Genomic DNA, 45,712 nt, shown 5'->3' on the forward strand with positions numbered 1-45,712 from the left:
CTCAGCGAGAACGTCGTCACCTACGAAGAGCAGATCATGACCCGGGACCTGCCCGAGTCGATCGTCATCGTCGGCGCCGGCGCCATCGGCATGGAGTTCGCCTACGTCCTGACGAACTACGGCGTCAAGGTGACCATCATCGAGTTCCTCGACCGCGCACTCCCCAACGAGGATGCGGACGTGTCGAAGGAGATCACGAAGCAGTACAAGAACTACGGCGTCGACATCCTCACCTCGACCAAGGTCGAGTCGGTCGTCGACAACGGCTCGTCCGTCACCGTCACCTACACCGGCAAGGACGGACAGCAGTCGTCGATCGAGGCCGGCAAGGTTCTCATGTCGGTCGGGTTCGCCCCGAACATCGAGGGCTTCGGCCTGGAGAAGACCGGCGTGAAGCTGACCGAGCGCGGCGCGATCGACATCGACGACCACATGCGCACCAATGTGGAGGGCATCTACGCGATCGGCGATGTGACCGCCAAGCTGCAGCTCGCCCACGTGGCCGAGGCCCAGGGTGTGGTCGCGGCCGAGACCATCGGCGGCGCCGAGACCCAGACGCTGGGCGACTACCGCATGATGCCGCGTGCGACGTTCTGCTCCCCGCAGGTCGCCTCGTTCGGCCTCACCGAGCAGCAGGCCAAGGACGAGGGACGCGAGATCAAGGTCGCGACCTTCCCGTTCATGGCGAACGGCAAGGCACACGGCCTCGGCGAGCCGGTCGGCTTCGTCAAGCTGATCGCCGACGCCGAGCACCTCGAGCTCATCGGCGCGCACATGATCGGCCCCGATGTGTCGGAGCTCCTCCCCGAGCTGACGCTCGCACAGAAGTGGGACCTCACGGCTCTCGAGCTGGCCCGCAACGTGCACACGCACCCGACGCTGTCGGAGGCGCTGCAGGAGGGCTTCCACGGCCTCGCAGGCCACATGATCAACTTCTGATCGAGACTCCGCAGAAGGCCCGGTCCGCGCACAGCGGACCGGGCCTTCTGCATCCCGGAGCCGGCGTCAGATCCCGCGCATCGTGAGCAGACCCGTCGTCCAGCCCCGCAACGGCGCCGAACCGAGGGCGCGCATCACCAGCTCCCTGCCCTGCACGACCGCAGCCGGCGCCGGCGCGCCCATCGACATGTAGAACCTCGAGCGTCGTCCGGCCATGGCGGCAGCCCGGCGCACGCGATGGTCGTAGGCGGCGAGGTCGGGAACCCGTGTCGGGAGGGAACGGACGAGCTGCTCGGCGAGGCGCACGGCGTCGGCCCACCCCAGGTTCATCCCTTGCCCTCCGATCGGGCTGACCTCGTGCGCGGCATCGCCCAGGAGCACGGCCCTCCCCCGATGCACCCGTGTGGCCATGTGCTGCGCGGCGACGAACGACGCCGGTCGCGCGCCCACCGGGAGCTCGAGGTCGATCCCGGTGCGCTGCCGGACGGCCGTGCGGAAGCCCGCTGCGGAACCGACCCCCTCGTCCCCCTCCCTCACCACCCATCGGCGCCACCCACCCGGCAGCGGGAAGCACTCGACGAGTCCATCCGGCTCGCAGTGCAGGATCGCGCGGTCACCCGGAGTCTCGTCGTGCACGTCGAGCATCGAATACGACCCGCGCCCCGGCCGAGGACGCCAGCCGATCCGCAGGTCACCGCGCAGTCGGCTCCGCACCCCGTCGGCGACCACCACCATCGATGCGGTGACCTCGCGCGATCCTTCGATCGTCTCCGTCGCGACGACGACCTCGTCATTGGTCTGGCGCACCTCGCGCACCTCGCAGCCGACGACCAGAGCGTCGGGAGCGAGCGCGCGCAGACGGGCGCGCAGCACCGCATCCGTGTGAGGTTGCGGAAGCACCAGGACCGGGCGGTCGCGGTCGAAGGTCAGCGTCGCCAGAGTCCGCCGACGGCTACGCACCTCGCCGCCCGCGAGTCGCAGCGCCTCCGCCCGCACCTCGCCGCCGACCCCTGCCGCGTCCAGGGCATCCAGGCCGGGACGGTGGATGCCGATGGCTCTGGTCCGGTCGTCGGTCCCCGTCCGCCGCTCGCAGATCGTCACCCGCAGCCCCTCCTGCGCCAACAGACAGGCCAGCAGCAGACCGACAGGACCCGCACCGACGATCAGGGCGTCATGTTCGGGCATGCGCTCCCACCCACCGCAGCTCCAGTCGAGAGGGCACGCCGCCGCGGACGACCCATCCGGGAGGAGCGATCGCCCTGAGCTCGGCCGTCGTGTACGAGCGGCGGATGCTGATGAGACCGTCCTCACGGATGAACGAGTCCGCGAGGAGGGTGCTCGAGATCGTCCAGGTGGCTGCGGAGAACAGCGCATGAGCAGTGCGACTCCGGGCGATGTCACGGTGCGAGACCATCCCGCCGGGAGCGACGAGCCGCACGGAGTCGTCGAGCACCGTCCGCAGCTCGGCATCGTCGAGATGATGCAGCACGTGATTGGACAGCACCATGTCGTAGATCTCTCCCGCAGCCACCAGCTCGGTCGTGAGGGCACGACGGTAGCGGATGCCCGCGCCGCGATCGTGCGCCGATGCCCAGCGGATCGCCCGCACGTCGGCGTCGAGCGCGGTGACCTCTGCATCGAAGCCGTCCCGACGCAGTCTCCAGGCGAGCAGCCGACAGAGATCTCCCCCACCCGCACCGATGTCGAGGATACGCAAGGCGCGCGACTGCTCCCTGGCGTGCGCGGCCCGTGGCCGGACGTCACGCCGGTAGAGGCTACCCGGGCGGGAGACCAGAGCGTTCACGAACCCGAACCGCCCATAGGTCCGGGCCAGCATCCGTGCATCGGCGTCCGGGTCGTCCATCAACTCGCGGGTGTCGACGTCCCGCGTCGTGAGAGGCCGGGTCATGAACGAGGCGGTGCCACGACGGTCATCAGCGCGCTCTCGGCGGTCAGCCCCGGCCCGAAAGCCATCGCGGAGACGCGGTCACCGGCACGGGCACCCTCCTCCTCGAGGATCCGTTTCAGGATGAACAGCACGGTCGCGCTGGACATGTTGCCGTTGTTCCGCAGCACCTCCCTGGCCGGGTGCAGTTGAGCGTCGCTGAGGTTCAGCCGCTCCTGCACCTTGTCGAGGATGCTGCGTCCGCCCGGATGGATGGCCCAATGCTGCACGGCTTCCCCCACGCCGCCGCCTTCGAAGGCCTGCCCGAGGTCCTCTTCCGGACTGTACAGCGGCCGGAGCGCACCGATGATGGTCTCGCCGATGATCTGCGGGACGGCCGTGGAGAGGATCATCTCGAAACCGGTGTCTCCGATCGTCCAGGCCATGTCCTTCTCGCCCTCCGGCGCGATCGCGGTGTGGAAGCGATCCAGGCGCAGTGCGGAAACCGGGGAGGGAAGGTCGCGTGCCGTGACGATTCCGGCGGCCGCACCGTCGGCGAACAGCGAAGACGCGACGATCGTGTCGGGGTTCTCCGAGGTGCGAAGGTGAAGGGTGCACAGTTCGACGCTCACGACCAGGACGACCGCGTTCTCGTCCGCGGCGCAGAACTGACTCGCGGCCCGGAGCGCCGGCATCGACGCATAGCAGCCCATGAATCCGAAGTGGAAGCGCTGCACGGCATCGGAGAGGCCGAGCGCGCGCACGATCTCGTACTCGGGACCAGGGGCGTGGAACCCGGTGCAGGAGACCGTGATGACGTGTGTCACATCGGCGGGGCGGAGGTCGGGGTCGGCGTCGATCGCCCGCCGCGCGGCCTCGACGAAGAGCACGGTGGCCTCACGGGTGTAGAAGTCGTTGCGCGCTTTCGTGCCCGGAGCGAGCAGCATGCCCGTTCGGCGGTCGAAGAAGACGGGGTCGGTGACGTCCGAATCGGGTGACAGCTCATCGATCACCGTGTGGCGGGTGTCGATGCCCGAGACGTTGAACGAGGTCGTGACGATCCGTTGCGCGAGTCTTCCCAGGTCGGGCTGCTGTGCGAAGACGTCACGCACCTGCTCCTGCACGAGAACGGTGTCGGGGACGATCGTCTGCAGCGATCGAAGCACAGGCGTTCGGCTCATGGTGTCACTCAAGCACTGCGCACCGCTCGGGGGGAAGGGGTTGCGCCCGAGCGGTGTCCGCCCTAGACGCCGAGAGCTCTGGCGAGCTTCGACCCCGACGCCGACTCCGTGCCTCCGGCAGCAGCCACCGCCTGCTCCACCGCGTCGAAGAACGCGGTGCGTCCCGCCTCATCGGTGGGCGCGGCTGGACCTAGTTCCATCTCCCATTCACGCCATTCGCGCGTCACGTTCCCGCGCAGATCGGTCGCTCGCACCCGATCGTCGACGAACTCGGCGACCACCCCGTGCGGGCCGCTGAGCAGATAGGCGGTGCGGTCGTTCTCGATCCGGGCGAGCGGGGTGAGCGGAGCTGTCGTCCATTCGGAGATGGTCTCGGCCACGGCGGGAGGGAGCGTGTCGCCCTCTCCCAGCGGCCAGCCGAGTTCGAGTCGACCGTCTCCCTGTCGCGGGCCCTTCACGTGCCAGCCCTCGTCGGGGCCGCCGGTGCGACGACGCAGCGCCACTCCGGCACGCGAGAGAGTGCCGTCAGCGGTGTCGAAGTACCGGGCGTCCAGGGCGCGGACCTCTCCGGTGCTGACCGCCTCGACGCCGGGGATCCTCTCCCACCGGGGCAACGGGGTCTCGAGGTCGACGTCGTACTTGCGCTCGACCTCGACCGTGCGGGACGGCTCAGTCATCCTCGAGGGTGAGGTCCTCGAGCGACTCCTCGAACCAGTAGTCGACCTCGGTGGGACCGTCGCCCTCTCCGGTGTTCTGCGGTTCGCCGCGGCGGTTGTACACCACCTGCGTCTCGCTGTAGGGGACGATCAGCTTGTCGTCCGCGTCGCCGAGGGGGATGATCTGCCCGTCGAGCGGGCCGCCGTGAAGTCGTGCGAGTGCCATGTGCTCAGGGTAGCCCCGTCGTCGCAGAATGCGGGCGAGGCGTGCGGGTTCAGCCGAGGGCGACTCCGAGCAGGGCGCCGGCGATCATCCAGGGCCCGAAGGCGATGCGGGTCGCTCCGTCGGCTCTGCGCAGCAGGATGAGCACCAGCGCATAGAGCGCGCCCAGCACGAATGCCGAGGCCGCCCCGATCATCAGCGCCTGCCAGCCGTGCCATCCCAGCACCAGGCCGATGACGGCGGCGAGCTTCACGTCTCCCCCGCCCATCCCCGCGCGGCTGACCATCCGCAGCACGGCATAGAAACCACCGAGGACCACAAGGCCGATAGCGGCGCGCACGGACGACGCCCACTGCCCTGCGGCGAGAGCATCGATCGACACGAGCACCAGGAGGACACCGAGCGTCGGCAGCACGATCCGATCGGGGAGACGGTGAGTGCGGGCGTCGATCACGATGAGCCAGCCTCCGACACCGATCAAGGCAGCATGCACGAGCGCGATGAGCGTGAGCCGGATGTCCATCCCGGCAGGTTAGGAGATCGAGGGAGTACTCTTCGACAGCCTGTGGACAACCCCCTGGCGGATGTCCGATGTACGAACTATCGTCGATCAGACGACTTGTTATATTAGAATATATCTTCGAGAAAGGATGCAGGTGATCGGGCTCGACGCAATCGCCTCGCTCTCCCCCACGGGCGACTCCCGTGCGGGAGAAGTGCTGCGGCTGCGTCGCGAGATCAGCCGGATGCAACGACGGCGCAGCGAACAGACGCTGCTGCCCCTCGACCCTGCTTTCGCCTCACTCCTTCCGGAAGGGGGACTGCAGACCGGCACCTCCTACTCCGTGTCCCCTTCACCGAGCCTCGTCCTCGCGCTGCTCGGCGCCGCGTCGCAGAAGGGGCTGTGGTGCGCCGTGGTCGGCATGCCGACCCTCGGCGTGGAAGCCGCAGCCGCATTCGGCATCGACCTCGCCCGCCTGATCCTCGTACCGACGCCGGGAGATCGCTGGCTCGCCGCGACATCCGCTCTGGCCGAGGTCGTGCCCCTGATCGTCGTCTCCCCCGGCTCGCGCGCACGAGACGCCGATGTCGCCCGGTTGAGCGCTCGTCTGCGCGATCGCGGTTGCACACTCCTCGTCACCGAGACACCGGGGGCGGAGCGCTGGCCACAGAGCGAAGGAACCATACGCCTGCATGACCCGCACTGGCACGGACTCGGCGCCGGATGGGGACTGCTCTCGGACTGCACGGTCACGGTGACCGCCCGGACACGGCACAGCCCTCGTCCGTCGAGCGTGCGCGTGCAGCTGCCAGGAGGACATGGTGCGGTCGAGACCGTCGGAGCCGAGCTCACCGCGCTGCCGGCGCTCGCTCCGGAGACCGCTTTCGTTCCGGAGACCGCCATATCGAGCGGATCCCCGCCACCTGAGCTCCTGCGATGGGCGGAAGCCGGATGAACAGCCCGCTCCGTGTGCTGGTGCTGTGGTTCCCCGATTGGCCGATGCGGGCGGCGCTCGGCATCGCTCCCCCGCACCCGCCCACCGCCCTGGTGCAGGCGAACACGATCGTCGCCTGCACCGCGTCCGCCAGGGAGCACGGTGTGCGCACCGGTCAGCGCCGCAGGATCGCGCAGGGGCACCTCGCCTCTTTGCGCGTGCTCTCCCACGACCCCGACCGCGACGAGCGGGCCTTCCTGCCGGTGCTGCACCTGATCGAGAAGCATGCGCCAGGGGTCACGCTGCTGCGACCGGGACTCGCGATCCTCCGCGCCAGAGGCATCTCCCGCTATCACGGAGGAGAGGCGGAAGCCGCCGAAGCCCTCACCGCCGTCCTGGCCGATGCAGGGTTCCCCGAGGTGCGGGTCGGCGTCGCCGACGGCCCGTTCACGGCTGAGATCGCGGCGCGCGGCACCGCACCATGCACAGTGGTGCCGCCGGGGGCGTCCGGAGAGTTCCTGGCACCGTATCCCGTCCAGGTGCTGCGCGACGAGCAGATCGCCGGACTCCTCGTCAGGCTCGGCGTGCGCACGCTCGGTGAATTCGCATCCCTCACCGCGCTCGACGTGCGCGACCGTTTCGGCGAGCACGGCGCCCGCTTGCACGCCCTCGCCGCCGGTGCCGACTCCCGTCCGCTGACGCCGCGCCCGCCCGATCCGGAGCTGGTGCGGGCCATCGAGTTCGACTCCCCGCTGGGGGGAACGGACCAGGTGGCCTTCGCGGTGCGTCAGACGGCGGACGCGGTGATGCTCGCTCTGGGCGACGCCTCCCTCGTCTGCACGGAGGTGCGGATCGATCTGACCGACGACAACGGCGCCGTCTTCTCCCGGTCCTGGCTGCATCCGACCTGTTTCGACGCCTCCGACCTCGTCGACCGGGTGCGCTGGCAGCTGGAATCCCTGGCCGCGCAGTCCGCGAAGGAGCCGGTCGACGAGGCGCGGGCGTTCGGCGGCATCGTGGCGGTGCGGATCGTCCCCGCGGCCGTGGACGATGCCGCGCACCACCAGCCGGGGCTCTTCGGCTCCGGCACGGATGAACGTCTGCACCATGCGGTCTCGCGCGTGCAGACCATGTTGGGCCATCAGGGTGTGGTCACCGCCGCCGTCGCCGGTGGTCGCTGGCTCGCGGATCGCCAGGTGCTCACCCCGTGGGGAGAGCGCACCGTCCCGCCCCGCGACCCCGGCTCCCCGTGGCCGGGGAGCCTTCCCGACCCCCTGCCGGCCGAGGTCTTCCGACCGCCGAGACCCATCGGCGTGGTCGCTGCGGACGAGAGCACCATCAGCGTCGATGAGCGGGGTTCGCTCTCGAACGACCCCGCCCGCATCGACGGATCCGCCGTGCAGGCCTGGGCAGGACCCTGGCCCGTGCACGAACGACGCTGGGCGCCAGGGGGCGGGAAGCGGGGACACCGGCTCCAGATCGTCGACGACGACGACCGTGCGTGGTTGGTGTTCTGCACCGGCGAGCGGTGGTGGGCCGAGGGGAGGTACCGCTGATGGGCTGGCACAATCCGCCCCTGTCCTGGAACGATCTGGAGCGCACCCTCAGCGGCGAGGAGTCGCGCCCCCCGGTCGCCGAGCCCCGAGGGCAGCGGACGGATCCGGGACCGGTGAGCCGCCGACGCAAGCGCACTCCCCCCGTCGCCGTCCCCCGCCCCGCGGACGCGGTCCCCTACGCCGAGCTGCACGCTCATTCGTCGTACTCGTTCCTCGACGGGGCGTCGTCCCCCGAAGACCTCCTCGCCGAGGCCGAGCGACTCGGCCTGACCGCTCTCGCCCTCACCGACCACGACGGCTTCTACGGAGCCGCGCGCTTCGCCGAGGTGGCCGATCTCATGGAGAGCCCGCTGCAGACGGTGTTCGGGGCAGAGCTGTCGCTCGACCTGCCGGCGCCGCAACGGGGTTCCGCGGATCCCGCAGGCGAGCACCTGCTGGTCCTCGCCCGAGGCATGGAGGGATACCACCGACTCTCGGGGGCGATCACTTCTGCGCAGCTGCGGGGAGGTGAGAAGGGGCGCCCGGTCTACGACCTGGACGATCTCGTGGCACGCGCGGACGGGCACTGGACGATCCTGACCGGATGTCGGAAGGGCGCCGTGCGTCGCGGACTCGAAGCGGGGGACGCGGGCACGCCGCTGGGGTCGCTCGTCGACCTGTTCGGAAGCGACAACGTCGTCGTCGAGCTCTTCGATCACGGCGACCCCCTCGACACTCGACGCAACGACGCTCTCGCCGACCTGGCGCGTCGGATGCGGCTGCCGGTGGTCGCGACCAACAACGTGCACTACGCCACACCGGCACAGGCGCCGCTCGCCGAGGCCGTGGCCGCGGTCCGCGCGGTGCGCAGCATGGACGAGCTCGACGGCTGGCTGCCCGCGCACGGAGGGGCGCATCTGCGCAGCGGTGCGGAGATGGCGGCGCGCTTCCAGCGGCACCCCGGGGCGATCTCGTACGGGCTCGAGCTGGCCGCGACCTCGGCCTTCCCGCTTCGCCTGGCTCGACCGGCCCTGCCGCAGCAGAAGGTTCCGGAGGGGCACACTCCGATGACCTGGCTGCGTCACCTGGTGTGGGAGGCCGTGCCGTCGAAGTATCCACGACTGGACGATGACGGCCGGCACCGGATCGCCCGCGAGCTCGACGTGATCGAGGAGAAGGACTTCCCGGGGTACTTCCTGATCGTGCACGGCATCGTCGCGGAGGCCCGGAGGCGCGGCATCCTCTGCCAGGGCAGGGGGTCGGCTGCGGCGAGCGCGGTCTGCTACCTGCTGGGCATCACCGCGGTCGATCCGATCCTCTACCGTCTGCCCTTCGAGCGGTTCCTCGCGACCACGCGGACGGAGGAGCCGGACATCGACGTCGACTTCGACTCCGACCGCCGTGAGGAGATCATCCAGTGGGTGTACGCGGAGTACGGGAGGGAGCGGGCTGCCCAGGTGGCGAACGTCATCCAGTACCGCCCCAAGAATGCGGTGCGCGACATGGCCAGGGCTCTCGGCCACTCCCCGGGCCAGCAGGATGCCTGGTCCCGCCAGGTCGACGGCTGGGGAGCGGGACTGGAACCCGCAGAGGGGCACGACATCCCCGAGAACGTGCTCGCCTACGCCGGAGAGCTGCTGAAGGCGCCTCGACATCTCGGCATCCATTCCGGGGGCATGGTGCTCACCGCGCGCCCCGTCGGAGAGGTCGTTCCTGTGGAGCACGCCCGCATGGAGAACCGCACGGTCATCCAGTGGGACAAGGACGATGCCGCCTTCATGGGGTTGGTGAAGTTCGATCTGCTGGGACTCGGGATGCTCGCCGCCCTCCAGCACTGCTTCGACCTGATCCGGGAGACCACGGGTGAGGAGTGGACGCTCGAGACGATCCCGAAGGAGGAGGCCGGCGTCTACGACATGCTCTGCCGCGCGGACTCGATCGGCGTCTTCCAGGTGGAGTCCCGTGCTCAGATAGGGCTGCTCCCCCGCCTGCAACCGCGGAGCTTCTACGACCTCGCCATCCAGATCGCCCTCATCCGGCCCGGCCCCATCCAGGGCGGGGCCGTGCACCCGTTCGTCCGGCGCAAGATGGCGAAGGACCGCGTCGACGAGGAGAACCGGGAACGGGTGTCTCGGGGAGAACCGCCGGTGGAGTTCACCATCCCCTACCCGCACAGCGATCTGGAGGACATCCTGAAGCGCACGCTGGGCATCCCGATCTTCCAGGAACAGCTCATCCAGATGGCCACCGCCGTGGGCGACTGCACAGCGGACGAAGCCGATCTGCTGCGCCGGGCCATGGGCTCCAAACGGGGCCTCGAGAGGATCGAGAAGGTCAGGGACAAGCTTTATGCGGGGATGGCGAGGCGCGGGCTCGTCGACGAGGCGGCGGATCGTATCTATGCGCAGATCCAGGCGTTCTCCAACTTCGGTTTCGCCGAATCGCACTCGCTGTCGTTCGCACTGCTCGTCTATGCCAGCTCCTGGTTGAAGCTGCACTACCCCGCCGCGTTCCTCGCGGGACTCCTGCGCTCGCAGCCCATGGGCTTCTACTCCGCCGCGACCCTGACCGCGGATGCCCGACGGCACGGAGTGGAGGTGCGCCGCCCCGATCTGCATCTCTCCGGTGCGATGGAGCTGCTGGAGCCGCTCTCCTCGGACACCCCGAGAGGGCCGACCGGCCAGGATCCGTGCCTGAGCGTCCCTCAGCCGCCGGTGCTGCGCTTCGACAGGTCTGCCGCGGATGAATCCGCCGCGCACCGCAGAGACGGCGGGTCCGCTGTGCGGCTGGGACTCGGCGGCATCCGTGGGATCGGCATGGCGATGGCCGAGAAGATCGTCGCCGAGCGCGAAGCGAACGGCCTCTATCGGGACCTGAACGACCTGGTCAGACGCACGGATGCCACGGCCGCCCAGCTGGAGGCGCTCGCCACCGCCGGGGCCTTCGACTGTCTGGGCCTGGAACGCCGGGAGGCCATCTGGATGGCGGGAGCCGCCGCCGAGGATCGCTCCCGTTTCCTCCCGGGGACCACGGTCGCGGTGCAGCCGCCCCTGTTCGCCGATCAGAGCAGCTACGAGCGGCTCTCCGCCGACCTGTGGGCGACCGGGGTGTCGACCGACGACCATCCCCTGACGCACTTCCGGGAGGCTCTGCGCGCTCGCGGCGTGCTGACAGCGGTCGACTTGCAGAGGCACGAGGCGGGTCGACGCATCGAGGTCGCCGGGCTCGTCACCCATCGTCAACGACCGGCCACGGCTTCCGGGATCACCTTCGTGAACCTCGAGGATGAGAGCGGGCTGGTGAACGTCGTCTGCTCGGCCGGGGTCTGGAACCGCTACCGCCGCGTGGCCCGAGACTCACCGGCGCTCATCATCCGCGGCATCCTGGAACGATCGGCCGAGGGCGTGGTCAATGTGCTGGCCGATGGGTTCGAGGATCTGCGCACCGGTCTCACCCATCGCTCCAGAGACTTCCGGTGACGCTGCGCGCCGGGTTCACCAGAAGCGCTCCGGCTCCTCTGCCGGCGGGCGATCGGCTCCGCCCCACCGGTCCGCCTCGGCCTTGGCGGCATCGGCAGCGGCGTCGGCTTCGTGGAGAGCCACCTTGGCACCGGTATACCCGGGACCGAGGGGATCGACGAGCAGCGTGGTGTGGGCTCCTGCGCCTCCGATGGTGACCGTGCACCTCAGCACCCGCCCGATCCAGCGGGAGAAGTCCCCACTCGGGTCCTCTTCGCGTCGGTAGCGGATGCCGGTGTCGAGGTCGACGATGGCCAGGACCACCGGCTCATCGGTGAGCGGATCGACCTGCTCCGTCACGTCGATGCGATGGCCGTGGGGGATGGCGACCTGAGCGGTGAGCACGAGCAGTCTGTCCATGAGTCCACCCTAGAGAAGCACCAGAGGAAGACAACAGCGAGTCCCCGCTACCCGAATTCGAAAATTTCTTTGTCCCCCAAATGGCGGACAAGCCGATTAAGCGATATTCTGCTCTCGTAGCGGGGGCTACGAGGCTGATGACCTGGGGAAATCAGCCGTGAGCGCAGCGAGATCTTCGCCGCCTCCCCTACCGTCCGGGAAGGGCGGTGAGCCCTCTCGGCGGCACCGTCTGGGGCGGGTCATCGAGAGGGCAAATCTCCCCACCGCACTACACTGCGCTGGACTCGATCCACGGCTCCTTCGCATCGCCTCGGCGATCGTGCACCTCCGGCGATCAGCGCGCAAGTCGTGTGCGCAGGGATTCCAGGAGAAGGTCGGCCCCGAGCTCGAAGGTGCGATCAGAGCGGGCGCTCCCCCGCTCGGCCCCGTCGATGAGGCGTCCGAGCGTGCGGGTCGGCTCCCCCGGCTGCCAGATCTCGTCAGGCGACGCGAGATCGAGACCGAAGCCGATCGCGAAGGCGTCGATGACGGCGATCACCGAGAGCACCTCGTCCTCGGGGAAACCGCCGTCGACGAGCGCCGAGGCGAGGTCGTCGTATGCGGCGATGACGGCCGGATGCGTGATCGTCTTCCCCACGAGCAATGGAACGAGCTGCGGATGGTCGGCATACATTCGGCGCTGGGTTCGCAGCACCGCGAGCACGAAGACATCCCAGGGCTCGCCGTCCCACTGCACGAGGTATCCCTGCACGAGCTGCCCGCGGATGAGTTCGAGTATCCCGTCCATGCCGTCGACATGGTTGTACAGCGAGGAGGGGCGCACGCCTAGCTCGCGGGCTATGGCATTGACCCCGAAGGGCCGGCCGCCTCTCGCGAGAGCGAGGCCCGCGGCGCCGATGATCTCCGGAGACAGGAGCGGTGTGGAGGGCCTCGGCATCGGGGGCTCGCTTTCTCCGGCGGACCGGTCGTGAGTTCGGGGGTTCCGCAAGAACCCCCTCCTGTGCATAATAATGAACACCATTCGTTTACGAACACCATTCGTTTATGATCTCGTGCCCCATCCGACGCACACCCGTTGTCTCCCCTCCCCGCGCACAATGCCGTGCCGACTCCCCTTGGAGCTCCATGACCACGCTCGATCTCCGCACCAGAATCCCTCTCCGCTTCCCGACAGCGGCCGCGACCTTCGCGATCGGCATCGCCGGGTATCTGGGCGTCAACCTGTCGCCGTACATGATCACGGCCGCCCAGACCGGCCTCGGCCTCGACGTGCTCGCCGCCAGCTGGCTCGTGACCGCGACACTCCTGCTCACCGCCGTGACCGGACTGGCGATCGCTCCGCTGTGCGCCGGCACGCATCGCCGAACCGTGGCCCGCTCGGGACTAGGTCTCGCCGTCGTCGGCTTCGCGACCGCCGCACTCGCACCCGCCGCCATGCTCCCCGGCCTCCTCCTCGGCGGCGCCGGAGCGGGCGGAGCGGTCGCCGCATCGGGCGCAGCGCTCGCCGCGTTCCGCAACCCGGACCGGGTCGCCGGCTTCAACGGACTCGCGAACCGGGGCGTCATCACCGTGGTGCTCGCCGTCATCCCCCTGATCGGCCTCGCGCCGATCGATGTGTTCGGCGCGCTCGCCCTGTTCTCCCTGATCGGGCTCGTCGCCACCGCCTGGCTGCCCGCCGCCCCCGTCGTCGCCCCGCACGCCGGAGCAGCCGTCGCTGAGGCGATGCCGATCGAGGTGCCGCCGACCGGGACGGTCAGGACGTCCCCCACCCGCACACGGACCGTCACCGCGGCCGGCGTCGGCCTCCTGCTGGTGTTCGCGCTGTGGGCGGCCAGCGAGGACTCGCTGTGGGCCATGGCGGGCGTGATGGGCGCGGAACAGGCCGGATTGACGCCGGAGGGACTCGGCATCGCGCTGAGCGGCGCGACGGCCGGCGGACTGCTCGGTTCGCTGCTCCTCATGATCGTGGGGGCACGTCTCGGGCGCGCGGTACCGCTCGTGATCCTGCTCGTCGCCGGCGGCGCGCTCAAGATCGTGGAGGGCTTCGTGACCGATCCCACCACGTTCATCGTGATCTTCATCGCCTGGAACTCGGTGTACGCGATCGCCTTCATGTACTTCGTGTCGACATCGGCGGCCCTGGATGCCGACGGCCGCTGGTCGGGCCCCCTGCTCGCGGTGTACCTCGTCGGGTCGGCCCTCACCCCCGTCATCGGCGCAGCCCTCGTCGGCGTTCTCGGCTATCAGGGATTCGCGGTCGCCCTCGGCATCGCGAGCTTCGTCCTCGCCGTACCCGCCGGGGCGATCGCCCTCCTATCGACGCGTCTGGAACGCATGACCTCTCAGGAGACCACCGCATGACCCGCACCCTCTATCGCAACGCCCGGATCTTCACGGGAGACGAGTCCCGCTGGGCGGAGGCCATCGTCGTCGACGGCGAGGAGTTCATCCACGTGGGCTCCGAGGCGGAAGCCCCGCACGCCGACGCGGAGGTCGATCTCGGAGGACGCGTCGTCCTTCCGGGGTTCACCGACGCGCACACCCACCTGCTCATGATGGGCGAGGCGCTCGGACAGGTCGGACTCACCGACGCCGCATCGCTCGAGGAGATCCAACGCCGGTTGGACGAGGCCCGCCGCACCACGTCGGGAGTACTGCGCGGACGTGGCTGGCTGTTCGACGCGATCCCCGACGGGGAGCCGACCGCGACGATGATCGATGCCGTCGTCGCCGACATCCCCGTCTACCTCGATGCCAACGACTACCACTCCTGTTGGGTGAACACGGCGGCGCTGCGCGAGTTGGGGATCACGCGGGACACCCCCGACCCGCTCGGCGGACGCATCGCCCGCGACGCGTCCGGCGAGCCGACGGGGATGCTCTATGAGACCGCCGCACAGCAGTACGCGTGGGCGCGGCGCGACGCCTCCACGACGGACGCTCAGCGGGATGCGGCAGTCGCACGGGTCGTGTCCGCCTACCTCTCCGCCGGCGTGACGGGGGCCGTCGACATGGCGTTCGACGAGCTCGGACTCGCTGCGCTCGAAAGGGCAGCCGAACGCGGCGAGCTGCCCCTGCGCGTCGCCGCGCACTGGTTCGTCGCGAACAGCGGAGACGATGCGGCGAACCTCGCGCAGGTCGCTCAGGCGTCGGCGCACGCATCGGCGTCGACGGCGGGTGTTCGCGTCGTCGGGATCAAGCTCGTGCTCGACGGCACGATCGACGCGTGCACTGCCGCCATGGGAGCTGCCTACGCCGACGGCTCGAACGCCGAGCCGATCTGGCCGGCCGCGCGGCTGCTGCCGGTGGTCGCGGCGGCGGACGCGGCGGGACTCCAGATCGCGATGCACGCGATCGGCGACGCCGCGAGCGCACTCGCCCTCGATGCGATCGAGCACGCCGTCGCGGTGAACGGCGACCGCCCGCGTCGGCACCGCATCGAGCACCTCGAGTACGCCGCGCCGGGAACCGCCGGGCGGATGGCGCGGCTCGGGGTGACGGCCTCCATGCAGCCCGTGCACGCCGACCCCGCGATCTTCGCGAACTGGGCGGCACAGATCGGCGACGATCGCGTCGCCCGCGCGTTCGCATGGTCGGAGTACGACGAAGCAGGAGCACTCCTCGCCTTCTCGACCGATGCGCCGACCGCCCCCTACGAGGCGCTCGCGAACATGTACGTCGCCGCCACACGTGCCTCGGCGCTGGTTCCGGGTGTGCCGGCCGTCGACCCGACTCAGGCACTTCCGCTGGAACGGGCCATCGCGCACGCCACCAGGGACGCTGCGGCATCGATCGGCGACGGCACCTGGCGCGGCCGCATCGCGGTCGGATACGCCGCCGACTTCGTGGTGCTCGACGCCGACCCGTTCGCGGGCGATCCGGCCCTCCTGCTGGGGACACGCATATCGCAGACCGTGATCGCCGGACGCACCGTGTACGAGAGCTAGCGCGAAGAGCACCTCTCCTGCGCATTTCCAGGATATCGCCGAGGTGGGGGCTTGCCGCAAGGCCCCCACCCTGGGGCAGAATCGACCCTCGCTCGTGCGAATGACGCCCGGCGTGAAGGAGATCCATGCCTTTCGACCCGTTCCACCTCGCGGATGATCTGCGCGCGAAAGCCGCTCCGGAACTGATCGCCGACGACCGCGAGCATCTCCGGAGGATCGCCGAAGCCCTCGAGCTGCAGCGCGCAGACGTGATCTCGCGACTGACGCAGGCACGCCGCCGGGAAGCGGACCTCGGAGATGCCGTCGTCGACCGGGACCTGGAGATCCGCCGACTGAGCGGACGCCTTCGCGTGCTCGAGCGCTTCGGCCTCGACATCTGCCTCGGCCGGATGACCCTCGACGATGGCGAACATCGGTACATCGGCCGCACCGGCCTCGCGGACGCGGACGGGTCCCGGCTCCTCATCGACTGGCGTACTCCTGCCGCAGAGCCGTACTTCGCGGCGACCCTCGAGCATCCGCGCGGTGTGATCTCCCGACGTCGCTACCGCTGGACCGACGGACGCATCCGTGACTACTGGGATGAGGCGCTGAGCGACGCGGCGTTCGACGGCGCGGCCTCCCTAGACGATCAATCCGCGTTCATCGCCAGCCTCGGAACTCATCGCACGGCCAGGATGCGCGACGTGCTCGCGACCATCCAGGCCGACCAGGATGCGATCATCCGCACCTCGTCCAGGGGAGCTCTCGTCGTCGACGGCGGCCCGGGCACGGGCAAGACCGTCGTGGCACTGCACCGCGCCGCCCAACTCCTCTACGCGGAGCCGCGCCTCACGCAGAGTGCGGGCGGCATGCTGCTGATCGGCCCTCATGCGCACTATCTCGCATACGTCGAGGACGTGCTTCCCAGCCTCGGCGAGGACACGGTGCGACTGGCGACCATCCGCGACCTCGTCCCGGAGGGAGCCTCGGCCTCCGACGAGCGGAGCGCCGAACACGACGCCCGAGTGGCGCGGCTGAAGGGCACGCTCGACCCCGTCTCGCTGCTCGACGCTGCCGCGAGGTGGTTCGAGCGTCCGCCGCATCACGCCATGCGTCTGGAATCGCCGTGGGCCGACCTGTGGCTGAGTCGCGACGAATGGGCTGAACTGTTCTCGAACGCCGACCCTGCCATCTCGCACAACGAGGCACGCGACGAGGTGTGGGAGGAGATCCTCGAGCTGCTGACGGACCAGGTGGACGACGAGGATGCGCCGCCCCATATGGTGCGGAGGTGGCTGCGTCAGGACGACGAACTCACCGGGACGTTCATGCGCGCCTGGCCGATGCTGTCCCCGACATCGGTCGTCGCACGACTGTGGAGCTCACCCGAATTCCTGCGGCACTGTGCGCCGGGGCTCTCACCGGAGGAGATCGCACTCCTGCAGCGGGACGGGTCGACGGCCTGGACCGTGTCGGACCTCCCGTTCCTGGACGCCGCGCGCCGCCGCATCGGCGACCCCGATACCGTCCGCGACGAGCACCGACGCCAGGCCGTGATCGCTTCCGCCCAGGAGCAGATCTCCCACGTGGTCGACCACCTCATCGAGGACGACGACAGCGAGATGAAGGTGATGTCGATCCTGCGGGGCCAGGACGCACGGAATGTGCTGCTCGGTGTCGACGCTCCCCCCGCGCTGCGACCCGACGAGCTGTCCGGACCGTTCGGACACATCGTCGTCGACGAGGCACAGGAGCTCACCGACGCGGAGTGGCGGATGCTCATCGCCCGCTGCCCTTCGAGGAGCTTCACGATCGTGGGAGACCGCGCGCAGGCACGTCACGGATTCACCGAGAGCTGGGAGGCCCGACTCGCCCGCGTCGGACTCCGCGACGTCAGGATCTCTCATCTGGGGGTGAACTACCGGACGCCGACGGAGGTGATGGAGGCCGCTGCTCCGGAGATCCTCGCGGCGATCCCCGACGCGAACGTCCCGTCCTCGGTGCGCGAGAGCGGAATGCCGGTGCGTCATGACGTCGTCGCCGCACTCCCGCGCCTGCTGGAGGCTTGGGTCGACGCGCATCCGGACGGCGTGGCGTGCGTGATCGGCGCCCCCGACTTCGCTCCGACCGCGCGCGTGCGATCCCTGACGCCCGAGGGTGCGAAGGGCCTGGAGTTCGACCTGGTCGTGCTGGTCCATCCCGATCAGTTCGGACATGACGTGACCGGCGCCGTGGACCGCTACGTGTCCATGACCCGATCCACCAGCGAGCTCATCGTGCTCCGGTGAAGCGACGCTCCGACCTCACCCGACGAGGACGCGACCGGTGAGGGCCTGCCAGCGCTCCTCGCGCCGCTCGATCCGTATGGGGTATGCGAAGGCCGCCGTCACCAGGGGTGTCGTGAGCACGGCGTCGGCCTGCCCCTTGGCAACGATCTCGCCCTTCGCGATCAGTGCCGCATGCGTGGTCGACCGGGGCAGCTCCTCCAGGTGATGCGTCACGAGGACGGTGGCGAGTTCGGGCTGCGTGCTGTGCAGCAGATCGAGCGTCTCGAGGAACTGCTCCCTCGCCGCGACGTCCAGACCCGTCGAGGGCTCGTCGAGGAGAAGGAGCGCGGGGTCGGGCAGCAACGCACGAGCGATGAGGGCTCTTCCGCGCTCTCCCTGGGACATGGTGGGCCACGTTGCGGCCTCGATCGCCTCGAGACCCAGCAGCGCCATGAGGTGCTCGACGCGCGCCAGGATCGCCGGGGAGGGCTCCCATCTGTTCATCATCTCCGTGGTCCCCGTCGCTCCGGTGAGCACGACCTCTCGCACCGTCAGCGGCGAGCGCAGGGGGTGACGCGGATTCACGTGACCGATGGACTCCCGCAGCTGTCGGATCTCGACGCGTCCGAGCTGCTGTCCGAGCACGTGGACAGAGCCTCTGGTCGGGTGCGCCTGCGCACCGCACATGCTCAGGATCGTGCTCTTGCCCGCTCCGTTCGGCCCGATGACGGCCCAGTGCTCGCCCTGCCTGACGGTGAGGTCGATGCCGGTCAGGATCTGCCGCGCGTTTCGGACGACGTCGACGCCCCTCAGCGCGAGGACGTCGCGGGGGACGGAGCCGTCGAGACCCTTCGCCGACATCACGACAGCGCCTCGCGAAGGGTGAGGAGATGAGCCCGACTGCGTTCGGCTGCGGCAGCTTCGTCGTGGTCGGCGATGGCTTGCACCTGCTCGGCGTGCGCGTCCTGGTCGGTGTCGTCCCCGAACGACCGCCGAATGCGGAGCATCTCGACCATGGCTTCACGCAACCGCGGGGTGAAGCTGTCGAACAGGTCGAGGAGCACCGGGTTGTGCGCGGCGGCCACGATCGTCCGATGAAAGGCGGTGTCGGCGTCGACGTGTGCCTCGATATGGGAGCGGTGCGCGGCGCGATCGGCGAGAGCACGGCGGATGCTGCGCAGATCCGCGGGAGTACGTCTCGCGGCGGCGAGCGCGGCGGCCTCCGTCTCGATTGCGATGCGTGCCTCGATCACCGCGACGATGTCGGCCTTGCGCAGGACGGCATCCCAGTCCTCCGGGGCTTCGAGCGCGGTCACATAGACTCCAGCCCCCTGTCGCGAAGCCAGCACTCCGCGCCCGGCGAGCTGCCGGATCGCCTCGCGCACGGTGGATCGACCGACACCGAGCTGCAGGGCGAGCGTCGTCTCGCCGGGGAGCTTCTCCCCCAGCGCCCATTCCCCGGCCGTGATGCGTCGCCACAGCAGCTCGGCCGCCTGGTCCGCCAGCGGCGCCCGTCTCACCTGTGCCATTCGCGCGGCCTCTCGTCTACTTGTCTGAGGAGTTCTGCTACAGTCTAGCCATGTTCTCGTCAGAGCACCTCCTTCTTCGCCGCCACGGCGGGGCGTAGCCGGACCGGCACCCCGCCGTGGGGTCGAGTGTGCCGGTCTCCCCTCTCCGAGAAGGACGCCGCATCACCATGACCACGACATCGCCCATCCATGACTCCGCCGCCGCCGGCATCGACGACGCTCCCGCCTGGAACCGGCAGAAGAACTCGCCGATGCCCTCGCAGCGCTACCGCGACGTCTACTCACGCGTCGAGGTGCCGCTCACCGAGCGGGACTGGCCCGCCCATCGACTCACGGCCGCCCCGCTGTGGGTGCCGGTCGACCTGCGCGATGGCAACCAGGCTCTCGCCGAACCGATGGATCCAGCCCGCAAGCGCCGGTTCTTCGAGCTGATGGTGCGGATGGGGTACAAGGAGATCGAAGTGGGATACCCGTCGGCGTCGCAGACCGACTACGACTTCGTGCGGCTGATCGCGGACAGCGACATCGCACCGGAGGACGTGACGATCGTGGTGTTCACCCCCGCGCGCCGCGATCTCATCGAGCGGACGGTGGAGTCCGTCCGCGGCATCGCCAACCAGGTCGTGATCCACATGTACACCGCGACAGCCCCCGCGTGGCGCAGCCTGGTGCTGGGGCACGAGCGCGAGGAGCTGAAGCAGCTCATCCTCTCCGGCGGCCGCGACGTGTGGGAGCTCGCCGGGCATCTGCCGAACGTGCGCTTCGAGTTCTCCCCCGAGGTGTTCAACCTGACCGAACCCGACTACGTGATCGACATCTGCGATGCGATGACCGAGCTGTGGCAGGCCACCCCCGAGCGGCCGGTGATCCTCAATCTGCCGGCGACGGTCGAGATCGCCACCCCGAACGTGTACGCGGATCAGATCGAGTACATGCACAAGAACCTCGCACGCCGTGACTGCGTGGTCCTCTCCGTGCATCCCCACAACGACCGCGGGACGGGTATCGCCTGCGCCGAGCTCGCGGTACTGGCCGGAGCGCAGCGGGTGGAGGGCTGCATCTTCGGAAACGGCGAGCGCACGGGCAACGTCGACATCGCGACGCTCGCGCTGAACCTCCACGCGCAGGGGGTGGATCCCATCGACTTCTCCGACATCGACGAGATCCGCCGCACCGTCGAGCACTGCAACCGGATCGAGGTGCACGCCCGCCATCCCTACGTCGGCGATCTGGTGCACACGGCGTTCAGCGGCACGCACCAGGATGCGATCAAGAAGGGCTTCGCCGAGCACCGCGCCCGCGCCGCCGCGGAGGACCGCGATGAGAGGGAGATCGAGTGGCGGGTCCCCTATCTGCCGATCGACCCCGCGGACATCGGTCGCGACTACGACGCCGTGATCCGCGTCAACTCGCAGTCGGGCAAGGGAGGTATCGCATATCTGCTGGAGAGCGAGTACGGGGTCGAACTGCCTCGGCGCCTGCAGATCGACTTCGCCCGGCACGTGCAGCGGCACACCGACGCGACCGGAGCCGAGGTCATGGCGGCAGAGCTGTGGGACGTCTTCGAGGCGGTCTATCTCCGCTCCGTTTCGGGCAGTGATTCCGGGACCCGTCTCGTCTCCTACGACTCCGCCGACGGCGAGGGGAACCCACGCACGCGCATCACACTCCAGGTCGAGGGCCGCGAGCACACGACGGTCCACCGTGAAGGCGGCCCTATCGAGGCTCTCTCTGCGGCACTCTCCGCCCATGGCGTGCGCGTGGACATCGTCGGGCTCCACCAGACGAGCGTCGGATCGGGGGCGGAGAGCGATGCTCTGACGCTCCTCGAACACCGCACCGCGGCGGGGAGCTCGTGGTCGGCCGGCCGCGGACGATCCGTGCTCTCCGCGAGTCTGTCCGCATTCATGGCGGCGGCGGTCGCCCACTCCGGAAGCTGACTCCCGCCTAGAAGTTCAGTCCTGGTCGCCGACGTGCCCGGGCGCCGTGAGGGAGAGCACGCGTTCGACGAAGGCGGCGTACTCCTCCATGTAGTGCTCGAGGAACTTCTTCGTGCCGGCATCCTCGACCGTGCCGTCGGGGCCGAACATCTCAGGACGGTAGGTCAGATACGCCTCGGGGGCGTTCAGCTGAGGGGCGTTGAGGAAGCTCAGCACACTGCGCATCGAGGACTGCATCACCGCGGTGCCGATGGCGCCGGTGGAGGCTCCGATGATGCCGGTGGGCTTGCGGGCGAACGAGTTGTGGCCCCACGGCCGCGACCCCCAGTCGATCGCGTTCTTCAGGGCGCCGGGGATCGAGCGGTTGTACTCCGGCGACACGATCAGGAGGCCTTCGGCGCGCTCGACCGCGTGCTTGAACGTGGTCACGGCGGCGACCGGATCGAGTTCGTCGTCACGGTTGTACAGCGGCAGATCGCGGATCGGGATCTCGACCATCTCCAGGCTGGGCGGGGCCAGCTTCACGAGCGCGGTCGCGACGACGCGGTTGATCGAGTCATGGGCGAGGCTTCCGATGAGGTAGCCGATCCGGTGTGCCATGCGGATACTCCCTTGCTTGTTCGGATGTGCTTGTCGGACGTGTTCGCGTTCAGGCTAGCCCCGTGTCCCGGCATAGCAAGCCCCTTCCATTGCCCCGCCGCCCGTGCACCGAGGCTTGAGCACGAGGAACAGAGCCCGCGATTCTTCGCCCGGATTCGCCTCAGGCCGTCGAGGCACCCCGGCACCGCGCGATGCCGCTGCTATTTTCGGACCATGAGATCTCCCCGCCTCGAACGCTTCGCCCTGGGAGCCGCGTTGGCTCTCGGAGCAGTCACCCTCGCTGGATGTGCCTCCGGCTCAGCCCCCACCTCCAGCGCTGTCCCCACCTCCACCCCCGCTCCCGCCGTCAGCCCGAGCACGACATCGGAGCCTGCCCCCACTCCGACCCCCAGCTCCAGCTCCGGAGACTTCGGGGACTTCACCGCCACCCAGCTGGTCGAGATCTGCGTCGACTCGACGCGATCGGGTTTCGCCGGCGACGTGCAGTTCGACTCGGCCGCCAGCCGCATCGAGCACCGCAGCGTGACCCCGGAGTGGCTCGTGATCGTCCCGGCGCAGACCTCCGGCTTCCAAGGAGAGGCGCAGTGCACGATCGGTGGTTCTCCGTCGAATCCGGACATCGGGCTGTCGTCCGCGTCGATCGAGCGCCTCCCCGAGGATCAGATCCAGAAGTTGATCGACGGGAAGAACGAGGGCGGCGACCGCTGATGTGCGGCTCAGAACCGACGGTGGAGTCGTCGAGCCCGCCGGCGCCTCCCCTTCTCTCTCGAAGATCGGCCCTGATCGCCTCCGGAGTCGCAGGTGGCGCCGCGATGTTCGGGCTGAACGTCGTGGCCCCCGGAGAAAGAGCGGCTGCAGCCGGGACGTACATCCGGCCGTGTGGCTACGCACCGATCTCCGACTCCTGGCAGGGGCACCGCAACCGCAACTCCGCGGAGCCGGGCACCGACTACTCCGTGCCGAGGGGCATGGCCGTCATGGCCGTGACGAATGGCCTCATCGTCGATCGCAAGGACACCACGTCCACGGCGACGGGCCGCTACCTGGCGCTCCGCGGGGACGACGGCAACTACATCCGTTATCTGCACCTCGACTCGAGTGTGGTCCGAGTGGGCACGCGCGTGACGCAGGGAACGGTCATCGCCTACTCGGGAGCGTCCGGTTTCGACAGCGAGACCGGCTACGGAGCACACGTCCACGTCTCACTCTGGATCGGCGGCTCACCGAACCAGCTCGGATTCAGGAACACCGTCGACTTCGAGAACTACGTCATCGACAACTCACCCAGTCAACCCCCCGCCTCGGAGGATCCCGTGCCCACCCATCAGTCCACCACCTACGCATGGAACACCGTCATCCCTGCGAACTCCTGGATGCCCGTGCGCGTCGGGGCAACCGAGTTCTATCTCGCGGTACTCGCCGCCGGACGGCGTGAGACCGGAGACGTCGTCGTCAACCTGCGGGCATCCGGCGTCGCTTCCGCCCTCCAGCTCCGTGTGGTCGCGGAGGCTCTGAACTCCGCTGGCGCCGTCGCACAGTCGTTCGTGCAGCCCACCGTCGAGATCCCGAAGACCGTCTCCAGTGACGGGATCACCCACGCGCAGTACGTGATGCCGTACACCCTGGTCGGTCCGGTCCGGCTCTACGCGCATGTGCGATCGGTCGGCGGCACCGCGAAGATCGAAGAGGTCACGGTCAAGAAGAACTACTGGCCGGCGTGACGCCGCCCCTGCTGTTGCGGTTCCGCCTCCAGACGCGATGACCGTCAGATCGTCCGGCCCCGCCTTCGTGGGGCCGGACGATCTGCATGTGCCGTGCAGCGGTCGACCTCGCCCGGGCGTCTATCGGACCACGGCACGGTGATCTGGGGACAGCCCGCTACTGTCATCGACATGCACCCCAACGAACCGAAACCCCCATCAGTGCTGCCCGGAGTAGGTCGCAGAACGTTCATGACGGCCGCTGCGATCACGGCGGCGGTCACTGCTGCCGGCGTGGGCGCGGTCGGTCGCCCGCAATCAGCGGCCGCTGCCGTGACCTGGGGTTACCCGTTCACGTTCCGTTCCGGGCGCTCGCGCGGCTTCGTCGGACAGTACCCGGCGCACGCCGGAATCGACTACACCCCTGGTTTGGGGACGCCGATCCACGCAGTCGCCGATGGGACGATCGTCATCAGCGGTATCACCGGGAACAAGGGCGCCTACGGCGAGAGCATCCACATTCAGCACGCCGACGGCTATCGCACCGTCTATGCGCACATGCTCGAGGGCACGCGCATCGGCACAGGGCCGGTTTCGCGAGGGCAGTTCATCGGCAAAGTCGGTGACACCGGCCAGTCCACCGGTCCGCACCTGCACATCGAAGTCCAGCGCAACGGCGTGGCACTCAACCCCGATCCCTACATCGACGACGCGCCGCTCGCAGGGAGCGGGCCGACGACACCTCAACAGGAGACAGCAATGGAAGCAATCGTGAAGGTCCCGACCGGAGCCGTGGTTCACCTCAGGTACGGCGGGAAGACCGACTTCGCCAGCCAGCAGCAGTACAACGACTTCCGCATGCAGGTCGACACCCTGCGCAGCCTCGGAGCAACCGATCTCATGCCTCTGCCCGAGCTCTCGAAGGTGCCCGGAGTTTCCTGGGACACCTTCACCTTCCTCGCCTGCTATATCGGGGCGCCGACGGCGTAGTCGCGAGCGCGTGACGGAAGGCTCCCACCATGCCGAGTGCTCGGTGGGAGCCCTCCGCACGGCGCCGGAGACGGAAAAAGCCCCGGAGTTCCGCGTTCTTCTGCGGTTCTCCGGGGCTTTTATGGTCGGGCTGACAGGATTTGAACCTGCGACCCCTTGACCCCCAGTCAAGTGCGCTACCAAGCTGCGCCACAGCCCGTTGTTCTGCGCTCTCGCGCAGGCAACTCCCCTATCTTAGCCGTATCCGCACCCCCTCCGCGAACCGAGGCGTTGCGAGTGTCGGATGCCCCGCGTAGCGTCGCGTCATGGCGACGATCACGACCGAGCTGGCGACGACGGCACGCTGGGATGATGTCCAGCATGCGCTCACGGGTGGCGGCGACGGCGCCAGTTGCCAGTGCATCTGGCCGGTGCTGAGCAACAAGGACTGGAACGCGACCACGACGCCGCAGCGCACCGAGATGTTCCGCACCGAGATCGACGAGGGGCCGCCTCCGGGGATCGTCGCCTACGTCGACGGCGAGGCTGCCGGTTGGATCCGTATCGGCCCCCGCACGCGCCAAGCCCGGGTTCCTCGCACGCGTATCATCGCTGCGGCGAGCACCGAGCCGTTCGAAGACGAGTCGGTCTGGGCGGTGACGTGCTTCGTGGTGCGCCGAGAGCACCGTGGCAGCGGGCTCAACCTCGAGCTCTTGCGCGCGGCCGTGGAGTACGCCCGAGAATCCGGGGCGCGCCTCATCGAGGGGTATCCCGTCGACACCCGCGGTGAGAAGCAGCGCTCCAACGACCTCTTCCACGGCACTCTCGGAACATTCCTCGCGGCCGGCTTCATGGAACGGGCCGAGCTCAAGCCGGGCCGCACGCTCGTGGCACTCTCCTTCGATGACGACGGATGATCGCAACCGATGAGAAGCCGCTAGCGTGAAGTCATGAGCAACGAGACTCCGACCATCGACGATCCCGAGCTCGGCACGTTCACGCGCGCACGCTCGGAGCTCACCGATGGGACGGTGCTGACACACGATTGGTTCGTCGGCTCGATCTCGGTCCACGGCACCGACCTCGAGCTGATGATGGAAGGCTCGGCCCCTGACGAGGTCGAACCTCTGCTCCCCCGACTGCGGGACACGGTGAAGCGACTCGACATCGTGCGACGCATCGCCACGGATGCCGTCGTCACGAAGTTCAGCGCGGGCGAACCGGGAAGTCTCGAGCTCGACGAGGCCAGCACAGACCTCGCCGTCGAGGCCATCGAAGCGGCCGCCGACGGCACGGTCGTTCTCCATCTGACCGACGGCTGCGGCGAGCACTTCCCCGAGGGATACTGGCCGGCTGTGCATCTCGGTGTCGACGACAGCGTCGTCGAGGTCACCGTCGAATCGTGAACAGCAGCGCCATGAGGGACGGGTCGCAGGCCCCGTCGGTGCCGCGACACGACGACGAGCTCCAGCGGCGCCGCGTGCTCTTCGCCTCCGCGTTCCTCCCCTACACCGTCGTGTCTCTCCTCCACGTCGTCCTGCTGGCGGTCGACAGCCCGCTCGCCGCGCCCACCAAACTGCTCCTGATGCCGCTGCTGGCTGTTCCGGTCGTGGTCTCTGCGCGACGCCTCGTTCCGCGCTCCACGCTGATCCTGCTGCTTGCCGCCGTGTTCTTCTCCTGGCTCGGCGATGGAGCCGGGACATTCTTCCACGGCGGCCCCGAACTGCCCCTGATGCTGCTGTTCTTCGGCATCGCCCACGTGGCCTACATCCTGCTCTTCGCACGTCACCTGTCGACCCGGCGCATGCCCTGGTGGGCTCTCGTGTACGCCGGCTGGTGGGTCGCCATGATCGCCGTGCTCGGTCCGCACACCGGTGGCCTTCTCGTCGCCGTCGCTCTCTACGGACTGGTGCTCGCGGGGACCGCCGCCTTCTCCGCGCGCTGCCATCCCGTCATCGCCGTCGGAGGGTCGTTCTTCCTCGCGAGCGACACGATCCTCGCTTTCCGACTCTTCCTCCCCGATTCCCTGCCGCCCTGGAGCAGCCCCGCCGTGATGCTCACCTACACGATCGGGCAGGGACTGATCGTCGCCGGCGCTCTCGTGGCACTGAGGAAGAGGAGTTCCTGATGGATGCCGCACGCATCGACAGCTGGCTCTGGGCGATCCGTGTCTACAAGACGCGCTCGGCGGCGACGACGGCATGCCGCGCGGGGCATGTACGCGTGAACGGAGACAGGGTGAAGGCCGCGCAGCAGATCCGGGTGGGCGACGAGGTCCGCATCAGGATCGCCGGGTTCGATCGAATCCTCTTCGTCCGCCAGCTGCTCGTCAAGCGTGTCGGCGCTCCCGTCGCCGCTCTCGCCTACGACGACCGGACGCCCGAACGAGAGCCTCAGGCAGCACTGGGCGTGCGCGACCGCGGAGCGGGGCGACCGACCAAACGCGAACGACGCGACATCGATCGGTTGCGCGGCCGCAACGACGTTCTCCCGAGCTGATATCTCGGCATGCATCGTGGCCGCACCTTCTCGCTTTCGAAGCTTTGTTCTAAACTGAGTGCATGGCGAACGATAAGAAACCCGACCTCGACCTCGACCTCGAGGAACGTCGTCGAGTTCTCGACGCCTGGGTAGCGACCCGTCGCCGCATCGCCGCACTCGAAGCCGAGGCAGCCGAGCTGCTCACGGAGCAGATCGCCATCCACGATGCCGATGTCGCCTCGAGCCCGTTCCACCGCGATGCGATCTACCGGTCGATGGTCGCGGAGTTCTCGGCTGCCGGCCGCCTGCCGAAGGGGTCCATGGAGTTCGCCTTCGCAGACGCCCAGGCCCTGGTCGGTCATCTCCCCGCGACCCGCGCTTCGTTCTCGCGCGGCACTGTCAGCGCTGGACACGTTCGCGAGATCGCCAGGGCCAGCGCCATCGTGGCCGAGGCCATCCGCAACCGCAAGATCGATCCGGCAGTCATGGAGCTGTTCGAGACGGCGGTGCTGGTGGTCGCCGAGCAGGACACCGCAGCGCGCACCAAGGCGCACGCTCGACAGGTCGTCGCCGCCCTCGTCGGCGAGACGCTCGTCGACAGACACCGACGTGCGGCCGAGGAACGGTGCGTGACGGTGAAGTCGCTCGACGACGGGCTCGCGCTGCTCACCGCCGTGCTGCCCGAGTGGATCGCCACCGCCATCGCCGACCGACTGAATCAGATGACACGAGCGGTCGTACGCGCCCGGGATGACAGCGATGTCGTTCCTCCGCCCTGGTGGTTCGACGACGGGCGTGAGGGCATCAGCCCCGAGGACATCTCCCTCGACGATCCGGTGTTCGACATCCTCGATGACTGTGTGATCCGTGGCATCGACGTGAGCACGTTCACGGCCGACCCCGACGTCGTGCACTTCCCGGCGGACACCCGTACGTGGGCACAGACCCAGGCCGACCTCTTCGCTGATCTGCTCCTCACGGCAGACCCGAGCGCCGCCCACGGGGACGGCCTCGACGGCATCCAGGCCCGCGTGCAGGTGACGATCGCAGCCAGAACCCTCACCGGCGCTGACGACGACCCGGCGGAGCTCGACGGGCACGGAGCGCTGCACCCCGACGTCGCGCGCGAGCTCGCAGCGCGCAACACGGGCTGGAGCCGCCTGTTCCTCGACCCGTCCGGCATGGTCGTGGAGACCGACACCTATACGCCGACCGAGGGCATGCGGCGTTTCCTCCGCGCGCGCGACCGACACTGCCGGTTCCCGGGATGCCGGATGCCGGTGCACCGCTGCGAGATCGACCACAACCACGATCATGCGAAGGGCGGCACGACCGCGCTCGACAATCTCGCGCACTTCTGTCGGAATCACCACACGCTCAAGCACCCCGACATCCCGGTGGCGCATCGGTGGACCGCTCAGCAGGAGAAAGACGGCAGCGTCACCTGGCACAGCCCACTGGGCCGGGACTACGCCGATTCGCCCCCTCGAAGGGTGATGTTCGTCTGACGCCGGGCTTCCGGATCGACGGTGACCGGACCGCGACGCAGGGACTCGACGTTACCCCTGCGCGTCGAGCAACTGGAGCAGCCATCCCGCCGAGCTGATGTGCGCGGCGCCCGCGTGATCGGCCCGTTCCCGAAGGCCGCGGTCGCTGGTGACGGCGACGACGGATTCCTCGCGCGCGACCCGACGCTCGATCTCAGCGACGATCGCGTCGTCGCCCTCAGCCTCGGCACGTACCAGGCGGACGGGTCCCGGTTCGTCGGGGATGCCTCGCGCCTGTCCCTCGACCACCAGCGAGACCTCGGGGAACCACACATCTCCCCCGAGCTCCAGCTCCTCGGCGGGAACAGCCAAGCGTTCGAGACGGCTGCGAAGTCGAGCCGCCGCTCCGGCACGGTCCTTCCACCAGCCGTCCGGGACCGAACCGACGACGTTCGCCGCATCCACCACGATCGCAGGACGCGTCCCGAGCAGCGCCCGCAGCGCAGGCCACGACGCCCCGAACCCCGGGTGCAAAGGGCGGGCGTCGACCTCATCCACCGGCACCCATTCCAGGGCGACGCTCTCGGGGTCGCTGATCACCGGCTCGAACGGCACCTGCACGTCGGCGATGACGGTCGTGTACGACCAGATCCCGAGGTCGAGCACGCTCGTGAACCGGGCGCGCACAGCACCGTCGGGCACGCCGGCCTCTTCCTGGGCTTCGCGGACGGCTCCGTCGATCGCGCTCTCCCCCTCGTGCAGCGCCCCGCCGGGAAGCCCCCACGTCCCCCCGAAGTGGCTCCAGGAGACGCGGTGCTGCAGCAGGATCCCGCGCGCGGGATCGTAGGCGAGAAGACCGGCGGCGCCGAAGCGCCCCCAGTACTTCTCCCCCGACTCCGCGATCACCCAGGCATCGCCGGGATTCCGCGGCCCCTCGGGGCGACGCGGCTCACCGGAAGCAGGAGGTACGACAGTCACACACTCAGCCTTTCACAGCATCGGGGCGACGGCACCACGGCGCGACATGCGCCGGAACAGATCAGCGCTGGCGCTTCTCGCGCACGCGCATGTTGATCACGATCGGCGTGCCCTCGAACGAGTAGAGCTCGCGCAGACGCCGCTGGATGAACCGGCGGTACCCGGGGTCGAGGAAACCGGTCGTGAACAGCACGAACGTCGGCGGGCGCGTCGATGCCTGCGTACCGAACAGGATGCGCGGCTGCTTGCCTCCACGCAGCGGGTGCGGGTGCTCCGCCACGAGTTCCGCGAGGAACGCGTTGAACTTGCCCGTCGGAATACGACGGTCCCAGTTCTCAAGTGCGGTCTCCAAGGCGGGAACGAGCTTGTCGAGGTGACGCCCGGTCTTCGCGGAGATGTTCACGCGCGGGGCCCAGGCGACGTGTGCGAGGTCCTGCTCGATCTCCCGCTCGAGGTAGCGACGGCGATCGGCGTTCTCGAGGTCGTCGTCGTTGAGGCGGTCCCACTTGTTGAACGCGAGGACCAGTGCACGACCCGACTCCAGCACCAGGTCGATGATGCGCACGTCCTGCTCGCTGATCGACTCGGAGACGTCGAGCACGACGACAGCGACCTCCGCCTTCTCCAGCGCAGCGGAGGTGCGCAGCGACGCGTAGAAGTCCGCGCCCTGCGCCATGTGCACGCGACGACGGATGCCGGCGGTGTCGACCAGACGCCACATCTTGCCGCCCAGCTCCACGACCTCGTCGACCGGATCGCGCGTGGTGCCGGCGAGATCGTTGACGACCACGCGCTCCTCGCCGGCCGCCTTGTTCAGCAGCGACGACTTGCCGACATTCGGGCGACCGAGGATGGCGACCCGGCGGGGTCCGCCGATCTCCTGCTTGGCGACCGCCGAGACCTCGGGAAGCTTCTTCATCACGGCGTCGAGCAGATCGGCGACACCGCGTCCGTGGATGGCGGACACCGGGTGCGGTTCGCCGAGACCGAGGCTCCACAGAGCTGCGGTCTCCGGCTCCTGCCGGGCGTCATCGATCTTGTTGGCGACCAGGAACACGGGCTTGCCGCTCTTGCGCAGCAGCTTCACCACGTGCTCATCGGTGGAGGTCGCACCCACCATGGCGTCGACGACGAACAGCACCAGGTCGGCGAGGTCGATCGCCACCTCCGCCTGCATCGCGACAGAGCGGTCGATGCCGCGGGCGTCCGGCTCCCACCCGCCTGTGTCGACGAGCGAGAAGCGACGGTCTCCCCACTCCGCCTTGTACGTCACGCGGTCGCGGGTCACACCGGGGGTGTCCTCCACGACGGCCTCACGGCGACCGAGGATGCGGTTCACGAGCGCGGACTTGCCCACGTTCGGCCGTCCGACGATCGCCACCACGGGAAGTGCGGGACTGTAGTGGATGCCGTCCTCGCCGAGCGTGATGCCCGCGAGGAGCTCCGCGTCCTCGTCGTCGAGCTCGTAGTCGGAGAGGCCGGCGCGGAGGGTCTCCGCACGCTGCTCGGCGAGATGCTCGTCGAGCTGGTCCATCTTCTCGGCGAGCTGGTCGGGGCCGCCTTCGTATTCGTCGTCAGCCACGGGGTGCTCCTTGGATTCGTTCGATCACCGTGATGACGGCGTCGATGGTCTGGGGGAAATCGAGCTCCGTCGAATCGACGACCTCGACGCCTTCTGCAGCGTTCAGGAAGTCGACGACGGCACTGTCTGAGGCATCGCGCTTGTGCAATGCCGCGGCGACAGCAGCCGCATTCTCGCCGGCGAGTTCACCGGCACGTCGCGCAGCCCGCACTTCGGGGGCTGCGGTGAGAAGGATCCGTACAGGGGCGTCCGGTGCCACCACGGTCGTGATGTCACGTCCCTCCACCACGACGGCGGGGTACGACGACTCGGCTACCAGCCGGCGGAAGAGCTCGTTGACCTGTGCTCGCACCTCGGGCACGCGCGCCACGCCGCTCACCGCTCCGGAGACTCGCGGGTCGCGGATGGCCTCGGTGACCTCCACGTCTCCGACGAGCACCGTGCGGTCGTCGGGGTCGAGGCCCAGTCGCACGGGGAAGTCGGTCGCCGCAGCGAGGACGGCCTCGGAGTCGTCCGTGTCGGCCCCGCGGTCGAGCACATGCCAAGCGAGCGCACGGTAGGCGGACCCGGTGTCGAGGTACCCGAAGCCGAGCTTGCGCGCCACAGCCTTGGAAACGCTGGACTTGCCGGAGCCGGCGGGGCCGTCGATCGCGATGAACTTGTGTGCGTCGGTCACGTGCGCCTCCGCGGCGGAGAATGAGATGTCAGTCATTGGTGCTCCCCGCGATACGCCAGCCGCGTTCCTGGAGCCCGGTGATCGCGCCGTGCAGAGCCGCCGGGTCGACGCTGATCTCGGCGAGGCCGAACTGCGCTCCCGGCGAATGCTCGAGGCGCAGGTCCTCGACGTTGACTCCGAGTTCACCCAGCTCGCCGAAGAGCCGCCCGAGTTGCCCGGCGGTGTCGTCGATCATGACGACGAGGGTGTCGAAGCGCTGGTTCTGTCCATGCTTGCCGGGAAGACGCTCGACCCCGTCGTTGCCCTGGCGGATGGTCTCGGCCACCGTGCGGCGGGCGCCGGGGGCGGCCGGATCGCGCAGGGCGTCGGAGATCTCACCGAGGTCGGAAGCGAGGGCATCGAGGATCTCGACCACCGGTTCGGCGTTCGCCCCGAGGATCTGCACCCAGAGTTCCGGTGCCGACGCAGCGATGCGCGTCGTGTCGCGGACGCCCTGGCCCGCGAGACGGAGCGCCCCTTCCTCGGCCTCTGCGAGGCGACCGGCGAGCAGACTCGCCACCACCTGCGGCACATGCGAGATCAGCGCGACAGAACGGTCGTGCTCCTCCGGGGTCATCTCGAGCGGCATCGCTCCCACATCGAGGGCGAGGGCCTCGACGAGCGCGAGATCGGAAGCTTTCGTCTCCGCGTCTCGGCACACGACCCAGGGGCGTCCGATGAAGAGGTCAGCGCGAGCAGAGATCGCCCCACCGCGCTCACGGCCGGCGAGGGGATGCGAGCCGATGTAGCGGGCGAGGTCCACGCCGCGCATCTGAAGAGTGCGGAACGGCTCGAGCTTCACACTGGCGACATCGGTGACCACCGCCTGCGGGAACCGCTCGAGCTCGGCCTGGATCACGTCTGCCGTGACATCGGGCGGAACGGCGACCACCACGAGAGAGGGGGCGTCGTCCTCCGCCGCGATCCGGCCGGCGCCGTAGTCGACCGCGAGGCGCAGTTGGGCCGGCGAGGCGTCGGACAGCACCACGTCGACGCCCTTCGCACGGAGGGCATGACCGATGCTCGCGCCGAGGAGGCCAGCGCCGACGATGCGGACGGTCCCGGAGAGACGCGGCGCGACGAAGCCCGCTCTCCGCCCCGCGGGCGCACTCGTCGTATCGGTCATTCGCTCTCCTGCTCGCCTGGCGCCTCGGCGACACCGGAATCACGGCGCGACAGGGTCAAAAGCGCGCCGAGTTCGATTTTACTCAGTTCCCGCGTCTTTCCGGCCGGGAGGGTTCCCAGGTGGAGCGGACCGAACTGTCGACGGACCAGTTCCGTGACCGGGTGGCCGACGGCCGCGAGCATCCGACGGACGATGCGGTTGCGACCGGAGTGCAGTGTCAACTCCACCAGGCTCGACCCTCGTGAGGTGTCCAGAAGCCGCGCCTTGTCGGCGGCGATCGGTCCGTCCTCCAGTTCGATGCCCTTGGTGAGCTTCGAGATCGTCTGTGGCAGCACCGTTCCCTCGACCTTCGCGATGTACACCTTGGTCACGCCGAACGACGGGTGCGCCAGCACATGAGCGAGCGCGCCGTCGTTGGTCAGGATGAGCAGACCGCTCGTCTCGGCATCCAGCCGTCCGACGTTGTACAGCCGCTCCTCGTAGTCGGCGGTGAACCGGCGCAGATCGGGGCGGCCATTCTCGTCCTTCATGCTGCTCACGACACCGGTGGGCTTGTTGAGCATGACGTAGCGCTTCGAGACGTCGAGCTGCACGGCGGTGCCGTCAACGTCGACGAGGTCGTTCTCCGGGTCGATCCGTCTCCCGAGTTCGGAGACCACGATGCCGTTGACGCGGATGCGGCCTTCGGTGATGTACTGCTCGACCACGCGGCGTGAAGCGACTCCTGCAGCGGCGAGAACCTTCTGCAGGCGCACGCCTTCGGGTGCAGCCCCGGAATCGTTCGAGGCGGTGTTCGAGGCTGCGTTCGAGGCGTCGTGGCCGGTCATCGGATGGTCCCTTCGTCGAATCCGTCTGCGCCATCGTCGAGCAGCGGGGAGATCGGGGGCAGCTCGTCGAGGGAGTTGATGCCCAGATGCTGGAGGAGCGCGTCGGTGGTGCCGTAGTTGATCGCACCGGTCTCGGAGTCTGCGAACAATTCGGTGATCAGTCCACGAGCGACGAGCGTACGGACGACGGAGTCTACGTTCACCGCGCGGATGGAGGCGACCTGGCTGCGCGTGACCGGCTGCTTGTAGGCGATGACGGCAAGGGTCTCCAGGGCGGCCTGCGAGAGACGTGCGGGAGCCTGACCGCCGATGAATGCCGCCACCACGTCGTCGAGCTCTTCCCTGACGTAGAGACGCCACCCGCCGCCGACCTCCCGAAGCTCGAAGCCGCGTCGCGGTCCCTTCCCGCGCCCGTCGTAGTCCTCGACCAGCATCTCCAGGGTCTGGCGCACGGCAGGAACCGGCGAGCCGACCGCGGCGGCCAGGGCGACGAGACCGATCGGCTCATCCACGACGAAGAGGATCGCCTCGATCCGCTCGGTCAGAGGAATCTCCTCGGCACCGGCCAGGTCGGCGTTCGTCTCGTCCGTCACATCATCGGTCATAGTCGGCTCCCAGGGTCGCCAGCGTCTCATCCGACCAGGAGTCGGCTGCCCAGCGCAGCGTCAGCTCGCCGAGCGGTTCCAGTTGTTCGAACGACAGCGCCGCGTGCCGGTAGAGCTCCAGCACCGAGATGAACCGTGCCACGACGATGCCCGGCTCGGTCACGCCGGCCACGAGTTCACGGAAACTCACCGACTCGGTGCCGCGCAGCAGCGTCACCACGATCGCCGCCTGCTCGCGGATGCTGACCAGGGGCGCGTGCAGGTGATCGAGCCCGACGTGCGGGATCTCCTTCGGGGCGAAGGCCAGGAGGGCGAGAGCGGCGAAGTCGTCGACACTCAAGGACCACACGAGCTCCGGCGTCTGACGTCGGTGCTTCTCCTCCAGACGGACAGCGCGCACGTGACGACGGTCTTCGCGCTGCAGACAGCGGGCGAACCAGGTCGAGACCTCCTTGAAGGCCCGATACTGCAGCAGGCGTGCGAACAACAGGTCGCGCGCCTCGAGCAGAGCCACCGCCTCGGCATCGACCAGCTCGCCCTGAGGGAGAAGACCGGCGACCTTCATATCGAGCAGGGTCGCGGCCACGACCAGGAACTCGGACGCCTGATCGAGGTCCTCGTCGTCGTCAAGTTGGCCGAGGTACGCGATGAACTCGTTGGTGACCGCGCTCAGCGATACCTCGGTGATGTCCATCTCGTGCTTCGAGATGAGGTTCAGCAACAGGTCGAAGGGGCCGTCGAAGTTCGACAGCGAGACCGTGAAGCCGCTGGCTTCGGCGGACGCTCCTTCGTCTGCGCTCTCCTGGAGCGACGGGTCGACGGGTGCTTCGTCAGGCGACGGCGCCACGGGCGACCAGCTCCCGCGCCAGCCGCAGATACGCCTGAGCGGCGGCATGCTCGGGGGCGAACTCGGTGATCGGCACGCCCGACACGGAGGCGTCAGGGAACTTCACGGTGCGGCCGATCACGGTTTCCAGCACATCGTCGCCGAATGCCTCGACCACACGCTCGAGCACCTCACGGGAGTGCAGCGTGCGCGGGTCGTACATCGTCGCCAGCAGGCCGTCCATCGTGATCGAAGGGTTGAGCCGGTCGCGGACCTTGTCGATCGTCTCGATCAGCAGCGCGACCCCGCGCAAGGCGAAGAACTCGCACTCGAGCGGGATGATCACGCCGTGGGCCGCCGTCAGCGCGTTCACGGTGAGGATGCCGAGCGAAGGCTGGCAGTCGATCAGGATGACGTCGTACTCCCCCGCCACCTGGCGCAGGACGCGGGCGAGGATCGTCTCTCGCGCGACCTCGTTGACGAGGTGCACCTCGGCAGCGGAGAGATCGATGTTCGCCGGGATGACATCGAGGCCCTCGACACTCGAGTGCACGATCGCATCGTGGGCGTCGCGCTTGGTGTCCAACAGCAGGTCGTAGATCGTCGGCACGTCGTGGGTGGGGATACCGAGGCCCGCAGAGAGCGCACCCTGGGGATCGAAGTCGACCGCCAGCACCTTCCGGCCGTATTCGGCCAGCGACGCGGCGAGGTTGATCGACGTGGTCGTCTTTCCGACGCCGCCCTTCTGGTTGCACAGCGCGATGATGCGTGCAGGGCCGTGGGACTTCAGCGGCTCGGGGATCGGGAAGCCGTGATACGGACGGCCGGTGGGTCCCATGGGGGTCTCGTCGGCCTTCTGCGCCTTCGCCCTGGACTTCGCCACTTTCTCAGCCACCCGTTCTCCTGCTCCGTCGTGCTTGGTCGATTGTACCGGCCATGCGGTTCTCCGGCCGCCTCGGCACGCGGCAGAGCGATCGGCGCGCGGCAGCGCCACCGACACGCGGCAGGCGACCCGAGCGGGCGCGGCAACTCTTATCGGGCGCGCGGGTGCGACGTCGCGTAGATGTCGCGGAGCGCGTCGACGGAGACGTGGGTGTAGATCTGCGTCGTCGCGACCGACGAATGCCCGAGGAGCTCCTGGACCACGCGCACATCCGCCCCGCCCTGCAGGAGGTGCGTCGCGAACGAGTGCCGCAGGGTGTGCGGGGAGACGTCGACCGTGATCTCCGCTCTCTCGGCGGCAGCGCGGATGACGAGCCAGGCGCTCTGGCGTGAGAGCGGGGCGCCCCGAGCGCCGAGGAACAGTCGGGCAGAGGCACGTCCCTTGGCCGCCAGTCCCGGACGCACGCGCGTCAGGTACGCGTCCACGGCGGCGCGCGCGTAGGAGCCCACCGGCACGATGCGCTCCTTGGCCCCCTTCCCCCGCAGTCGCAGCACGTCGCCGTGCGCCAGGTCGTCCACGTCGAGGTCGATGGCCTCCGACACCCGGGCTCCGGTCGCATACAGGAGTTCGAGCAGCGCGCGATCGCGGATGCCGAGCGGGTCCTCGGGCGATGGCGCGGCGAGAAGGCGCTCGACCTGCTCGATGGTCAGGGCCTTGGGGAGCCGTCGCGGCGCCTTGGGCGGGCGGAGCCGGCCGCTGGGGTCGTCAGCCTCGATGCCCTCGCGTGCCAGGAAACGGTGCCAGCCCCGGACCGACGACTGCAGGCGCGCGAGGCTCGTCGAGGCGGGCGGCGGCTGGGCAGATGCCCGCTCCGCGATGAACCGGTCGATCACGGCAGGGGTCACTTCAGCCGTGCCGGCGATCCCTTCTGCGACCAACCACTCCTGATAGACGCCGAGGTCACGCCGGTACGCCGCGACCGTGTGGGCACTCAGGCCCCGCTCGACCGTGACATGACGCAGGTAGGCGTCCAGGGCGCGCTCGAGCTGCATCGTCAGTCCCGGTCGCGCAGCCTCTGCGATGCCGCGAGCACCCCGATGGCGAGGATGCCGTTGCGCATCCGCCCCTCGAGCACCGCCGAGACGGCGTCCGAAAGCGGCACCCACGCCACCCGGATGTCCGCCTCCTCGTCCTCCCGGTCGTGTGCCGCGTCAGCCGAGGAGACCCCGGTCGCGAGGAACACGTGGATGATCTCGTCGTTCCCGCCCGGAGTCGTCCAGGAGGAGACCAGGGGTTCCCAGCGCTCGGCGACGAGGTCGGCCTCTTCGGCGAGCTCCCGCCGGGCTGCGGCAAGAGGCTCCTCCCCCTCCACATCCAGCAGTCCTGCAGGGAGCTCCCAATCCCGATGCCGAATCGGGTGACGGTACTGCTGGATCAGCAGGACGCGCCCCTCATCGTCCAGGGCGACGATCGCCACCGCGCCGGTGTGATCGACGTACTGTCGGACGATCTCACCGTCTCCGTAGCGCACACGGTCGGAGCGGACGTCCCAGACCCTGCCGCGGTATACGAGGTCGCTGTGAAGGACCTCCGGTTCGAACGGCTCGTCGCGGAGGTCCTGCGGCGACTCAGTCATCCGCACTGACGTCGAACAGCTCGCTCGCGCGGTTCCGCTCGATCGCTGCGCCGACCAGTCCGCGGAACAGCGGGTGCGGAGCGGTCGGACGCGAGCGCAGCTCGGGGTGCGCCTGAGTGGCGATGTAGTACGGGTGCACGTCGCGGGGAAGCTCGACGTACTCGACGAGGTCGAGCTCCGGGTTGAGACCGGAGAACACCAGTCCGGCCTCCGAGAGACGGTCACGGTAGGCGTTGTTCACCTCGTAGCGGTGACGGTGGCGCTCGGAGGCTTCGGGCGCACCGTACAGTTCACGGGCGAGCGATCCTTCGGCGAGGGCGGCCTGGTACAGACCGAGGCGCATGGTGCCCCCGAGGTCGCCTCCGTCGAGGATGTCGACCTGCTCGGCCATCGTGGCGATGACGGGCTCCGCCGTCTCCGGGTCGAACTCGCTCGAGGACGCGCCTTCGATGCCGGCGACGTCGCGTGCGTACTCGATGACCATGCACTGCAGGCCGAGGCACAGGCCGAGCGTCGGGATGCCCTGCTCACGCGCGAACTTCAGCGCGCCGAGCTTGCCTTCGATGCCGCGGATGCCGAAGCCTCCCGGCACGCAGATGCCGTCGAGCTGGGCCAGCTGCTCCCTGGCGCCCTCCGGGGTCTCGCAGAGGTCGGAGGGGATCCAGCGGATGTTGACCTTGGTCTCCTGTGCGAAGCCTCCGGCCTTGAGAGCCTCGGTCACCGAGAGATAGGCATCGGGGAGGTCGATGTACTTGCCCACCAGGCCGATCGTCACCTCGTGCTTGGGGTTGTGCACCGCGTGCAGCACCTTGTTCCAGCGTGTCCAGTCGACGTCGGCCGCCTTCTGGTCGAGGCCGAGGCGGCGCACGATGTACGAGTCGAGACCCTGCTCGTTCAGCGTCGAGGGGATGTCGTAGATGCTCGGCAGGTCGACGGTGTTGATGACGCCCTCGACATCGACGTCGCACATCAGCGCGATCTTGTTGCGGTTGCTCGCGCTGACCGGGCGGTCGCTGCGGAGCACCAGGGCGTCCGGCTGGATGCCGACCTGGCGCAGGGCCGCCACGGAATGCTGCGTCGGCTTGGTCTTCTGCTCCCCCGAGGCGCCCATGAAGGGCACGAGCGACACGTGCACGAAGAACACGCTGTCGCGGCCGAGCTCGTGACGCAGCTGGCGCGCGGACTCGAGGAACGGCTGCGACTCGATGTCGCCGACGGTGCCGCCGACCTCGGTGATGATCACGTCGGGACGCGGGTCTTCCGACGCCTGCAGGCGCATCCGGCGCTTGATCTCGTCCGTGATGTGCGGAATGACCTGCACCGTGTCGCCGAGGTACTCGCCGCGACGCTCGCGGGCGATCACCTGCGAGTAGATCTGGCCAGTGGTGACGTTGGCCGCCTCCGACAGGTTGATGTCGAGGAAGCGCTCGTAGTGGCCGATGTCGAGATCGGTCTCGGCGCCGTCGTCCGTCACGAACACCTCGCCGTGCTGGAACGGGTTCATCGTGCCCGGATCGACGTTCAGGTACGGGTCGAGCTTCTGCATCACGACGCGCAGGCCGCGGGCCGTGAGGAGGTTTCCGAGGCTGGCCGCCGTCAGTCCCTTGCCCAAAGACGAAACGACACCACCAGTCACGAAGATGTGCTTGGTCGTGTCGTTCTTGGGTCCCGCAGAAGAAGAGTTCATCACGGGCTTCGATCCTATCAGGCGGTGGGCACTCGGAGGCTGAGAAGTTCACGCGCGTGGGTCAGAGCGGCGTCGGAATCGGTGAGCCCCGACAGCAGACGTGCCATCTCGGCTTCGCGCTCCTCCCCCTCCAGACGCCGCACGCTGGAGGCCGTGACCGCGCCGTCATTGGCCTTCACGACCGACAGGTGGTTGTTGGCGAAAGCTGCGACCTGCGCGAGATGTGTGACCGCGATGACCTGCGACTTCTCGGCGAGTCGGGCGAGTCGGCGTCCGACCTCGATGGCCGCAGCGCCGCCGATGCCCGCGTCGACCTCGTCGAACACGAACGTCGGAACCGGGTCGGTCGCGGCGATCACGACCTCGATGGCCAGCATCACACGGGAGAGCTCGCCGCCAGAGGCTCCCTTCGAGACCGATCGCGGCTCGGCGCCGGGGTGGGGCGCGAGGAGGATCGCGACATCATCTCGGCCGTGGGCGCTCTCGGTGCCCTCGGAGACCGCGACTTCGAGGCGGGCGTCCGGCATGGCGAGAGCGTGGAGCTCCTCCGTCACAGCGGCGCCCAGGCGAGAAGCCGCCTCGGTGCGCACCGCAGTCAGTGCATCGGCGTGCGCGTCGAGCTCGACCCGGGCCGCATCGCGCTCGGCGATCAGCCTTTCGATGCGGTCACCGTCGTCGTCGAGCTCGGCCAGCCGCGCGGATCCGGTCTGCCAGAGAGTCAGAGCCTCATCGAGCGAGCCGTGGGCACGGATCAGGGTCCCGAGAGCCGCACGCCGCTCTTCGACCGCCGCGAGCTCATGCGGACCGGTCTCGTCGAGGTCGGCGAGATAGGCGGAGAGGAGCCCCGCCGTGTCGGCGATCCGGTAGCCGATGTCGGCGAGGTTCTCCCCGATCTCGGTCAACTTGGCATCAGAGGCTCGTTCGAGCACGCGACGTGCCTCCGCGACGAGCGCCGCGGCATCGGGCTCGCCGTCTTCGCTCGACAGCGCGGCGTGGGCGAGAGATGCTGCGAGACGCAGCTCCTCGGCGTTGGCGAGACGCTCGGAGCGCTCGGTGAGCTCCTGGTCCTCCCCCGGCTCCGGCGCGGTCGCCTCGATCAGTGCGATGGCCTCCCGCAGTCGCGTGGCTTCTTCGGCCCGCCGATCCCGGTTCTCGGTGATCTCCGAGATCTCGGCGTCGAGCGCACGCCAACGAGCGAAAGCGGCCGCATAGGTGTTCACGGCTTCCGCGATCGGAGCACCACCGAAACGATCGAGCGCATCGCGCTGGGCGGTCGCTGATCGCAGCCGCAGCTGCTCGGACTGGCCGTGGACCACGACAAGCTCTTCCGCGAGCGAAGAGAGTACTCCCGCCGGAGCGGCGCGGCCACCCACACTCGCGCGGGAGCGCCCTTCCGCGCTCAGCGTGCGCGACACGTAGAGTTCGGCGCTGCCGCCACCCGCGGGCTCCAGCTCTCCGCCGGCGTCGGCGACGATCTCTGCGACGCTGCCCTCTTCGGGGACGATCCACACGCCGGCGACCGATGCCTGCGACGCACCGGCGCGCACCGCCCCGGAATCGGCGCGCTGGCCGAGGAGCAGCCCGAGTCCGGTGACGACCATGGTCTTGCCCGCACCGGTCTCACCCGTGACCGCGGTGAAGCCGGGGCCCAGCGGCAGAACGGCATCGGCGATGACGCCGAGCCCCTGCATCCGCATCTCCTCGATCATGACGACCTCTCGCTCACGACGTCGCTTCCGTCGCCTGGCCACGCCACCCGGCGACGGGCAGCTGGAACTTGCGCACGAGACGGTCCGTGAAGGCCGTGGGGTGCAGGCGCGCGAGCCGCACGGGACGTGAAGAACGACGCACCACCACACGAGCGCCCGGCGGCAGTTCGTGCGAACGGCGTCCGTCGCACCACAGAATGCCGGAGCCGTCCGTGCGCTCGAGCATCTCGATCGCGACCGACGCGTCCGGGCTGACCACCAACGGCTTGGCGAACAGCGCGTGCGCAGACAGCGGCACCACGGCGATCGCCTCCACACTGGGCCAGATCACGGGGCCTCCCGCCGAGAAGTTGTAGGCGGTCGATCCGGTCGGAGTGGACACGACCATGCCATCGCAGCCGAAGCTCGACAGGGGGCGTCCATCGATCTCCAGCACGATCTCGATCATCCGCTCACGGCTGGCCTTCTCGACCGTCGCCTCGTTGAGCGCCCAGGTCTCGTAGACGACCGTGCCATCGACATCTTTGACCCGCACCGACAGCGCGAGCCGTTCTTCGACCTCGTAGTCGCGATCGATCACACGGCGCACCGCTTTGTCCATGTCATCGCGGTCGATCTCCGCGAGGAAGCCCACATGCCCCATGTTGATGCCGAGCACGGGTGCGCCGCTGTCCCGCACCAGTTCCGCGGCTCGCAGGATCGTCCCGTCCCCGCCCAGCACGATCGCCAGCTCGAGGTCGGCCGGGTCGACGGAACGCCCGAGCACGTCGGTGTCGACGAAGAACGGGTCGACGGCCGCGAGGTCCTCGTGATCGTCGACGGCCAGAACGGGTCGCGCTCCGGCCTCTCGAAGAGCGTCGATCACCCGACGGGCGGCCTCGACGGTGTCGACACGGCCCGCGTGAGCGACGACCAGGATGCAGCGCTCGTTCATCGTCCTCCTGCCAGTCGGTTGATGGTGTCCAGCCATTCTGTCGGATTGCTGCCCCGCCCCGGGGCGAGGTGCACGAGATACTCCGCATTCCCGTGCGTACCGAGAATCGGGGAGGGAAGGATCCCGAGCATGCCGAGTCCCAGATCCCACGCGCTCCACACCGTTCTGGCGACGGCGTCGGCGCGCGTTGCGGGGTCGGTGACCAGACCGCCGCGGACGGCTGTGCGCCCGACTTCGAACTGGGGTTTCACGAGCAGGAGGATGTCCGACTCCGGCACTGCCACGGCGGCGACGGCCGGAAGCACGAGTTCGAGGGAGATGAACGAGAGGTCGCCGACGATGAGATCGGGTGCCGCCGTCTCGCCGGTCGCCGCGGTGAGGTTCTCGCGTGTCATGTGACGGACGTTGTAGCCCTCGACGGCGATGACGCCGGGGTCGGCGGCGATGGACGGAGCGAGTTGCCCGTGCCCGACGTCGACAGCGAGGACCGTGCGCGCGCCGCGTTCGCGCAGCACCTGCGTGAATCCGCCGGTGGATGCGCCCATGTCGAGCGCGAGACGCCCCTGCACCGGGACGGCGAAGCCGTCGAGACCCGCGATGAGCTTGTGCGCGGCCCTGCCGACGTAGTGGTCGGCTCCGGCGATCGTGATCTCGGCCCCCTCGCCGACCGACGTCGACGCCTTCACGACCGGTCGGCCATCGACACTGACGAGCCCCTCTGAGATGAGGGTCGCCGCGTGGGTGCGCGAACGGGCGAGTCCTCGGGAGGCGAGGGCGGCGTCGAGTCGCGTCATCGGGATCCCGACGTCTCCCGCTGCTCGACCTTCGCACCGGTCTCGAGGCGACGGGAGAGCTCGTCGTGCAGCGCAGAATACGCGTCGGCACGGGCAGGAAGCGGCTGACCCTCGATCAGGCGCAGCCGACTCCACAGACCATCGGTCGGTGCGCTCGTCGTCTCATCGCTCACGGTTCTACTGTACGCGGCCCCTCCGACGCAGGAGGGCGCCACGCGACGGCGTCAGGGGCGGTGGAACGGATCCTCGTAGAGACGCTCGGGAACCCGCAGCACGAACACGGGCGTTCCCGAGGCCCAGATGGCGGCAGCGCCCGCCCGCAGGAGATCGATCTGCTCTGCGGACTCCGCCACGATCTCGACATCGGCACCGGTGACACGCACGGCGGCGCCGTTGACACGGAAGATGCCGTCCTGCTGAGTCACTTCAGGGTACGGAAGATGCAGCTCGCGCAGGTCGCCGAGGATGTACGTAGGACGCGACCCCTCCGGTGCCGCCAGCACATGCTTCGGCCGATCGATGCCCGTGAGCACCAGAGCGGAGTCGATGCCCGCCCGGCTGGCGCCCATGATGTCGGTGTCCAGACGGTCACCGATGAAGAGCGCCTTCGTCGCACCGAAGCGTGCGAGCGCCTCCTGGAAGATCGGCTCCTCCGGCTTCCCCGCGACGGTCGCGAGCCGGCCGATCGCGGTGTGGACAGCGGAGACGAGCGTTCCGTTCCCCGGCGCGACGCCACGCTCCCGAGGAATCGTCCAGTCCGTATTGGTGGCGATCCACGGGATCCCGCCCTCGTCCTCCGGGAGCTTCAATGCGAAGGCCGCCTCAGCGAGATCGGTCCAGGCGACCTCGGGCGCGAAGCCCTGCACCACGGCGCTGGGTGCATCGTCCGCGCTGCGGGTGACCGTGTAACCCGCCTTCTGCACCTCGTCGACGAGCCCGTCACCGCCGATGACCAGGATCGTCGCCGGTGCGGGCACGATCTGGGCCATCAGACGCATCGCGGCCTGCGGGCTGGTGACGACATCCGTCGCCTCGACGTGGAGCCCGAGGCTGCTCAAGTGCTCAGCCACGGACGCGTCGGTCCGCGCAGCGTTGTTGGTGATGTATCCGAGCCGAGCGGACTTCGCCGCCTCGTTGAGACTCTCGACCGCGAACGGCAGTGCCCTGGGACCGGCATAGACCACCCCGTCGAGGTCGGCGAGGACAGTGTCGACACCGTCCAGCGGAGTAGGTGCCGACCGCTTCCGAGAGAACAGCGCCACTACGCCTCCGGCTCCGACTCGTCGTCCTCGTCTGCGTCCTGATCTTCGTCCTGATCCTCGCCGAGCAGCTCGCGCACCTCGTCTTCGACCGAGGGCTCTTCCTCGTCTGATGCGTCGGACTCAGATGAACCGGACTCAGCCGCATCGGACTCAGCTGCATCGGAGTCAGCTGCATCGGCGTCCGCCTGGGAGGGCGCGGCCGAGGCGTCGTCCTCGTCGGGGAACTCGCCCTCGATGAGGCTGTCCTCGATGAAGATCTCTTCGTCGCCCGCTTCGTCGATCCCGAGTGCTTCCGCGGCGACCTCGGCACGGTGCGCCCAGAACTCCGCCTCGTCGGTGCGCCCGAGGTCTTCGAGCACGGCGGCACGGGCAGCGAACAGAGCGGGGCTCCATTCGAACGCGCGATCGGGGTCGAGCTCGGGGATCTCCAGCTCACCGAGCGCGAGCTCGAGATCGCCCTGATCCAGCCGGGCTCCCGACATGGCGATGGCGAGTGCGACGCGGACAGGCGTTTCGAGGGCAGAGCGATCCACTGCACGACCGGTCTCGAGCGCCCGGTCAGAGCGACCGATACCCCGCTCACTGTCAACCATCAGAGCGATCTGATCGTCCTTACCGGAGATGCGACGGTAGGTGCGCAGTTCGCGCAGCGCGAGAGCGAAGTCCTCCGTGGCGTACGCGGTGATGCCGAGGGTCTCCCGGACGATCGCGATGCGACCGGCGCGTCGGGAGGCGGCCAGTGCGTGCTGGTGGGCGAGCGCAGGATCCTCATCGATGAGCCGTGACGCCATCGCGAGGTGACGGGCGACGTGCTCGGCATTCTCCTTGCTCAGCGTCTTGAGTTCGTTGCGCGCCGCCCCGTTGAGGTCACGCGCGGTGACATCGTCGGGGATGTGGGGCTCATCGAACCGCGGACGCTCGTTGGCGGCCTGCGCCGGCCGCTCCCGACCCGCGCCCCCGCGCTGCGGGAAGGAACGCCCAGCGGAGCGGTCGCCGCCCTCGCGGTTGTAGCCACCGTCACGACGGGGCGCACCGCCATCACGGTTGTAGCCGCCTTCACGACGGGGCGCACCACCGTCACGGTTGTAGCCGCCTTCACGACGGGGCGCACCACCGTCACGGTTGTAGCCGCCTTCACGACGGGGCGCACCACCATCACGGTTGTAGCCACCCTCACGACGAGGCGCACCACCGTCACGGTTGTACCCACCCTCACGACGAGGCGCACCACCGTCACGGTTGTACCCACCCTCACGACGAGGCGCACCACCGTCACGGTTGTACCCGCCCTCACGACGCGGGGCCCCACCGTCACGACGGGGAGCACCGCCATCGCGGTTGTAGCCGCCCTCACGACGGGGCGCACCGCCATCACGGTTGTACCCGCCCTCACGACGCGGGGCACCACCGTCACGGTTGTAGCCGCCCTCACGACGAGGCGCACCACCGTCACGACGGGGAGCACCGCCATCGCGGTTGTAGCCGCCCTCACGACGAGGCGCACCACCGTCAC

Annotated in this window: 44 protein-coding genes and 1 tRNA gene (1 of these 45 running past the window's edge); 16 read left to right on the top strand and 29 right to left on the bottom strand. The window is 68.9% G+C overall.

All coding sequences use genetic code 11. The features are described from left to right. A protein-coding gene (gene lpdA / locus ILP86_RS11590; protein WP_046749343.1) for a dihydrolipoyl dehydrogenase crosses the window boundary here: on the top strand, positions 1-939 show its 3' portion. Its footprint begins 459 nt before the window's first position; 939 of the gene's 1,398 nt are visible here — the last part of the coding sequence; its start codon lies beyond the left edge, outside the window; it ends in the stop codon at positions 937-939. Positions 940-1,005: 66 nt separating this feature from the next. On the opposite strand, the gene ILP86_RS11595 is transcribed toward lpdA, so the two are convergent. From ILP86_RS11595 to ILP86_RS11620, 6 genes are all read right to left on the bottom strand, one after another. Further along, on the bottom strand, positions 1,006-2,124 hold the full coding sequence (locus ILP86_RS11595) for an NAD(P)/FAD-dependent oxidoreductase (protein ID WP_193761947.1): 1,119 nt from the start codon (positions 2,122-2,124) through the stop codon (positions 1,006-1,008). After that, positions 2,111-2,848, bottom strand: a complete 738-nt coding sequence (locus ILP86_RS11600; RefSeq protein ID WP_193761948.1) for a methyltransferase domain-containing protein — start codon at positions 2,846-2,848, stop codon at positions 2,111-2,113. Before ILP86_RS11600 ends, ILP86_RS11595 begins: the two co-directional genes overlap by 14 nt. After that, positions 2,845-4,005, bottom strand: coding sequence for a type III polyketide synthase (locus tag ILP86_RS11605; RefSeq protein WP_227750957.1), 1,161 nt, complete (start codon positions 4,003-4,005; stop codon positions 2,845-2,847). Before ILP86_RS11605 ends, ILP86_RS11600 begins: the two co-directional genes overlap by 4 nt. 62 nt (positions 4,006-4,067) lie before the next feature. Next, the gene (locus tag ILP86_RS11610; protein WP_113680241.1) at positions 4,068-4,682 is read right to left on the bottom strand and encodes a CYTH domain-containing protein; all 615 of its coding nucleotides are present in this window, start codon (positions 4,680-4,682) and stop codon (positions 4,068-4,070) included. Next, the gene (locus ILP86_RS11615) at positions 4,675-4,887 is read right to left on the bottom strand and encodes a hypothetical protein (protein ID WP_046749348.1); all 213 of its coding nucleotides are present in this window, start codon (positions 4,885-4,887) and stop codon (positions 4,675-4,677) included. The genes ILP86_RS11610 and ILP86_RS11615 overlap by 8 nt, the downstream gene beginning before the upstream one ends. A 49-nt stretch (positions 4,888-4,936) precedes the next feature. Then, complete coding sequence (locus tag ILP86_RS11620) at positions 4,937-5,407, bottom strand: A24 family peptidase (protein ID WP_061018620.1); 471 nt, start codon at positions 5,405-5,407, stop codon at positions 4,937-4,939. 127 nt (positions 5,408-5,534) lie between these two features. On the opposite strand from ILP86_RS11620, the gene ILP86_RS11625 reads away from it, so the two are divergent. From ILP86_RS11625 to ILP86_RS11635, 3 genes are read left to right on the top strand one after another with little or no spacing between them, the layout of a single operon-like run. Next, on the top strand, positions 5,535-6,341 hold the full coding sequence (locus tag ILP86_RS11625; protein WP_058633149.1) for a hypothetical protein: 807 nt from the start codon (positions 5,535-5,537) through the stop codon (positions 6,339-6,341). Then, positions 6,338-7,876: a DNA polymerase Y family protein gene (locus ILP86_RS11630; protein ID WP_193761949.1), complete on the top strand. Its 1,539-nt coding sequence runs from the start codon at positions 6,338-6,340 to the stop codon at positions 7,874-7,876. Before ILP86_RS11625 ends, ILP86_RS11630 begins: the two co-directional genes overlap by 4 nt. Then, complete coding sequence (locus ILP86_RS11635; protein ID WP_193761950.1) at positions 7,876-11,334, top strand: error-prone DNA polymerase; 3,459 nt, start codon at positions 7,876-7,878, stop codon at positions 11,332-11,334. The genes ILP86_RS11630 and ILP86_RS11635 overlap by 1 nt, the downstream gene beginning before the upstream one ends. 15 nt (positions 11,335-11,349) lie before the next feature. Here ILP86_RS11635 and ILP86_RS11640 read toward each other — a convergent pair whose 3' ends face one another. After that, positions 11,350-11,733 carry a hypothetical protein gene (locus ILP86_RS11640; protein WP_046749353.1) on the bottom strand — a complete coding sequence of 128 codons (384 nt, stop codon included), beginning with the start codon at positions 11,731-11,733 and terminating at the stop codon, positions 11,350-11,352. A gap of 334 nt (positions 11,734-12,067) precedes the next feature. Continuing rightward, positions 12,068-12,670, bottom strand: a complete 603-nt coding sequence (locus ILP86_RS11645) for a TetR/AcrR family transcriptional regulator C-terminal domain-containing protein (protein WP_061017096.1) — start codon at positions 12,668-12,670, stop codon at positions 12,068-12,070. Between the two features lie 188 nt (positions 12,671-12,858). Between ILP86_RS11645 and ILP86_RS11650 the strand changes: the two genes are divergently transcribed. The 3 genes from ILP86_RS11650 (at position 12,859) to helR (ending at position 17,950) form a co-directional block, all read left to right on the top strand. After that, positions 12,859-14,094 carry an MFS transporter gene (locus tag ILP86_RS11650; RefSeq protein WP_193761951.1) on the top strand — a complete coding sequence of 412 codons (1,236 nt, stop codon included), beginning with the start codon at positions 12,859-12,861 and terminating at the stop codon, positions 14,092-14,094. Then, a complete protein-coding gene (locus ILP86_RS11655) occupies positions 14,091-15,680 on the top strand; it encodes an amidohydrolase (RefSeq protein ID WP_193761952.1) in 1,590 nt (529 codons plus the stop codon). Before ILP86_RS11650 ends, ILP86_RS11655 begins: the two co-directional genes overlap by 4 nt. 125 nt (positions 15,681-15,805) lie before the next feature. Further along, a complete protein-coding gene (gene helR / locus ILP86_RS11660; protein WP_193761953.1) occupies positions 15,806-17,950 on the top strand; it encodes an RNA polymerase recycling motor ATPase HelR in 2,145 nt (714 codons plus the stop codon). Between the two features lie 15 nt (positions 17,951-17,965). On the opposite strand, the gene ILP86_RS11665 is transcribed toward helR, so the two are convergent. Next, on the bottom strand, positions 17,966-18,790 hold the full coding sequence (locus tag ILP86_RS11665; protein WP_061017089.1) for an ABC transporter ATP-binding protein: 825 nt from the start codon (positions 18,788-18,790) through the stop codon (positions 17,966-17,968). Then, positions 18,790-19,458 carry a FadR/GntR family transcriptional regulator gene (locus ILP86_RS11670; protein ID WP_193761954.1) on the bottom strand — a complete coding sequence of 223 codons (669 nt, stop codon included), beginning with the start codon at positions 19,456-19,458 and terminating at the stop codon, positions 18,790-18,792. Before ILP86_RS11670 ends, ILP86_RS11665 begins: the two co-directional genes overlap by 1 nt. Before the next feature lie 251 nt (positions 19,459-19,709). Here ILP86_RS11670 and ILP86_RS11675 point away from each other — a divergent pair, with 251 nt between their 5' ends. Beyond that, positions 19,710-21,398, top strand: a complete 1,689-nt coding sequence (locus ILP86_RS11675; RefSeq protein ID WP_308431928.1) for a 2-isopropylmalate synthase — start codon at positions 19,710-19,712, stop codon at positions 21,396-21,398. A 15-nt stretch (positions 21,399-21,413) separates the two neighbouring features. Here ILP86_RS11675 and ILP86_RS11680 read toward each other — a convergent pair whose 3' ends face one another. Continuing rightward, positions 21,414-21,998 carry an NADPH-dependent FMN reductase gene (locus tag ILP86_RS11680; protein WP_061017084.1) on the bottom strand — a complete coding sequence of 195 codons (585 nt, stop codon included), beginning with the start codon at positions 21,996-21,998 and terminating at the stop codon, positions 21,414-21,416. A 213-nt stretch (positions 21,999-22,211) separates the two neighbouring features. Here ILP86_RS11680 and ILP86_RS11685 point away from each other — a divergent pair, with 213 nt between their 5' ends. The 3 genes from ILP86_RS11685 (at position 22,212) to ILP86_RS11695 (ending at position 24,688) form a co-directional block, all read left to right on the top strand. Continuing rightward, positions 22,212-22,706, top strand: a complete 495-nt coding sequence (locus ILP86_RS11685) for a hypothetical protein (protein ID WP_170224183.1) — start codon at positions 22,212-22,214, stop codon at positions 22,704-22,706. 104 nt (positions 22,707-22,810) lie between these two features. Beyond that, positions 22,811-23,719, top strand: a complete 909-nt coding sequence (locus tag ILP86_RS11690; protein ID WP_193761956.1) for a M23 family metallopeptidase — start codon at positions 22,811-22,813, stop codon at positions 23,717-23,719. Between the two features lie 231 nt (positions 23,720-23,950). After that, positions 23,951-24,688: a M23 family metallopeptidase gene (locus ILP86_RS11695; RefSeq protein WP_193761957.1), complete on the top strand. Its 738-nt coding sequence runs from the start codon at positions 23,951-23,953 to the stop codon at positions 24,686-24,688. Between the two features lie 122 nt (positions 24,689-24,810). Here the strand turns inward: ILP86_RS11695 and ILP86_RS11700 are convergent. Further along, positions 24,811-24,887, bottom strand: a tRNA-Pro gene (locus ILP86_RS11700). Between the two features lie 106 nt (positions 24,888-24,993). Here ILP86_RS11700 and ILP86_RS11705 point away from each other — a divergent pair. From ILP86_RS11705 to ILP86_RS11725, 5 genes are all read left to right on the top strand, one after another. Beyond that, the gene (locus tag ILP86_RS11705) at positions 24,994-25,584 is read left to right on the top strand and encodes a GNAT family N-acetyltransferase (protein ID WP_193761958.1); all 591 of its coding nucleotides are present in this window, start codon (positions 24,994-24,996) and stop codon (positions 25,582-25,584) included. Positions 25,585-25,617: 33 nt separating this feature from the next. Next, a complete protein-coding gene (locus tag ILP86_RS11710; protein ID WP_058633023.1) occupies positions 25,618-26,073 on the top strand; it encodes a hypothetical protein in 456 nt (151 codons plus the stop codon). Continuing rightward, complete coding sequence (locus ILP86_RS11715; RefSeq protein ID WP_308431920.1) at positions 26,070-26,795, top strand: lysoplasmalogenase; 726 nt, start codon at positions 26,070-26,072, stop codon at positions 26,793-26,795. The genes ILP86_RS11710 and ILP86_RS11715 overlap by 4 nt, the downstream gene beginning before the upstream one ends. Continuing rightward, positions 26,795-27,166 carry an RNA-binding S4 domain-containing protein gene (locus tag ILP86_RS11720; RefSeq protein ID WP_193761959.1) on the top strand — a complete coding sequence of 124 codons (372 nt, stop codon included), beginning with the start codon at positions 26,795-26,797 and terminating at the stop codon, positions 27,164-27,166. The genes ILP86_RS11715 and ILP86_RS11720 overlap by 1 nt, the downstream gene beginning before the upstream one ends. A 62-nt stretch (positions 27,167-27,228) precedes the next feature. Continuing rightward, complete coding sequence (locus ILP86_RS11725) at positions 27,229-28,656, top strand: HNH endonuclease signature motif containing protein (RefSeq protein ID WP_193761960.1); 1,428 nt, start codon at positions 27,229-27,231, stop codon at positions 28,654-28,656. Between the two features lie 51 nt (positions 28,657-28,707). Here ILP86_RS11725 and ILP86_RS11730 read toward each other — a convergent pair whose 3' ends face one another. From ILP86_RS11730 to ILP86_RS19615, 17 genes are all read right to left on the bottom strand, one after another. Then, complete coding sequence (locus ILP86_RS11730) at positions 28,708-29,613, bottom strand: NUDIX domain-containing protein (RefSeq protein ID WP_193761961.1); 906 nt, start codon at positions 29,611-29,613, stop codon at positions 28,708-28,710. Between the two features lie 61 nt (positions 29,614-29,674). After that, complete coding sequence (gene der, locus ILP86_RS11735) at positions 29,675-31,147, bottom strand: ribosome biogenesis GTPase Der (RefSeq protein ID WP_218867908.1); 1,473 nt, start codon at positions 31,145-31,147, stop codon at positions 29,675-29,677. A 40-nt stretch (positions 31,148-31,187) separates the two neighbouring features. Beyond that, positions 31,188-31,907 carry a (d)CMP kinase gene (gene cmk, locus ILP86_RS11740; RefSeq protein ID WP_193761962.1) on the bottom strand — a complete coding sequence of 240 codons (720 nt, stop codon included), beginning with the start codon at positions 31,905-31,907 and terminating at the stop codon, positions 31,188-31,190. Beyond that, positions 31,900-33,036, bottom strand: a complete 1,137-nt coding sequence (locus ILP86_RS11745) for a prephenate dehydrogenase (RefSeq protein ID WP_193761963.1) — start codon at positions 33,034-33,036, stop codon at positions 31,900-31,902. Before ILP86_RS11745 ends, cmk begins: the two co-directional genes overlap by 8 nt. Next, a complete protein-coding gene (locus ILP86_RS11750; protein ID WP_227750958.1) occupies positions 33,033-33,863 on the bottom strand; it encodes a pseudouridine synthase in 831 nt (276 codons plus the stop codon). Before ILP86_RS11750 ends, ILP86_RS11745 begins: the two co-directional genes overlap by 4 nt. Continuing rightward, positions 33,860-34,468 (bottom strand): SMC-Scp complex subunit ScpB, encoded by a 609-nt coding sequence (gene scpB, locus ILP86_RS11755; RefSeq protein WP_193761964.1) that lies wholly within the window; start codon positions 34,466-34,468, stop codon positions 33,860-33,862. The genes ILP86_RS11750 and scpB overlap by 4 nt, the downstream gene beginning before the upstream one ends. After that, a complete protein-coding gene (locus tag ILP86_RS11760; protein WP_046749373.1) occupies positions 34,458-35,315 on the bottom strand; it encodes a ScpA family protein in 858 nt (285 codons plus the stop codon). Before ILP86_RS11760 ends, scpB begins: the two co-directional genes overlap by 11 nt. Next, positions 35,299-36,132, bottom strand: coding sequence for a ParA family protein (locus ILP86_RS11765; RefSeq protein WP_193762033.1), 834 nt, complete (start codon positions 36,130-36,132; stop codon positions 35,299-35,301). Before ILP86_RS11765 ends, ILP86_RS11760 begins: the two co-directional genes overlap by 17 nt. A gap of 194 nt (positions 36,133-36,326) precedes the next feature. Continuing rightward, positions 36,327-37,229, bottom strand: coding sequence for a site-specific tyrosine recombinase XerD (xerD, locus tag ILP86_RS11770; RefSeq protein WP_179516379.1), 903 nt, complete (start codon positions 37,227-37,229; stop codon positions 36,327-36,329). A 2-nt stretch (positions 37,230-37,231) separates the two neighbouring features. Beyond that, a complete protein-coding gene (locus ILP86_RS11775) occupies positions 37,232-37,813 on the bottom strand; it encodes an NUDIX hydrolase (protein ID WP_046749375.1) in 582 nt (193 codons plus the stop codon). Next, a complete protein-coding gene (locus ILP86_RS11780) occupies positions 37,806-39,500 on the bottom strand; it encodes a CTP synthase (protein WP_046749376.1) in 1,695 nt (564 codons plus the stop codon). The genes ILP86_RS11775 and ILP86_RS11780 overlap by 8 nt, the downstream gene beginning before the upstream one ends. A gap of 17 nt (positions 39,501-39,517) precedes the next feature. Then, positions 39,518-41,209, bottom strand: a complete 1,692-nt coding sequence (gene recN / locus ILP86_RS11785) for a DNA repair protein RecN (RefSeq protein WP_058633031.1) — start codon at positions 41,207-41,209, stop codon at positions 39,518-39,520. Positions 41,210-41,222: 13 nt separating this feature from the next. Next, the gene (locus ILP86_RS11790; RefSeq protein WP_046749378.1) at positions 41,223-42,143 is read right to left on the bottom strand and encodes an NAD kinase; all 921 of its coding nucleotides are present in this window, start codon (positions 42,141-42,143) and stop codon (positions 41,223-41,225) included. Next, positions 42,140-42,937 (bottom strand): TlyA family RNA methyltransferase, encoded by a 798-nt coding sequence (locus tag ILP86_RS11795; protein WP_058633032.1) that lies wholly within the window; start codon positions 42,935-42,937, stop codon positions 42,140-42,142. The genes ILP86_RS11790 and ILP86_RS11795 overlap by 4 nt, the downstream gene beginning before the upstream one ends. Further along, positions 42,934-43,110 carry a hypothetical protein gene (locus tag ILP86_RS11800; RefSeq protein ID WP_164734087.1) on the bottom strand — a complete coding sequence of 59 codons (177 nt, stop codon included), beginning with the start codon at positions 43,108-43,110 and terminating at the stop codon, positions 42,934-42,936. The genes ILP86_RS11795 and ILP86_RS11800 overlap by 4 nt, the downstream gene beginning before the upstream one ends. A gap of 51 nt (positions 43,111-43,161) precedes the next feature. Further along, positions 43,162-44,199 (bottom strand): HAD-IIA family hydrolase, encoded by a 1,038-nt coding sequence (locus ILP86_RS11805; RefSeq protein ID WP_193761965.1) that lies wholly within the window; start codon positions 44,197-44,199, stop codon positions 43,162-43,164. Then, on the bottom strand, positions 44,199-45,712 hold a 1,514-nt coding region (locus ILP86_RS19615), incomplete at its 5' end, for a primosomal protein (RefSeq protein WP_227750959.1). The genes ILP86_RS19615 and ILP86_RS11805, both read right to left, overlap by 1 nt.

Origin of the sequence: Microbacterium sp. R1 (assembly GCF_015159725.1) — a bacterium.
GTDB lineage: Bacteria > Actinomycetota > Actinomycetes > Actinomycetales > Microbacteriaceae > Microbacterium > Microbacterium oxydans.

What these genes read in the sequence shown, in the direction of transcription:
- ILP86_RS11675 (WP_308431928.1), top strand. Translation starts at nt 19,710, where the DNA reads ATGCCCTCGCAGCGCTACCGCGACGTCTACTCACGCGTCGAGGTGCCG.
- ILP86_RS11680 (WP_061017084.1), bottom strand. Translation starts at nt 21,998, where the DNA reads ATGGCACACCGGATCGGCTACCTCATCGGAAGCCTCGCCCATGACTCG.
- ILP86_RS11670 (WP_193761954.1), bottom strand. Translation starts at nt 19,458, where the DNA reads ATGGCACAGGTGAGACGGGCGCCGCTGGCGGACCAGGCGGCCGAGCTG.
- ILP86_RS11710 (WP_058633023.1), top strand. Translation starts at nt 25,618, where the DNA reads ATGAGCAACGAGACTCCGACCATCGACGATCCCGAGCTCGGCACGTTC.
- ILP86_RS11790 (WP_046749378.1), bottom strand. Translation starts at nt 42,143, where the DNA reads ATGAACGAGCGCTGCATCCTGGTCGTCGCTCACGCGGGCCGTGTCGAC.
- ILP86_RS11610 (WP_113680241.1), bottom strand. Translation starts at nt 4,682, where the DNA reads ATGACTGAGCCGTCCCGCACGGTCGAGGTCGAGCGCAAGTACGACGTC.
- ILP86_RS11695 (WP_193761957.1), top strand. Translation starts at nt 23,951, where the DNA reads ATGACGGCCGCTGCGATCACGGCGGCGGTCACTGCTGCCGGCGTGGGC.
- scpB (WP_193761964.1), bottom strand. Translation starts at nt 34,468, where the DNA reads ATGACCGATGATGTGACGGACGAGACGAACGCCGACCTGGCCGGTGCC.
- ILP86_RS11640 (WP_046749353.1), bottom strand. Translation starts at nt 11,733, where the DNA reads ATGGACAGACTGCTCGTGCTCACCGCTCAGGTCGCCATCCCCCACGGC.
- ILP86_RS11650 (WP_193761951.1), top strand. Translation starts at nt 12,859, where the DNA reads ATGACCACGCTCGATCTCCGCACCAGAATCCCTCTCCGCTTCCCGACA.
- xerD (WP_179516379.1), bottom strand. Translation starts at nt 37,229, where the DNA reads ATGCAGCTCGAGCGCGCCCTGGACGCCTACCTGCGTCATGTCACGGTC.
- ILP86_RS11705 (WP_193761958.1), top strand. Translation starts at nt 24,994, where the DNA reads ATGGCGACGATCACGACCGAGCTGGCGACGACGGCACGCTGGGATGAT.
- ILP86_RS11595 (WP_193761947.1), bottom strand. Translation starts at nt 2,124, where the DNA reads ATGCCCGAACATGACGCCCTGATCGTCGGTGCGGGTCCTGTCGGTCTG.
- ILP86_RS11720 (WP_193761959.1), top strand. Translation starts at nt 26,795, where the DNA reads ATGGATGCCGCACGCATCGACAGCTGGCTCTGGGCGATCCGTGTCTAC.
- ILP86_RS11795 (WP_058633032.1), bottom strand. Translation starts at nt 42,937, where the DNA reads ATGACGCGACTCGACGCCGCCCTCGCCTCCCGAGGACTCGCCCGTTCG.
- recN (WP_058633031.1), bottom strand. Translation starts at nt 41,209, where the DNA reads ATGATCGAGGAGATGCGGATGCAGGGGCTCGGCGTCATCGCCGATGCC.
- ILP86_RS11620 (WP_061018620.1), bottom strand. Translation starts at nt 5,407, where the DNA reads ATGGACATCCGGCTCACGCTCATCGCGCTCGTGCATGCTGCCTTGATC.
- ILP86_RS11655 (WP_193761952.1), top strand. Translation starts at nt 14,091, where the DNA reads ATGACCCGCACCCTCTATCGCAACGCCCGGATCTTCACGGGAGACGAG.
- ILP86_RS11645 (WP_061017096.1), bottom strand. Translation starts at nt 12,670, where the DNA reads ATGCCGAGGCCCTCCACACCGCTCCTGTCTCCGGAGATCATCGGCGCC.
- der (WP_218867908.1), bottom strand. Translation starts at nt 31,147, where the DNA reads ATGGACCAGCTCGACGAGCATCTCGCCGAGCAGCGTGCGGAGACCCTC.
- ILP86_RS11625 (WP_058633149.1), top strand. Translation starts at nt 5,535, where the DNA reads ATGCAGGTGATCGGGCTCGACGCAATCGCCTCGCTCTCCCCCACGGGC.
- helR (WP_193761953.1), top strand. Translation starts at nt 15,806, where the DNA reads ATGCCTTTCGACCCGTTCCACCTCGCGGATGATCTGCGCGCGAAAGCC.
- ILP86_RS11750 (WP_227750958.1), bottom strand. Translation starts at nt 33,863, where the DNA reads ATGACCGGCCACGACGCCTCGAACGCAGCCTCGAACACCGCCTCGAAC.
- ILP86_RS11635 (WP_193761950.1), top strand. Translation starts at nt 7,876, where the DNA reads ATGGGCTGGCACAATCCGCCCCTGTCCTGGAACGATCTGGAGCGCACC.
- ILP86_RS11685 (WP_170224183.1), top strand. Translation starts at nt 22,212, where the DNA reads ATGAGATCTCCCCGCCTCGAACGCTTCGCCCTGGGAGCCGCGTTGGCT.
- ILP86_RS11725 (WP_193761960.1), top strand. Translation starts at nt 27,229, where the DNA reads ATGGCGAACGATAAGAAACCCGACCTCGACCTCGACCTCGAGGAACGT.
- ILP86_RS11605 (WP_227750957.1), bottom strand. Translation starts at nt 4,005, where the DNA reads ATGAGCCGAACGCCTGTGCTTCGATCGCTGCAGACGATCGTCCCCGAC.
- ILP86_RS11615 (WP_046749348.1), bottom strand. Translation starts at nt 4,887, where the DNA reads ATGGCACTCGCACGACTTCACGGCGGCCCGCTCGACGGGCAGATCATC.
- ILP86_RS11780 (WP_046749376.1), bottom strand. Translation starts at nt 39,500, where the DNA reads ATGAACTCTTCTTCTGCGGGACCCAAGAACGACACGACCAAGCACATC.
- ILP86_RS11630 (WP_193761949.1), top strand. Translation starts at nt 6,338, where the DNA reads ATGAACAGCCCGCTCCGTGTGCTGGTGCTGTGGTTCCCCGATTGGCCG.
- ILP86_RS11775 (WP_046749375.1), bottom strand. Translation starts at nt 37,813, where the DNA reads ATGACTGAGTCGCCGCAGGACCTCCGCGACGAGCCGTTCGAACCGGAG.
- ILP86_RS11745 (WP_193761963.1), bottom strand. Translation starts at nt 33,036, where the DNA reads ATGACCGATACGACGAGTGCGCCCGCGGGGCGGAGAGCGGGCTTCGTC.
- ILP86_RS11665 (WP_061017089.1), bottom strand. Translation starts at nt 18,790, where the DNA reads ATGTCGGCGAAGGGTCTCGACGGCTCCGTCCCCCGCGACGTCCTCGCG.
- ILP86_RS11690 (WP_193761956.1), top strand. Translation starts at nt 22,811, where the DNA reads ATGTTCGGGCTGAACGTCGTGGCCCCCGGAGAAAGAGCGGCTGCAGCC.
- ILP86_RS11600 (WP_193761948.1), bottom strand. Translation starts at nt 2,848, where the DNA reads ATGACCCGGCCTCTCACGACGCGGGACGTCGACACCCGCGAGTTGATG.
- cmk (WP_193761962.1), bottom strand. Translation starts at nt 31,907, where the DNA reads ATGACTGACATCTCATTCTCCGCCGCGGAGGCGCACGTGACCGACGCA.
- ILP86_RS11765 (WP_193762033.1), bottom strand. Translation starts at nt 36,132, where the DNA reads ATGGGACCCACCGGCCGTCCGTATCACGGCTTCCCGATCCCCGAGCCG.